The following is a 57,671-nucleotide window of genomic DNA, read 5'->3' as shown; positions in this document are numbered from 1 at the left end:
GAAATTGAAAATAAAAAGATTCGTCAAGGCTTTGAATTAACCAAGGTAGATGCGGTGGACTCCTCGAAGACACTTAAGGGAGCAACTTTTGAATTGTACTCCAAGGACGGCGCAACGCGAGAGAAAATCGATGAGTTAACGACAGGGGAAGATGGGAAGATCGCCAAAGGTGGACTATCGCCAGGGGATTATGAGCTGGTAGAAGTCGTGGCACCTGAGTTTTATCAATTGGATGCTACACCAATTCCGTTTACCATTGTAGAAAATCAGACGGAGAGTATTACATTGACGAAGTCTAATGCAATGGGTACAGGTGGTAAACTTGTCGTTACCAAAGTAAATGCCAAGGATCAGTCCGTATTAAGCGGAATTGAATTCGAATTGCGTGATCGTTCCAACAGTGTCATCGATACAAAAGTAACCGACCTAAATGGGGTCATTGAATTCGACGGTTTGGAATACGGTCCATATACATTGGTAGAGACCAAGGCAGAAGGCTATGTTATTGAACAGCCGGAGACGCTTGTATCTATTATCAAACCGGAAACTCAATTGACCATTGAAAATAAAAAAAATGATCGTTCCGTGAAATTGATTAAAACCAATGCGGGTAGAACTCAGCACCTGCAAGGAGCTGTGTTTGAATTACGGGCCCAAACTGCATTGATGGATGCAAATGGGAATTGGGAGTTCCACAAGGTAACAGGTCTGGATGAAGCTACACTGACAACCAATCAACAAGGTGAAATTGTACTTGAAGGCTTGGATATCAATAAATATCAGTTGGTTGAAATAAAAGCACCTAACGGATATGTCTTAGACACAACCCCAGTATCATTTGAAATTACGAGTACACAAACCGAAGTTGTAATTGTGGAGAAAACAAACCAGGCTATGCCAGTATCAGGTGGATCGAGTGGGCCTTATAATCCGGGAACACCTAATACGGGGGGAACGCCGCCAGATCCGGATAAACCAACAACACCGGAACCGGAAACACCAGGAACGTCTATCCCAGGCACTGTTGTTACTGAACCTACTGAACCTACTGAACCTACAGAACCTGGAGGCGGAACCGAAATTCCAACAGATGAAGATAACGGAGTAGCTCCTTCTTCACCAAGCGATTCCAACGGTGACGATACTGCATCTCCAGTTGGGGATACAGATGCACCGGATGGGGATGGTGCACTTGCACCTCCTACTGGAACGGATACAGATGGATCCCAGGGCAATGGAAATTCTGCATCACAGCCAAACGGAAATTCTGGATCTCAGGGAATGCTGCCACAGACAGGTGAAGAGAGCACAATGGCTTACACTGCTGTGGGCATGATGCTGATGGCGTTAGGTAGCGCTGGATTCATGTACTTCCGCCGCAGACAACAGCTTCAACGCTAGATTCAAACACGTAATATCTAAAATTCATCGTGTGTAGATAGAAATACCCTCTAGCAATCACTACGAAGACTTAGCGTCGACGTGTGAATATGCTAGAGGGTATTTTTTGGTGATATTTAGGGAGGGTCAGGTCCCCGCAACAATCGGTTTCACTTCAATAGCTCTTACAATTAGGCGATGTGTTGGATTGACGAGTGGATCACAGGTAATCAAGGTAAGGACCTGTCCAAGTCCGGGATCCTCCAGTACAGATAAGTCAGTAGGCTCCACTATGGATATCTGATCTACCTTATATTGGATAGTCGTTCGATCTGCCAGGGTGACTTCCATTGAATCACCAATCTGGAGTTCTCCCAGACGATTGAACAACCGACCTTTTTTGTGGGCGCGATGAGCGGCTATGGCAGCATTACCTTTGTTACCGATACTAGTGGTTTCGACAAGATGGGTTGCAGCTACCTTCATGTTGTCCTCCGTTGCACCTTCCAGAATCGGTAAGCGGACATCAATCTTGTCAATCGATAGTATCCCCAACGTATCCGAAGAGGCGTCTTGCACTGTATCTGTACTATCCGTAGTCGGCTCGGCGGAAGCTGCATCCTGCCTGCCTTGTTCGAAGGAGTGATTAAGCTTAGACAAGCCGTTTTGCAATTGCTCCAGATCGTTCATGACACGGGTTTGCTGCCAGTCATAATACGTTTCTCGCAGGAAAGGAAAGCTGATGATCAGGATGCCCAGTAGAACGAGCAGAATAGAGAATTTTTTCATTATACATCAACTCCCGTTGTCCAAGAAAAATAGTATACCCTTCTCTATTCTACTTACGGATCTATACAAAATATGGACAGGGACGAAAGGACGTACAGAAATGTTCGAAGGGGGAGCCGATCCAACACAAAACCTCCCCGTTTCGCTACAGTAGGAAGACTGCAACGCCCCGGGGAGATATTATTATATAGTGTCAATTGTATCAGCTGTATAAGTTAAACTAACCATTTACATGAGAACGTAGAGGACAGAAACAACCTGATTCTTCGTTAGTGCTTATCAGCTGGTGAATCGGTAGGTGTGAAATCACATTCCTGCAGTGGCACCACTTTGGTCTTTTTGATCCATTTGTAACCGAGCCACAACACCAGGAACAGGGGTACGCTCAGGTAGGCAACGATGGCTCCACTCCAGTCGATCTGATCACCCGTGAATGCCTGATAGTTCTGTCCGATGATCACGATAATACACAGGACAAAAGCAAAGATCGGCCCAAACGGGAACCAGCGTGCACGGTAAGGCAGATCGCTCAGATCCCTGCCTTGTGCAACGTATGCACGACGGAAGCGATAATGACTGATAGCGATACCCAGCCAAGTGATAAAACCACACATACCGGATGCATTCAACAACCAGGTGTACACAATCCCATCGCCGAACAGGGAGGCAAGGAATGCTAACATACCAACGGCTGTTGTGAGCAGCAAGGCATTCATTGGAATACCCTTTTTGTTCAACTTGCCGAGGAAACGAGGGGCTTTACCATCTCGGGCAAGGGCATAGAGAACCCGGCTTGAAGCATACATACCTGAGTTACCGGCAGAAAGTACAGAAGTCAGAATAACAGCATTCATCACGGAAGCTGCAATGGCGAGGCCAGCTTTCTCAAATACCAGTGTGAACGGGCTGACACCGATATTTTCCAGATCACCTTTGAGCAGATTCGGATGCGTATACGGGATGATCAGACTGATCACGGTAATTGCCAAAATGTAAAAAATCAGAATGCGCCAAAATACCTGACGAATTGCACGAGGGACATTTTCGCGCGGGTTTTCACTTTCACCGGCGGCTACCCCGATAAGCTCGGTACCTTGGAATGAGAATCCAGCAGCCATGAACACACCTAACACAGCGAAGAATCCGCCATGGATGGGCGCATCACCGATGGTGAAGTTGCTGAAACCAACCGCTTCTCCGCCCATAATACCAAAGATCATGAGCACACCAACGGCGAGGAAGATGATGACAGTAGCGACTTTGATAATGGCGAACCAGTACTCGGACTCTCCATAACCCTTAACGGACAATACGTTCAAGGCAAAGATCAGCACGAGGAACAATAAGCTCCATAACATGGACGAACTGTCAGGGAACCAGTATTTAATGAGTACTGTAGCGGCAGCAAGCTCTGCTGCAATGGTTACCGCCCAGTTGTACCAGAAGTTCCAGCCCATGGCGAACCCGAGAGCAGGATCGACAAAACGTGCGGCATACGTATTAAATGAACCGGAGTCCGGCATAAAGGTAGCAAGCTCACCAAGGCTGGTCATTAGGAAATAAACCATGATTCCAACGGCTGCATAGGCAATTAATGCTCCACCAGGGCCTGCGGTTGAGATGGCGGTACCACTTGCGAGAAACAGCCCGGTACCAATCGAGCCACCGAGGGCGATCATCGTCATATGGCGTGCGCGTAATCCTTTTTTCAGGGAAGGTCCAGTTGTTGTTGGGTTACTGCAGTCTTGCATGGAAACACTCCTTCATTCGATATACTGATGTTTGCGATACTTGAATTCATAAACAAAAAGACCACAGGCATCAGCCTGCGGTCTTTAATATTTCAATGTCCGCACCATGTCCCAGATGATTAAGATAGCTCAACACAGAAGAATTCATACCTTTATATAAAGGAAATGTACTTCCGTGACAGTTCTGCGCCTTTCGACAGCAGCCCCAGCTCACCGGACCGTATAAGGAACGTCCAGCGAGCTTCGGCGGGTACACCTTTCGGCTGATCTCATAAGCGGCTCCTTAGCGCCTCCATCAGCGTACTGATCGCACCCGCGACCTCTACCTCACCATCAATGGATGAGGTGTATCTATTGTCTATGAAATTATGAACAACACAACTTAACACCGTGTGTCCTGTTTAGTAAACAGACAATCAGTATAACGCGCATGGTTTTCCAGTGCAATAACAATTGTTGGATGTGAGGTCTGAGAGACGACTATTCCTCTTTTTTGTTACGACCAGCCATTTGCTGCCATACTGTTCCAGCGGCCTGTTCGCCCGATTCGATCCGCTCCAGAGCCATCTTGGCCTGCAGGCTGACTTCAAATTCGGGATCATCGGCTGCAACTCGCAACGCTTGCTCTGCTTCTTCAGTTCCGACCTCATAGAGGAAACGTGCTGCACGCCAGCGTACAAGTTTACTTTTATCAGATAACGTGGCTGTCATAGCTGGGGTTGCGGCAGGGTCCCCAATATCAGACAAGGTATCCCCGGCAGTCCGGCGTACCGCAGGAGAACTGTCCTGAAGCGCTTCATACAGTAATTCCATCGCTTCCGGTGTACGAATGTCACCCAGGTATACGACAGCCAAGCGGCGAATCTGCATTTTGTTGTCATGCAAGGCATGGGCTACGAGGGGCAGTCTTTCTGCCGTAGGCTCCATGCCGTCAAATGCCGCATAGCGAACATTCCAGTCCTCGTTTCGCAGAGCCTCTTCAAGTTCGGCTCCATCCAATTCACGGCGGCGCTCGACGAACTCTTCGGATTTGGTACCATGTTCAATGGCCTGTTTGATGACCTGCTCCAATCGTTCCGGCGGGTAAGCGGCTTCCAATTCTTGCTCGACTTCACGTGCAATATCAGGCAATTCACCATATCGAACACCGTAATCACTCAGTTTGCGTTCTTTGATCATCGTTGCACTGGCGACTTCTGTTACGGCTTTGACAAAACGGTCTGACAACGAGATTCGTTCTTCCTTGACCCCGGCCTTGACCCTAATTTGCATCGGTACGCCTCGGAAGAATTGTACAAATACCTGTGCTTCTCCGAAGTGCTCGCCTGAACCATCTTCGGATTCAATCCAGTCCAGATCAATGCCTTGTTGTCCAAGGCGATTTTGGACTTCGCCCAAGATAACGGACCAGTCGGCATTCCCTTTACGATCAAGTGCGACAAAGTCTGTCGTGTGGAACACACTCTTTACACCAGGAATATGAAGCATCTGGCGAATGAACGCCGGAGCAGATCGTTCGTTGTCCAGTGTATATGTTTTGCGAATTCCGTCCTCCAGACGTTCATCGAGATGTAACATCATCGTATTTGGACTCGGTGTTGGTTCAATGGAAACAATATTCATCAATGTAACCTCCTATAGTACCAGATTCATCTATAACTTCCCGTAAATTAAATCACACGGGTATTTCTCTATTTTACATCAATGTGAGGAATCTGCGAAATCATTCAGAAGAAGTGAAGGGGAATTGTCTAACACTTAATGTGAAGAAGCACGAAATTTGTTAACACTTCTTTCATGTTCACGCACAAACATTTTTAAACGAAAATTGGCACAATAAAGATAAGAATCAACTGGAGGTTATACCTATGGAACCCATTACCGTGCTCTCGGATGGAAAACGTCGTATTGCATATGAGAATATTATTCAATTGTTCAGGAACTGGTTTGAGGACTCAGCATCTGGTTCTGCGATAGAAACACATCGTGGAAGTTGGGAAAACGCCCGTTACTGTATTGTTGATTATCAGGTTGCCGAAGAAGCGGTGTCAGCAGCAAACGCCATTCGGGCTTTTATGCCACAACTTCCGTTACTGGTCATTACGGATTTCAAATCCCTTATTCGGAAGCGTCATCTTCAACAGATTACAGGTACAGGTGAGATGAAGATGATTCTCTGGAATGAGCAAGAGCCGAATCAACTAATCAAGGATATGGAAAATTGGTTACATTTGTCGTCTGTCCATAAATCAGAAATAGCCATACCGCCCATCTTATCCATGAGATAAAAGAGGGATATGGCAGAGGGTGTTAACTTCAAGCGTTACGGTCCTATTAGATCACATATTTATAGCCTGTTCCCCAAACCGTCTTAATATAACGTGGGTTCTTGGGGTCAGGCTCTATTTTTTTACGCAGACTTGAGATATGAACATCAATGGTACGATCCAGATAGGCGCGTTCAGAGCCTTTGATCCGATCCATCAGCTCATTGCGGGTGAACACTTTACCCGGATTTCGGTACAATTCCTTCATAATCTCAAACTCAATATGAGTGACCTCGATCTCAACGCCATCCACAAACAGGGTTCTTCTGTACTCATTCACATTCACATGTCCAGTAACCTCTGCCTGCTTATCTTCTTTTACCGGTTTATCCTTATAGGAAATGATTGATCTTCGCAGCAGTGCTTTAATCCGGGCATCCAACTCTTTCAAACTAAATGGTTTGCACAGAAAGTCATCCGCACCATTATGTAAAGCACGAAGTCGATCATTCAGCATCGTGCTTGCTGAGATCATTAGAATCGGCACAGTGGAGTGCTGGCGAAAGGCTTCTACAAGAGCATTCCCATCCGTTTCAGGAAGCATCAGATCCGTTACAACAATGTCTGGCTGGAATTGTGGGAACAGTTGAAGTGCCTCGTGGGCATGATGAACCCGTTCCGTGATGTATCCTTCCTCCTCAAGAAAGAAAGCAATCATGTCAGCCAGATTTTTCTCGTCTTCTATAAGAAGTACTTTGATCGTCATAGGGTCACACTCCTGGTGAAAATAATGTGTTAAGAAAATACTAAAAAAAAGCTGTGATTTGCTAAAAAATACTGCAAAATTTTTAATGTTTCTATCCCAGAATATAGGATGTATATGTAGACAGGAAGCAGGCTTTTTAGATGAACTTCAATATTTTAGCATGAATGCAGTTTGTTTGCCGAGCGATCAGAATTTCCCAAAGCTACATCAAGTGATAATTACAGTATAATGGATCAGAACGATTTGAGGGGAAAAAAAGTAGATTGTATCCGCTTAAGTTTATAGGGGGAACCAACGTTGTTGTTAAATACAGAACAAAAAGTCAGCCGCGAGGGCAGTTGCTTATGGATCGTATAAAGGCAAGCCAACTGCTGGAGTGGGTCGTGCTGAAGCTAAGGATACCCTGGTTTGGAACCAGCATTCTTATCGTTCTTGGCTCACTAAGTACTATATTTCCACTTACCTTATTCTATGGTGTACAGTTTATGGTTGGCAGCGCAGCAGCACTCATCGCTCTTCGTTTGCATGGGGCTATCTATGGATTCGTCACTCTTACAGTCATCTATCTGTTAAATACCACCATTGTCGGCTTCGAGCCGCGGAACTTAACGGTAATGATTGCGCATTTCATTGAATTGATCTGGATGCTCGGTTGGCAATTGCGTTGGAAGAATGGCAGCCTAATCAAGGCTAATGCTGTCTTTTGGGTAGTGATGCTGCTTCCCGTCATCTATTGCGGACATTATTTATTGGGACTGAATATAGAAGATTTGAAGTATGAGTATATGTATATTGCCGTGATTGGTATGGTGAATGCGTTGATCGCGGGTATTGTGGTGGACTTCTGGATTACTACGGGTGAGCACAAATCAAAACGTACAGGAACTATTCCTATCACCAGAATCGCATTTAAATACGTAGTCGCCTTTGTGGTGTTTGTTTCTCTCCTATTGTTATCCGCAGATAGCCGCAGACAATTAAGTCAAATGAATGATGCCATTATACTTGATATGAAACATGCAGCAAGTGCTGTTGTTCAGGATCTGGACGAACAGTATGTTACCTCGGAGAATATGGATCAGAACATGGCACGGTATCATCATTTATTGGGTGTGAATGTGATTCTGCTGAATCGGAATGATACAGTCGTTACTTCTGGTTTGAATACACTACAGGCTGGTGAGTATCTGGACATGGATAGATACAGTCTCCTTAAGTCGAAAGATAACCTTATGCTATTAAGCTCTGAGAATATTCATTACAGTGCTGTATTGAATCACTGGAAACAGGCATCTTTCATCTATGAAGCGGAGATGACAGCTGTAACACCTTATCGGGTATTCATTGAGACCAGCTCAACCAAGTATTATCCTCGAATAGAATCGATCTATCTTACCACATTGCAATACCTGTTCCTCATCATCGTGGCTTCCATGATTGTAGCGGCTCCTCTGAGCAGTAAGGTCGTTAGTCCACTCTTAAGACTAACCAGAATGACAGGTTCTCTTCCGAGGTTGCTGTTTCGAAATGGGAAGATGGAGTGGCCAACGAGCCATGTAACTGAAGTACAGATTCTTATTGGTAATTTGCGTAAAATGGCTGATGTACTGCTGGAACAATTCGAACAGATTCGTCACGATAAGTTAACTCTGGAGGACAGGGTCATAGAGCGGACCAAGGAACTCAAGAATAGTGAAGAAGTCAAACGTGCAATTATTGAATCGTCAATAGATGCGATTATCGCTGTAGACTCGAATGGAATCATCGTTGAGTTTAATCCGGAGGCCGAAAGAATGTTTGGATTGCTTCGGGAAGAAGTGATCCTGCACAAGGAAGCACCATCTCTTTTTCAAGGGGCCAGCTGCAGTGAGATCAAGAATTTGCTGGAGCGATTTGAATATGTTGAAGGTAAAAGATACACCATTGTTGAAGAAATTTCAGGTATCCGACGGGATGGTTCCGTATTTCCGATCGAGTACAAAATTGTTGAGATCCAGTTGGGCAAAAATGAGACATTATATAATCTATTCATTAAGGATATTACCGAGCGGACCAGAGCAGAAGAAGATCGTGTACGTCATGCCCTTGCGCTGGAGAAGCTGAACTCGGAGTTGTTCAATGAGAAGATTGCCATTCAGGAACAGCGAGATATCAGTGAGCAATTCATTGAATCCGTACGGGAAGGGCTCGTGATGTCTGATCGATCAGGGACTATAACCATCGTCAACCGAAGGATAGAAGAGATGTTTGGTTTGGGTGATTTTATGGGCAGATCCATTGAAGATTTGGCGCAGGCGATTGATACGATGGTATTAACGGACAACTTCAATCTGATGGAACAGACGAGAGCATTCCTGAATGGAGAAACGGCGTTTATCGAGACCGAATTTATATTCAATAATGTGGATAAAAGTGTATTTTCCTTGTACATGAAGCAGATGGATGTCCCGGGTAAAAACCATGGGTTTCTGCTGGTGTTCCGTGACCGGACAGGAGAAGAACGGCTGGATCGGATGAAAAATGAGCTCATCAGTGTGGTATCTCATGAGCTTCGAACGCCTGTAGCCACCATTATGGGATATGTGGAATTAATGATGATGTATGACCTTCCGGCAACTCAACAGCGGGAATTCATGCAGACCATCTCTTCGGAGGGCAAGCGGCTGAGCAGTTTGCTCGATGATGTACTCGATATTCAGCGCCTCGACAACGAAGGTATGACTTACCACATGACATATGTACCGCTGGTTGAATTGGTAGAAGGGGTTGCCGAACAGTGGAATATGAAGTCTGCCCAACGGATCTACGTGCATACGTTTAATGGAGACTTCTTTGCTTATGCTGACCAGAACAGGATGGTTCAGGTTCTGCATAATCTGGTGGGCAATGCAGTCAAGTATTCTCCGGGAGCCGATCGTATTGATGTTACGTTATGGGAGGAAGAGGAATGGTTATGTCTTGATGTGCGTGACTACGGAATAGGTATTGCGGAGCAAGAGAAGGACATGCTGTTCAACAAATTCTATCGGGTTGATAATTCGGATCATAGGCAGATTGGTGGAACAGGAATCGGGTTGTACATTTCCCGTAAAATTGTAGAGGATCACAAGGGTACGCTGACTTTTATATCTGCACCGGACAAAGGAAGTACGTTCAAGGTTCGACTGCCCAAACAGGACGTATTGGTGTGAATTTATTGATGGATGAAGAAATGTATTTCACTTTTTTATGAATAATGTTTATGCAAGAGACCTACGGATAGAGCCTTTGCCCCTCAGCGCGTGAGCGTGATAAGGGGAAAGGCTTTTTTTGTTTTTCAATTTCCCCGGATAAAAAAACAACTTCTTTTGCAAACTGTCTATAGAGCCATAATTTGCATCCCATGCAAAAGGAGGACGGCAGGTATATGTTCCGTAAACAAGAGAAAACACTCATTATCGTCTGTCTGGTTGCAGCTGTGGTTGTGCTGTATGCCGTTGTGAAGAGCATCATCCGAATCATGAGTTATTGAGATACACGTTCAAGCAGAATAACTGCTGTCGTACATAACGATTATGTGAAAGAGGAGTGTAACCATGTCATCCCTGGACCCTGTTTTGCTCAGCCGGATACTAACCGGTCTTACCCTGTTTGTGCACATTATTTTTGCCTCTATTGGTGTAGGCGTGCCACTTATGATTGCCTTGGCCGAGTGGCGAGGACTACGAACCAATGATATGCATTACACCTTGCTGGCACGCCGGTGGGCGCGAGGTTTTGTCATCACCGTTGCTGTTGGTGTCGTTACAGGCACCTCGATCGGATTACAGCTCAGTCTGTTGTGGCCGATGTTTATGCGGGTAGCGGGTCAGGCAATCGCCCTGCCGCTGTTCATGGAGACGTTTGCCTTTTTTATAGAGGCGATCTTTCTTGGAATTTACCTCTATACGTGGGATCGTTTCAAAAAGAAATATACGCATATGCTGCTGTTGATTCCGGTAGCTCTCGGCTCATCTGCATCTGCGATCTTCATTACAACGGTGAACTCCTTCATGAACCAGCCTCAGGGATTCACCCTGATTAATGGCATTATGAAGGACATTCATCCGATTGCTGCCATGTTGAATCCGGCAACGCCAACCAAAGTGTCCCATGTACTCGCCTCATCCTACACCTTGAGTGCAGGTATCCTGGCGGGGATAGCCGCCTTCAGTTTGCTTCGGGGACGGGATCATGTGTATTACAAAAAAGCACTGAAACTCACGACGGTATCTGCACTCGTATTTGCCATCAGTACCGTCATGATCGGTGATTCCTCCGGTAAATTCCTGGCGAAATATCAGCCGGAGAAGCTGGCTGCCGCAGAATGGCATTTCAAGACGATGAAAGAGGCACCGCTCGTCTATGGGGGGATTTTGGATGAGAACAATGAGGTGAAATATGCGATTGAGATTCCCTATGCGCTTAGCATTTTGGCAGGTAATCGTCCCGATACGGAAGTGAAAGGTCTCGAAGAGTATCCTGCGGATCTGAGGCCACCATTGTCTATTCACTATATGTTCGACCTGAAGGTCACAACCGGAGTGATCATCCTGATGATTCCTGTGTTATATGTACTGCGTCGGTGGTTACCAGGGCGCAAGCCATATCCCAAATGGCTGCTGCTCGGCATTGTCTTGCTGGGGCCTCTGGCCATGATTGCCATCGAGCTGGGGTGGATGTTCGCCGAAGTTGGCAGGCAGCCTTGGATCTTACGCGGATATATGAAGGTGGCGGAAGCAGCCACGACGTCAACTTCGGTTGGATGGATGTTAGTGTTGTTCATCTTGCTGTATCTGATCCTGTGTTTCTCGTGCATTCGGGTACTCAGCAAGCTGTTCCGCAACAAGGAAGCAGAGAAGGAACTGGAGTCTCTGGGGCTTGAAGGAGGGATCGTGCATTGAGTTTCGAAATTGCAGGCATCGCAATATTGTGGACGTTTTTGTTCGGTTACCTGATCGTTGCTTCAATTGATTTTGGCGCCGGGTTTTTCAGCTTTTACAGCATATTGACCGGACACGAGAACAAAATTCATAACATCATTCAGCGCTATCTGTCTCCCGTGTGGGAAGTGACGAATGTGTTTTTGATCTTTTTTGTGGTTGGACTGGTCGGATTTTATCCGGATAGCGCCTTTTATTACGGGACAGCTCTGCTGGTGCCGGGTTCCTTGGCCATTGTACTACTTGCAATCCGGGGCGTATATTACGCCTACAATACCTATGGTAACCATGGGCAGAACAGCCGGATCTACATGGCATTGTACGGGGCGACGGGATTGCTGATTCCGGCGGTATTTTCCACCATTTTGGCGATATCCGAAGGCGGGATCATTGAGCAGGTGGGCGATCAGGTGTTTTTTCGCTGGCGTGAATTTTTGACGAATCCCTATACCTGGTCGGTTGTTTTGCTTGCACTGGTCAGTGTGCTGTACATCTCGGCGATGTTTCTATCTTATTATGCGAAGCGGGCAGGGGATGAGCCGGCATATGAGGTGCTTCGAGAGTACGCGCTCCTATGGAGTTTGCCTACCATTTTTGCAAGTTTTCTGGCTTTTCTGCAGATTAACAAACAGAATCCCGCACACTTTGAGCAGATGGTGAATATTTCGTGGATGTTTATCGCTTCGTTTATTTGTTTTGTCATTGCCGTGTCGCTGGTGTGGAAAAGTAAATATCTGGGTTGGTGTTTTGTCGCTGTCATGCTTCAGTTTGCCTTTGCCTGGTATGGTTACGGGCGATCCCACCTTCCGTACATTCTGTATCCTTACATCAATATTTACGACAGCTTTACGAATCGGACGATGGGGATTGCACTTATTACAGCGTTTAGTCTGGGGCTACTCATGCTCATTCCTTCGCTTGTGCTGATTATGAAGTTGTTCTTGTTTAATGCGAATTATGTGCGCGGTAATTCTGGTAAAAAGAAAGGATGAGTCTGTCCATGCACCCAAACATGTTCTTACTCATGACTCCCTTGCTGAATCCACTATCTACTGAGGGAGTCACGGGGATACCCGGTATAACCGGATTGAGCTTTTTTGAGACATTCACCATTATGTACGCCCCTCCACTGATCATAGCGGCTGCTATTGTCTTTCTGTTTGTATATCTGGCCGTATATAAGAACCCAAAGGATTGATTGGTACGTCCATTCCCGTTTGGGGTAATCTCTTGTTAAGAAATGAGGAAGGGAGGAGGGCCCTTTCATGCCGAAAATCCGTTATAACAATATCGATAATGTAAGTACGGACAAAACGCTGAAGGAATTCAAACAATGGAGGGAGCAGCGGCGGAGCAAAGTGAAGGACTACTCCTACACCGTGCCCAAACACCCGCCTGAACTGGATTATCTGCATGCCAACCGGGATGACACAAGTATTACCTGGATTGGTCACTCCACGTTTTTCATTCAATATTATGGATTGAACATCGTGACTGACCCGGTGTGGGCCGAAAAAATGGGATTTCAACGAAGGCTCGGTGCCCCCGGCATTCCGATTCAGGATATTCCACCGTTGGATGTCATTCTGATATCTCATTCCCACTATGATCATCTGCATCTCGCTTCCTTGCGTAAGCTGATTACAGCCAAGACATTGCTGATCGTACCCGATGGTCTGAAACGCAAGATGATTCGCAAAGGATTCCATCGATGCCAGGAGATGAAGTGGTGGGATCATATGACACTTGGCGGAGTCAAAATAACTTTTGTCCCTGCACAGCACTGGACGCGCCGAACATTGTTTGATACCAATACGTCCCATTGGGGCGGTTATGTATTGGAATTGAACCATCCGGCAACGACTTCAGCAGCGGAAAGTGCTGCAACAACGAGCAATCAGGATGAATCATCCACGGAATCAGGGAAGAACGAAACATCCAAAACATCAGACGGTCCGCCTGTGTTGTATTTTGTGGGTGATACAGGTTACTTCCAGGGTTTCAAAACGATTGGAGAACGCTTTGACATTGGTGTTACCCTCATGCCCATCGGTGCCTACGATCCGGAGTGGTTCATGACTTCTCAACATGTGACACCCGAAGAAGCGCTGCAGGGGTTCGTTGAATCCGGTTCACAGCTCATGGTGCCCATGCATTACGGCACATTCAAGCTGGCGGATGATACGCCCAAGGAAGCGCTGGATCGGCTGGAAGTTGAACGTGAACGGCTAGGCATTGGCAAAGAGCGGATTCGGGTGCTTGGTCATGGCGAGACACTCCGCATTCACCACGAGGAAGGCAAACAGGGCTAACAAAAAAGAGTCAAATATGTTAATGTAGGGATATGCCTGCATGAACAGTGTATTTACCAAATCTTTAATAAGTAAAAAGCGGCCAATTTTCGAATTTGCCGCTTTTTTGTGTTATAATATGGTGCCAGAATAGGCATCGGGATATTGAATCCATGATTTACGCAACTTGCTATTCATGCAGTATGCAGATTAACCAATAAAGGATGGTATGCTTAATGATCAGTACAAGCGGCATCACGCTCCGCTACGGAAAACGTGCACTTTTTGAAGATGTAAATATCAAATTCACACCAGGAAACTGTTACGGCCTCATCGGCGCCAATGGAGCCGGTAAATCAACATTCTTGAAAATTTTGTCCGGTGAAATTGAATCAAACTCGGGAGAGGTGCACATCACCCCGGGCGAACGTATGGCCGTTTTGAAGCAAAACCACTTTGAATATGATGAGTATCCGGTTCTCGAAACGGTAATTATGGGTCATAGTCGTCTCTATGCCATTATGAAAGAAAAAGATACGCTGTATGCCAAAGCGGACTTCACGGAAGAAGATGGCCTGCGTGCAGGTGAACTTGAAGGTGAATTTGCCGAGTTGAATGGCTGGGATGCTGAGCCGGATGCAGCGGCACTCCTGATCGGTCTGGGTATCGACCGTGACATGCACGATAAAAAAATGAATGAACTAAGTGGTAACGAAAAAGTTCGTGTCCTGCTTGCACAAGCATTGTTTGGTCGTCCAAACAACCTGTTGCTCGATGAGCCTACCAACCACTTGGATCTCGAATCCATTCAATGGCTTGAGAACTTCTTGATGGACTATGAAGGTACTGTTATTGTGGTATCCCATGACCGTCACTTCCTGAACAAAGTATGTACACACATTGCGGATATCGACTTTGGTAAAATCCAGCTGTACGTAGGTAACTATGACTTCTGGTACGAATCCAGCCAATTGGCACTTGCGTTGCAACGTGATGCCAACAAGAAAAAAGAAGAGAAGATTAAAGAGCTTCAAGCCTTTATTCAACGTTTCTCGGCGAACGCCTCGAAATCGAAACAGGCAACTTCCCGGAAGAAACAACTCGACAAAATCACGCTGGATGACCTTCGTCCATCGAACCGTAAATATCCGTTTATCAACTTCAAACCTGAGCGTGAAGCTGGTAAACAATTGTTGACCGTAGATCGTATCAGCAAATCCATTGATGGTGTGAACATGCTGAATGATATCAGCTTTGTCGTGAACAAAGGGGATAAAATCGCATTTGTTGGCCCGAACGGGAATGCCAAGTCACTCTTGTTTGATATTCTTATGGGTGAAACGGAGTTGGATAGCGGCGAATATACTTGGGGGGTAACTACAACTCAAGCTTATTTCCCAAAAGACAACTCCAAATATTTTGACGGTGTAGACATGACTCTTGTGGATTGGCTCCGTCAATATTCCAAAGATCAGGATGAAACGTATCTGCGTGGATTCTTGGGACGTATGTTGTTCTCAGGTGAGGAATCCTTGAAAAAGGCAAGTGTACTCTCCGGGGGCGAGAAAGTTCGCTGTATGTTGGCGAAAATGATGCAGACTGGTGCTAACGCATTGATTCTGGATGAGCCTACGAACCACTTGGATCTCGAATCCATTACAGCGCTGAACAATGGTATGATTGATTTTGACGGCACCATGCTGTTCACATCCCATGACCATCAGTTCATTCAAACCATTGCTAACCGGATTATCGAAATTACGCCGAATGGCATCATTGATCGCCAAATGAGCTATGACGAATATCTGGAAAGTGATGAAATCAAAGAACTGCGCAATAAAATGTATCCGGTAGAAGCTTAAACCAAGCATCATCTACGGCACATTATTATAGGAACACCAAAGAACCGCAAGCCTCTGTGAAGAAGGCTTGCGGTTCTTTTTGTAATTCAATGGGTTTCTCTTCGGCTTTAAGACCTAAGATCCACCAGTACGGCGACGTTGGTTGTTAGGCTTCTTGTTGTTTTGACTCTTCATCGCTTTAGGTCCGCCTTCAAAGTAGGCGCTGGATTGGTTACCGAAATTTGCTTGTTCTTTCTTTTGCGCCAGCTTTTGGCGTATAGCATCCTGCAAACTGACCTTTTTCGGTTCGTTATTTTCGCTCATCGTTATTTCCCTCCCGGTCTTACAGTGAGCCGTCCAAATTGGACGGGATGTACCTATTTTATACGTTTTACAAAAGCCCTACAAGGGCAACCTGATAAAATGCTCAAAACCTTTGGTTTTACCCGGGCCAACATTTTTTCTCATTAACTACAGCCCTGCCGTCTGGCAACTTTTTTTCGGCTTGCCTACAGCAATGCAGCTTGGCAACACTGTTTCTGTAGACCCACACGCTCCACATTTGTTAACATGGAAAAACCGTAATACGAAACGTTAAAGGGGTGTCGCCCGGTTTGAACGCTTATGAAGAAATTCGAAAAGGGGAGCGAGGGGCTTGGGTTAGTATTGCAGCCTATCTCGTCTTGTCCGCTTTTAAGCTGATCTGTGGATATTTATTTGCTTCCAGCGCCTTGCTGGCCGATGGTTTTAATAACCTTACGGATATTGTGGCATCCGTTGCTGTATTGATCGGGCTTCGGATCTCCCAGAAACCACCTGATTCGGATCATGCCTATGGTCATTTTAGAGCGGAGACGGTTGCTGCCTTGGTGGCTTCGTTTATTATGGCTATGGTTGGGCTGCAAGTATTGGTTGAAGCCGTTCGCTCCTGGTATGAAGGAGCCTTTGTTGCTCCAAATCTGTGGGCGGCAGCGGTGGCTGTAGTCTGTGCCGTTGTGATGTTAGGTGTATATCGTTACAATCACCGTCTGGCTAAACAAATTAATAGTCAGGCTCTGATGGCTGCGGCGAAAGATAATCGTTCGGATGCCTGGGTCAGCATAGGCGCTGCAATTGGAATTATAGGTGCGCAGTTCGGACTTCCATGGCTGGATAAAGTAGCTGCCATTGCTGTAGGTCTGTTGATCTGCAAGACGGCTTGGGAGATTTTCCGGGATTCTACACATCGTCTTACGGATGGATTTGACCAGAAGGAACTGACGGATCTCAGATCCTCCGTAGCACGCGTTCCCGGTGTTGAGATGATCAAGGATGTGAAGGCGCGTGTGCATGGCAGTCATGTACTTGTGGATGTAGTCATTGAAGTGGACGGAGGCCTAAGCTTGATTGAAGGCCATCAGATCTGTGACCGTGTTGAAGAGCGGTTGAAGCGATCGCATAACATCATGCATGTACATGTTCATGTGGAACCAAAGACGGAAGAAGTCACAAGGAACTCATGAACAGGGAGTGAACATCTTGGAAAATCAAAAGAGGACAGCCGCGATTGTGCGTGCTGTCCTCTTTACTTATCATTAGAACGATTATACGATGTTATTGAATGGCAACGTGGATCCACGCTTTGCCTTTCCACGTGTATACTTGTACCCACTCGCCGCCATCGAATCCATCAACAACTTCACCTGTTGTATCGATGACTTGGGAGCCTAATGCACCGATTGGCTTACCGTTAGGTGCATCATAGAACCAAGTGCGCTCCAGAAGGTTCAGCAACATCGTTGGTGCCAGTACTTCATCGCCTGGTTTTACGAGTGGCTCTTCAAACATTTTGTCATCTGTGCCGTAGGTTGCCCCAGTTACCGTCTCAGCTTTACCTTCTACTGTATTCACAGCAGGTTTGTTCACTTCAACAGCTGGAGTTGTTGTGGTCGTTGTCGTTGTTGTAGCTTCTGTTCCTTTTTCCGGATTCACCGTTCCAGTAACCGCTTCCTCAGCACCCGCAGCAGCAGCCATCGAACCCATCAACGTTAAAGCAGCGGCAAAACTTACGATTTTTTTCATTTTGTTTTTCCTCCTCGGTAGGTATGTAAAATGTTGTCCTGATTACAAGTAACCAAGCAAGCACCCTTATGAATCACAAATTATAACAATATTTTCTTGCATTCTCCAGTGTCAACTGGCTCATATGTGGGTATATAGCAAGCCTGTAAATATCATACTTCGGTGGGATAAAACCGGGTTGGCTATCTCAAAAAGGTCCTGATTTTTTGTGATTCATACGAGAGCGGATTGGAATAAAGCAGAAGGGAGTGCAATACATAGTATAGAAAAGTTGACCTATGCCTGAACGCACAAAAGCCAATCGGCTTGGTAGCACGATCGGCTTTTGTATGTATTCGTTTAGTAACACTCAGTCATATCAGAACCTGAGGTTATCGCATTCGGCTGCGTCCCGTAATCAGGGAGATTACGAACAGTACAACAAAGATGAAGAAGAGTACTTTCGCGATTGAAGCAGCTGCTTCAACAATACCGAAGAATCCAAAAATACCTGCTACCAGTGCAATAATTAGAAATAATACAGACCATTTCAACATAAGTATTCATCCTTTCGTTACTTGATTGTGCAGTGAGTTGTGTTCACCTCACCGCCTTGTGTAGTCTAACTTTAACCGAGTGCTAACCGCTTGAAACATTGGTTTTTTTTCCAAGCGAAGGCATATATGAAGGGATATATAATATTGTTTCGTCCGGGAAATCGCCGGGTAACTATAGCAATAACAAACTGATGCACATATGGAAAGAGAGGTTCTTCTATGATCTATCAAATTAGCGTGGCCCTGATTGCAGTGGCATTTGCAGTACTGGTATTCTTTTTAATTCGTACCTTGAAATCCGCTCAGGGTTCTCTGGACAATGTCTCACAGACATTGCAGGAGGTACAGAAAACCATTGATGAACTTAGTTATGAAGTGAAGCAGACGGTAAGACATGCCAATGATATTACGGTGGATGTACAGCACAAAATGAAAAAAATTGATCCTGTTATGGAATCTGTTGAGAATCTGGGTGAAGTGTTGAATGAAGTGACGGCAGCAGCCAAACAAGTCTCCACAACGCTGATGGCGAAATTTCAGACCAAACGTAACAACGCTGAACAGACCAAGCATGCTGAATCGGTTCATGTAACTGCACCGCCTGCTACATCAACGGATCGTACCCTGCAATCCTATGAAGCTACATATAATGGTGAAGCTAAGGGCGGGAAAAACTGGATGAAGTATATTGATCTTGCAGCGAATGTATGGCAACGGATGCGCAAGTAACATGACCGCTTTGTAACCCATGAAGAAGCCTTCAGAGCGGTGATGAACCTGATGAAAGGGTGAGAATCATGATGAAACTACTGCTTGTGATGTTTAGCGTAATTTCTCCCTTTTCCGTTCAACCGGCAGCGGTACCCGCTGCTCACGATATGCAATGGACGGCAATGGAAGAGAAGGCGTCAGAGGTAACTCTGGCTGTTAATCGATCCGAGACTTTCCAGCATTTTCGGACTCTGAATGGTATTTCTTTGGATGACACTATGGATGATTTGTTGGCCAAGAAGGGCCAACCGGGGCATAAACAGGAAGATCCTTATCTGGGGTGTCCTGAATATCACTTTCATGATGTGAAGGTTGGCTTGTGTGAAGATACGGATGTCATTCAATATGTGCATATCGATGCATCTGAGAATCACATCATGTTAAACGGAAAGAGAATTGAGATGAATATTGAAGCGTTCCATCATGCTCTTGGGAAACCTTATTATGTGGCAGAGGACGGAGAAGTGTTTCTCCGTGGAGACCAGGCTCTGAAAGTATATATGAAGTCAGGATCTCAGCAGATTGAAGGCATTGATCTTTTTGATGATACAGTTTCCTAGGATTGGTTATTACCGAATCGTTTCAACCCCATATAGTATGGTTATATACTAAGTAGCGCGATACAGAAGATTAAATCAGAGGAGAGTGGAAACGATGAATTCAACCAATGAGCAAGCTTATGCAAAAGTGGTAGAAAACGGAGTCCAGGCGGTAGAAGCGGTGAAAGAATTGCAGATTACCGGATACCTTCCTGATCAAATCTTTGTTCTCGCCCATGAGAAGGATCGTACAGATCGAATTGCCGATACAGCAGATGCCAAAGAAATTGGCATTAAGGAAGAAGGAGTATTTGATTCCTTGGCGAATCTGTTCCGCTCACGTGGTGATGAACTCCGGGCCAAAATTGTTTCGATGGGCTTTACCGAAGCCGAAGCGGACTTCTATGAGAGTGAACTCGACAAAGGTAAAGTACTCGTTATTGCTAAAAAGAAAGATTAACCCGATATACTTGCAAGTTGAAGTTTGCTGAACATGGACAAGCTTCTGAATCATTTATGTAAAATGCTTAATCAAAAACATAGATAAGGAATGGGGCTTTCCCCATTCCTTATCTATGTTTTTGCAAGTTTGGAAGCGGGATCAGGACGCTGCAAAAACAGGGTAACGAGCGGGGGTTTTCCCCTGCGATGGTGCCATTTACTGATAAAGGATGTTCATAAAGTCCGCTTTTGATTACGAAGGATGCCTATCGGCATCATCAGCATCGAATATGGAATTCAGCCGAAATGTCCGTTGCTCACGTAGTTTTCCCTACGCTCCGCTACTCCATTTCTAGCTTTATCCCATCTTCTCGGTACTGAAAACAGGTCTTTTTGAACACGTATTAATAGAAGTTTTTTGTTTTTACGATTATAGTTATACTAGGAATTATTATGTCTACTGCCGTTTTGTATGCAAAATTTGTATAATCAACGTTCGTTTTAACTTAATAAGAATCGACAAACCCGGACGCCACAGATAAGGAGATATCAATGAGAATACTTATTGTTGACGACAATCCGACGAATGTCATTATCATTCGAGAAATTCTGAAAAAAGAAAACTATCGTGACATTGCAACGGCGAGTTCCGCCATGGAAATGTTTGAAGTGTTGGGAATTGGGGAGGAAAGCAACGAACTTCGTCCAAAACCGTCGGATATTGACCTGATTTTGCTAGATATGATGATGCCCGAGATGGACGGCATCGAAGCCTGCAGTATTGTGCAGAAATTTGAGAATCTGAAGGATATACCGATTATTATGGTGACTGCCATCGGGGACTCCAAGAAACTTGCCGAAGCATTGGATGCAGGTGCATCTGACTATGTGACCAAACCGATTAATAAAGTCGAACTGATGGCCAGAATTCGACTCGCACTTCGTCTGAAACAGGAGAAGGATTGGCATAAAGAGCGTGATCAACGTATTCAGGATGAGCTCAAGTTGGCAGCGATGGTCCAAAATGCTGTTTTAAGTCCGGCAATTAGGGACCCGCTGTTCCAAGTGCATGCCATCTATAAACCATCCTTTGAGCTTGCGGGTGATCTGTATTCTTGGTACCCCCTTGGGGAAGGCCGTTACGGAGTACTGCTGCTCGACATGATGGGACACGGGATATCTTCATCCCTGTTTACCATGTTTATCGCTTCTGTGTTGAAAGATACGGTTACCACTTATGTGGATCCAGAGAAGGTCATTCAGGAGTTGAACCGTCGTTTTAACCAGCTCCATCTGGAAAAACAATTGGTGCAGTATTATTTCACGGCCATTTATCTGGTCGTTGATACACGGATGAAGCGCATTGATTATGTTAATGCAGGGCATCCACCTGCTTTATTTTTCCGAAACGACGGCAGTGTCACCACATTTGACAGTGTCTGCTGTCCTGTTGGTTTATTTGACAAAATGGATATTGAACCACAAACGATCCATTACGAGGGTGACGGGCATATTGCACTCTATACGGATGGATTATTGGAAGCTGTTCAGGGCGGGCAGGAAGAACAACATGAATTCCTGATTGAAAAACTGACCGGGTCACATCAGTGGAATGAAGCTGCCATGCAGGCCATGTTTTTTGATGACGAAATTCCCCAGGAGCGGGATGATGATAAATGTCTGGTCTGGATTACTTTGGATAAAGGGGCGGGGGATGAATGAAGATCAGGAATAAACTGCTGATTGGTTTTACCGCTCTGATGGCCATTTTGATCGTGCTCACGTTTGTGAGTTATGAACGGCTGAACAGCAGTAATCAACAGATAGATCAGATGTATCAGGAACGTTATCTCAAAGTAAGATTCACTTCTGCTGCACGCGGAGAGGTTAATGACATCGCTAAAGTGCTGGCTAACTTGTTATTGAATCCAAACAACTCGACTGCAGCAGCAGACGCTGACCTGAAGGAGATGAAGGATCGAGGCGATCGCAACCTCGTTGAAGTAAGAGACCGAGCAGACAGTGCACCTGAACATCAACTGGTGGATCGTGTGAATACTGCGTGGACGGCTTATACCTCCTATGCAACGAGACAGATCAACCTGATGTCCCAAAGCAGGGTAGAAGATGCGAATAACTACCGCAATTCAACAGGACTTGCGGTGCAAAAAGAAGCTGTGGATAGTTTGAATGCTCTGTCCCGTTATCAGGACCAAGAGATTGATGCCGAGATCAAGAACGCTAATGCAGCGTATACGAGAGCTGTACAGATCACGATAAGTATCATGATTGCAGGGTTGTTGCTTGCATTGGGTGTCATTATGTGGGTGCTGCCGAGTATTACACGGGGGCTGAACACTGTATCTATGATGATTACCAGCTTTGGTAAAGGGCGTTACCGAACCATTCGGCGCATTCAGGTCAAATCCAAGGATGAAATTGGTCAGATTGCCAGTGTGTTCAAAGATGTATCCAATGATCTGGAAGAAAAACTGGAAATCGAGAAGGCTTATGTACAGGCTCAGCAGGATCAAAACTGGATGAGTTCAAACATCGCAAGAGTCCCGGAGCTGCTTCGGGGGATTGGCTCCATTCGCCAAATTTCACAGATGTTTATCAGTGAGTTCACACCTGTGCTTGGCGCTCAGTTGGGTGTCGTCTATCTGATCGATGAGGAGAAACATCCCGACGAATTGAGACGTTACGGTGCATACGCATTTGAAGAGAACGAAGATGTTGGTAAAGAAATGTATCGCATCGGTGAAGGCCTGATTGGTCAAGCCGCGCTGGATATGACACCGATTATTCTGGAAAATACGCCTGAAGATTACGTGCATATTGGTTCAGCTTCAGGCTCAACACGTGCTGCGGGTATCATGATCTATCCTGTCGTGTTTGAGGATGAACTGATTGGTGTAGTTGAAGTGGCTTCCTTTGAAGGTTTCAATGAACTTCACAAGCAGTTGTTCACACAACTGATTATGAACCTGGGCGTAATTTTGAACAACGTTCGACGTCGTTTGCGTGTGGAGGAGCTGCTGCGTGAATCCCAGGCACTGACTGAGGAACTGCAGGTTCAATCGGAAGAATTGCAGACACAGCAAGAAGAACTTCGTCGTTCCAATGAGAATCTGGAGGAGCAGACAGAGGCACTTAAACGTTCCGAGGAATTGCTGCAGCGTCAGCAGGAAGAACTGGAGCATTTCAATACGGAACTCATTGCCAAGACGCGGGCGCTTGAAGAGCAGGTACGTGAAGTTGAAGAGAAGAATGACGAAATTGAGAAAACGAAGACACAGTTGGAACAGCAAGCTACACAGCTGTCGATGACAAGCAAGTACAAGTCCGAATTTTTAGCGAATATGTCACATGAACTCCGTACACCATTGAACAGTCTGCTCATTTTGTCCCAGTTATTGTCGGAGAACAAGGGTGGAAATCTGACTGACAAACAGCAGGAATATGCGCAAACCATCTACATGTCGGGCGCGGATCTGCTGAAGATGATTGATGAGATTCTGGATCTGTCCAAGGTGGATGCAGGCAAGATGGATATCAATTATGAGACAGTTCGAATGGAAGAGCTGACCAGCTTTGTTCAGCAGAACTTTGGACCGATGGCGAATAAAAAGGAACTGAACTTGAATATCGATTTCGACAGCGATCTACCGGAATGGGTGTACACCGACAGTCATCGCGTGAAACAGATTTTACGGAATTTGTTGTCGAACGCATTTAAGTTTACCAATCGAGGTTCGGTTAGTCTGATTGGACGACGGATGAAACCGGAAGAGCTGCCGGGTTATATGAACACCAATCAGGAATATCTCGGATTCAGTGTGAAAGATACGGGCATTGGCATTCCATCGGACAAGACGGATCTGATCTTTGAAGCGTTCCAGCAAGTAGACGGGACCACAAGTCGGAAATACGGTGGAACTGGCCTGGGATTGTCCATTAGCAGGGAACTGGCACGTTTGCTTGGTGGCGCAATACAGGTGGAATCATCCGAAGGGGAAGGTAGCTGCTTTACCTTGTACCTGCCGGATAATCATGAAGAGGAAGCCTTGGCAGAGGAAGGTGCTTCAAGAGAAGCGGCTGTTTCCTCAGAGGATCTTTATGAACAGTCCATCGAAGCACGGACCATGTTTTCAAGTCATCAGTCCATTCTCTCTCCTGATCCGGAGCGTAGCGTGGGTACAGATCTGTCTCCTACCCATACTCCAGATGTCACACAGATCGAAGATGATCGGGAGAATATCATGGAGAGTGACAAAATCCTCCTCATCATTGAGGATGATGTGAACTTTGCACATATTTTGATGGATATGGCGAGAGGAAGAGGCTTCAAAGCACTTGTTGCCCTTCAAGGTGATAAAGGACTTGAAATGGCACGTCAATATCTGCCGGATGCCATTATCCTGGATATTCAATTGCCGGTGATGGATGGTTGGACCATTCTGGGCGAGCTGAAGAGCAGTTCGGCAACACGCCACATTCCGGTTCATGTGATTTCAGTCATTGATGATATGAAGCAAGGTCTGATGATGGGCGCCATTGCGTATCTGAAAAAACCTTCGAGCAAGGATTCACTGGATAAAGCATTCTCGCATATCAAATCATATACCGAGAATCAATTGAAACGACTGTTGATCGTCGAAGATGATGAAATTCAGCGTAAAGCCATTATTGAATTGATTGGTCATGATGATGTTGCAATCACCGCTGTATCGACAGGTAGTGAGGCTTTGAATGAATTACACAGCCAGCGTTATGACTGTATGGTACTTGATCTGATGTTAACGGATATGACCGGGTTTGAGTTGCTTGACCAGATTCGCGATGATGAATATCTGAACGATCTGCCGATTATAATTTATACAGGCAAAGAACTGGATTCCAAGGAAGAAATGAAGCTGCGCAAATATGCGGAATCCATCATTATCAAAGATGTGAAGTCACCGGAACGTTTGCTGGATGAAACTACATTGTTCCTGCATCGGGTAGAAGCCAATTTGCCGGAAGACAAGCGTCGAATCTTGCAGAAACTACACAACAAGGAAACGTTGTTTGAAGGCAAGAAAATATTGCTTGTAGATGACGATATTCGTAACGTATTTGCCCTTTCAAGTGTTCTTGAAGGCTATCGGATGGATGTGACGTTTGCTGAGAACGGACGAGAGGCTTTGGAGATTTTGGACAAAAATCCGGAATTTGATCTGGTACTGATGGATATGATGATGCCAGAGATGGACGGTTATGAAGCGATGACACGAATCAGACAGATCCCGCAGTTTGAAAAGTTGCCGATTATTGCGCTTACGGCCAAAGCCATGAAAGAGGATCGCGGCAAATGTATTGAGGCCGGAGCATCTGATTATGTGAAAAAACCGATCCAGACAGATCAATTGTTATCCTTAATGCGCGTTTGGCTGTATTCGTAAGTTCATTATTCGTATGTTCATTGTTTGGGTAATGAAAGACAATACAACGAATACGCAAGTAACAAATGAAGAAGTGGAGAGAACTTATGACACCGTGGGAACCTACCGAGACGGGGGCAGATTTGGTCCGTATGCCGCAAGATGAAGAGCGCGAGCTGATCGAGATTGAGTTGCTGCTGGAAGGCATGCACCGTTTATATGGATATGATTTTAGAAACTATGCACTGCCATCCCTGAAACGAAGAATCTGGCATCATGCACATGCTGAAGGTGTTAAGAGCATATCCGGCTTACAGGAACGTGTTCTTCATGACCGTTCCGCGTTTGACCGTTTTGTACAGAACTTATCCATCCCTGTAACGGAAATGTTTCGAGATCCTTCGCTTTTCCGAATGTTTCGGGAGCAGATTATTCCTATCCTGAGAACCTATCCGTATATCCGAATATGGCATGCGGGATGCTCTACGGGAGAGGAAGTTTATTCCATGGCCATCATGTTGCATGAGGAAGGACTGTATGACAAGGCGAGAATCTACGCAACGGATATGAATGATCGCTCTTTGCAACAGGCCAAAGAAGGCGTATACGGTATTGAAAAAATGAAACTATTTACTACAAATTATTTGGAGGCAGGGGGTACCAGAGCCTTCTCCGAGTACTATACAGCGAAATACAATTCGGTGATATTTCATCCCTTTCTACGGAAGAACATCATTTTCGCCGAGCACAACCTGGCAACGGATCGGTCATTTAACGAGTTTAATGTTATCTTTTGCCGTAATGTCATGATTTATTTTAATGATGAACTGCGGAACCATGTGCATGGGCTGTTTCATGAGAGCTTGAGCCACTTTGGTATTCTGGTTCTGGGGTCGAAAGAATCGATACATTTTACAGAGTTCAGTGATACCTATGAGCCGTTAGACCGGACCGAAAAAATATACCGGAAGATCAAATAGGGGGTTAGGGTTAGCCATGGGGCTCAATGAACCAATCCACATATTATTGGTAGATGACCGCCCTGAGAACTTGCTTGCTCTTGAAGCAGTTCTGGAATCGGAACAATATAAACTCGTTAAGGCAACTTCCGGAGAAGAGGCACTCCGCTGTCTGCTAAAAGACGAATTTGCGGTTATCGTTCTCGATGTGCAGATGCCTGGAATGGACGGAATTGAGACAGCAAAGTTAATTAAGGCACGGGACAAGTCCAAGGATGTGCCGATTATATTCATCTCTGCCAATAGCAGAGAAGCGGAGCACTTGTTTGCCGGATATTCAGCCGGGGCCATTGATTACATGGTTAAACCATTTATTCCTCAGATTTTGAAATCCAAAATCGAGGGCTTTGTAGAGATGTTTATCACCAATAAACGTTTGAAGACACAGACCATGCTTCTTCACCAGAAGACACAGGAACTGGAGAAGATGAACCAACAACTCATTCAGGCCAAGGAAGAAGCGGAAATTGCAGCCAATGCAAAGACCGAGTTCCTGGCAATGATGAGTCATGAGATTCGTACACCGATGAACGGAGTTATCGGCATGGTTGATCTGCTGATGGAAACGGAACTGAGGGAAGACCAGAAGGAATATGCAGATATCGTTCGTCGCAGCGCAGATGCACTTGTCACGGTCATCAACGACATTCTTGATTTTACTAAGATGGAATCCGGCAAAATGGAACTTGAAGAGCATCCTTTTGAAATTGTCTCCTGTATTCGGGAAGTGCTGGGATTGTTTGCTGCAGAAGCAGGCAAAAAGAACCTGGAACTGGATTATTTCCTGGAAGATTCTGTCCCTGAATTAATCTATGGAGATATGGCAAGGCTCCGTCAGGTTCTCTTGAATCTTATTGCAAATGCGATCAAATTTACCGATCAGGGTGGAGTGTATCTGATCGTGTCAGTTAAGGAAGAAAAGGATGGACAAATGGCATTGGAGTTTGCCGTTAAAGACACTGGGATAGGTATCGCTTCAGACAAAGTGGATCGCCTGTTCCAGCCGTTTTCCCAGTTGGATACATCCATGACACGTAAATACGGTGGAACTGGCTTAGGACTGGCAATATGCAAGACTCTGGTTGAAATGATGGGTGGACAGATCTACCTGGATACAACAGAGCAACGGGGAGCAACGTTTGTATTCACAATTCAGGCGAAACGTTATGTAGAAACTGAACTGGTCCAGAGGAACGGGGAAGAGAAACCAACGGATGTGAAAAATGAGAATAAATATCCTACGGTATTAATCGTGGATGATCATCCTATTAACCAGAAGTTGATGGCGATTATGCTCGGTAAGCTTGGGTTGCTCTCAGACATTGCTGAAGATGGGCAGAGCGCACTCGATATGGTAAACGGCAGCCGTTATCCCTATGACTATGTGTTTATGGATCTGCAGATGCCTGTTATGGACGGTTTGGAATGTACACGACGGATTCGAGAGAGCCTGTCCCAGTCTAATCAGCCAATCATTATAGCGATGACTGCTAACGTGATGGAAGGTATTCAGCAACGCTGTATTGCTGCCGGCATGGATGATTATATTAGTAAACCGGTAAAAATGGGCAATGTAAAACAAAAAATAGCCCAGTTTCAGAAACAACGACAAATGTTAGACCCAGGTCCCTCAGCCATGAATCAGGCCAATTGAAACATTTTCCAAACTCCTTTCTGTTTCACTTGTGCTGAAGTTGGGTTATTAGGTAAGGAAACCATTGATCAGGAGAGAGATGTCTAATGAATACAAATAAAAATGAAAAATTCAATGCAAGAACTGAAACTCAGGACGGCGTGTGCACGGTGTATCTGACTGGCGAACTGGATTTGTCGGTTGCTCCTGACTTCCGCTTGGTGATGGAGCCGCTCGTGGATAACAAGGAACAGGATCTTGTGATTAACATGAAAGAATTGAAGTATATCGATAGTACAGGGATTGGTATCCTGTTATCTGTTTTGAAGGCAAGACATGGAATGGAAGCTCGCTTTGAAGTACAGGAAGTTCCTGCGCAGATTCAGAAACTTTTTGACATGACGGGCATCGCCAAATTCTTTGTCACACAGAAGAATTCCCAATAGGAAAGGATCGAAAAAGGAATGAATGCAGAAGTTCAAAGAGTCACCCTTAATTTACCGGCGACAGCTGATTACGTTGATATTGTAAGACTTAATCTTTATGGAGTAGCATCCAAAATGGGATTTTCTTATGAAGACATTGAGGATATGAAAGTTGCTGTATCCGAGGCCTGTAATAACTCTGTACTGTATGCCTACTCACACGAAGGTGGCATGGTTGAAGTTGTATTCGAAGTGGAAGGCGAAACATTGTCCATTACTGTCAAGGACGAAGGTGCCAGCTTCGAGAACATGAATCCTGCTGTGTCACGTGCTGGTCTTCACGACAAAGAACTGACAGAAGCACAGATTGGCGGACTTGGGTTCTACCTGATGCAAGCCTTGATGGACGATGTCAGTGTGGAAAGTGAGACGGGCAAAGGTACGAAAGTAGTACTCGTAAAACGTCTTGCAAGAAGTGAGGAGAAAGTATGAATGAAAAAGTGACTCCCCCAGAGTCCATGTCTGAAGCTATAGGTTTGATCTGGGAATACCAGCAGACCCAAGATAATGAAATTGCAACAGTTCTCATCCGTAAATATGAACCAATGGTTAAGATGGCAGCAGGTAAAATCGCTCGGAATCGCCCCGATCTATACGAAGATTTGTATCAGACCGGGCAGATGGCCTTGATTCGATTGCTTAAGCAATACGATATCAACCTAGGTATTCCGTTTGAACCTTATGCCATGAAGAGTATGATCGGTCATATGAAGAACTACTTGCGTGACAAATCCTGGTATATTCAGGTGCCCCGGAGGATTAAGGAAAAGGGAGCCCTTGTGCAACATGCCATTGATGAGTTAACCGTCAAGTTGGAGCGCTCACCCGGTGTGAACGAAATTGCTGAATACCTTGATTTGACTGCAGAAGAGACGATTGAAGTTCTGGCTGGTCGGGAATGTTACCATTATGTATCACTGGATTCTCCTTTATCTCAGGATGACAGTGCAGCAACATTGGGAGAACTGATCAGTGCAGATGTTAATGACTATGATTCGGTCGAAAAACGGATGGACTTGCAACAGGCATTGGGACAATTGAAGGAACAAGAGCAGCAGGTACTTATTCTAGCATTCCAGGATGGCCAATCTCAGCGGGCAATTGCCCAGAAGCTTGGTGTTTCACAGATGAGTGTATCTCGGATTCAGAAGCGAGCTACAGAGAAATTGAAACAGATCATGTCTAATGCTTCAATGTTATGAAAAATGGAACCCAAATGTTTTTGAGTACGGCATAGAGAAGGACACGTAATTCCATTGGAATACATACGTGTCCTTTTTGGGATTAAAAAGGTTGTATGCAATAAACATATGTGCAGGAGTGGATATTGTGATTGTGAACCAAATCAAGCTGGAAGCCCGTCGCGACAAGTTATCTTGCTCAGACCATTGGCAATGGTGGGATTGGGTTGCACCTGATACGGATAGCATGAAAAATGCCTTGGAGGAGCTGACAGAGTCATTTCCCGATATGCAGTATTGGCTCGATAAAATTCCGGAAGTGGAGTCGAATTATCTGTCCGTCCGTTTCGTGAATGGTACTGAGCCCGTCATATTTGGCTCCTTGTTGTATGCGATTAAAAATGAGAGAGATGACAAAAGAAAAGATAATCAGATGTTCTTTTATGTCGATCGCACCAACCTAGTTACCTTGAATATGGATGAAAATACAAGAGGTATTATGAAGACAGATGAACGTGCAAATATGTTGCAACAATGTACAGTGGCGAGGGATGGCATGTTCGTACTTTTTCGAGCAATACTGCATTACTATCATGTGGGTATGGATCACTTTGAGGTGAACCTGCGTGATCTGGAACGGAAGATGGAGTCTCGTAATGCACGTACCTTGATGGACCAGATTCTCGCTGCCCGATTTGAATTGTTATACTGGAGCAATCTGTTTATCCCGTACTCGGAACTCATGGCCGCTGCCCATGAAGCTTACCTGAGTGAGATGAAAGACAATCGCTTCTTTCTACAGCTTCAATATCGTGTGGAACGTATGGAGCGTCTGTTCAATCATTACGAGAAAGAGATCGATACGTTGATTTCCATTGATAATGCGATCTCAGGAGTTCGTGGGAATGAGATTATGAAGACGCTAACCATAGTTACCGCTGTGTTCATACCTGCCACGGCAGCTGGCGCGATATGGGGGATGAACTTTGAGAACCTGCCCTTTATCGACAAATCATGGGGAGTTGTACTGGTCCTTGTCGTTATTATCTTAAGCATGATCAGCATGTATGTATGGCTGATGATGAAAGGATGGACAGGAGACCTGCTCAAAGTGAAGTCTTCACAGCCTTCCGCTGAAGAGATCGAGAAAAAAGGAGCAACTGAAACGCGTAGGGGATAGCCTATTGGCTAGTCCTCTTAGTTTTTGTAATCTTCAATGTAACCCAGTAAATCAGCAATGTATTGTCCAACAATCGGCATATTGACGAATTGACTGAGAATGAACGCCAGCAAACCCAGAACAACAAAGGTACCTACAGTTAGGCCGAGTCCTCTTGCCATTCCTGCTGTAAAGTTAGTAATGATCCGCTTCTTGGGACTGCTGTAATTCTCAATAATATCCTTGATCTGTGCTCTCTCCAGACTGTCCGCAATCTGGTCCAGACGGGTGTTCAATCGTTTTACCTCATGACGCAATTCAAAAGGATGCTCGCTTGTATCATACTGCTGTGTCGGTGTTCCTCCCGTAATTGGAGTATTACCATTGATTGTAACTTTACTCATATTATTCGTCCTCCTCAACTCGCATTGGATAAAAAATAGCCAGCTGAAGTGCAGCTGGCTATTGGTCTCTCGATCTGTATCGCCTTACAGGCTGGTCGAGTTAAGTTCTTTACGTGCATCTTCCTTCGCTTCAACGGAAGCGGCAGCCACTTCATCAGATGCACGGGATGCTTCGTTAGCCACATCAGCGGACGCTTTTCTCACAGAGTCCATTACATCATTGCGGCCTTGATTTACCGTTTTTGCAATGTCGGAAGTTTTGGAAGAGACCGTTTTAGCCAGTTCAGTTGCTTTGTCACTTACAACAGTTGCCACTTCTTTGGTGCGGTCAGTAACGATGCCCACTTTCTCGGAAAGGTCACCACGCAATTCACGTCCCGGTTTAGGCGCAAAGAGTAGTGCTGCTGCAGCTCCCAGCAAACCCCCAATGAAAATACCTTTTGCGAAAGTTGAACCCGTCTGTACAGGATATTGCTCTTCTGCTTTATTCATGTCTAATCACTCCTTCTTCAAATTAAGAAACAAATACGAAACAACGAACACCTTGTTGCCCGAATCAGGCAGCCTGTCTTAGCAGTCTGGACACAAGCCCCAGCAAGAAAACAAAGAGCGCTGTACCAATGATGGCAGGGGTGATAGCAAAGTTGCCGATAACTGGTCCCCAGTTACCAAGCAAAAGTGCTCCCAGCCAGGCTCCGGCAAATCCGGCAATCATTGCACCGATTATGCCTCCAGGCATGTTGTGACCGGCAAGTGCATCTCCGATCAAACCGATGATGACAGCCATCACAATGCTGATAATGATGCCCCACATAACAACCGCCTCCTTTAAACTTGATGTAGGATGTTGTCTGTTCGCGTTTGCTTACTTCGTATATAAACCCCGTGCAACCCTGTGAAACAATAAAGATCAGGATGAATGAACTGGAAATCAGAGGAATTCATTCTTTAGCGGCTTTGTTTAATGCCTTTAACCATGCAGAAGATCCATGCCAATCCAGCAGTAAATCCAGTAAATACATCGGTAGGATAATGAACGCCCAACATGATCCGGCTGAGACCAATCAAGAAAATAAAACTGATACCACATAGAACAGGAAGCCACACACTAGAAGAGTTATGTCGCTGTCGTTCAATGGCCCAGATTACAAAGAGCATGCCGTAGAAGCCCATGGAGATCATGGCATGTCCGCTGGGAAAGCTGTACCCGTGAACGACCAGCAGATGATCCAGTTCCGGTCTGCTTCGTCTGAAAAATTCCTTCAATAACGTGTTCAGAACCCACATCATGGCAAAACTTCCTGTGAGCGCATATCCATATATAACAAACCTTGGACTGCGTTGTATGAAGAAAAGAAGAGCAAAACCTCCTGCAGCCACAGCAGAGATTTTGAATGAGCCCAGTGCGGTTATGAATGCAGTGTAAGGGAACAGATGAAGACGTGAATCTGAATTCAGATAAAATAATTGCTGAATTTGATCATCCAGACGAATAATAACATCAGCACCCAACCAGGCACCCAGACCTGCCAGAATGAATACGACCGATGCGCTGAGGGCCAGACCAGCCAAACCCCAGTTGAGGAGTGGACGTAATAACGTACCGGAAGTTGAACTGAATGAGGCTGATGAATACGTTTTGCGGGGCATAATGAGTTTCTCCTTCAGTTATGGTAGTAGATGAACATAGATGATAAAGCTATACCCGAAATGCCTGTCGAAAAAACTGTAAAAACGTCGCTTTTGTACTATACTATTTAAGATATCCCATGCGGCGTCGTGACGCAAAGCAGAGATGAAATCGGGAGCACAAAGGAGAGAACTCGCATGGAGAGTGCCTTGTTAATTAAAGAATACCGTGCAGGCGTTATGGAATGCGCCCATTACGGACACATAAGCATTACGGATGAGTATGGCCGAATCGTATACTCGGCTGGTGACCCTCATTTTAGAGCGTTCACTCGCTCATCTGCCAAACCTTTTCAAGCCATTCCAGGTATTCGGGCAGGAATTGCCAGTCACTATGGCCTATCAGCACAGGAGATTGCCATTATGTCCTCCTCGCATCGTTCGGAACCGGAACACATTCGGGTGCTGGAGCAGTTATCCGGTAAGATCGGATTGGGAGAAGAATGCCTGATCTGTGCACCAAGCTATCCGCTTAATGAAGAAAGCCGTAATCAATGGTTACGTGCACAAGGAGAGAAACGGCGCATCTTGCACAACTGCTCCGGAAAACATCTGGGAATTCTGGGGTACAGTCAGATGAAGCAGGTTGATCTGGGCAGTTACGCTGAACCGGATCATCCGGTACAACGTGAAATTCTTGAAACCTTTGCCGACCTGGCAGGTATTGAGGAAAAAGAGATTGAGCTTGGGACGGATGGCTGCGGCTTTCCGGTATTTTCTTTGCCGTTGTCGGCATTGTCGAATGCTTATCTGAAGCTTGCTTGTCCGGATCTTATTGCTGATCCTTCCACAAGAACAGCTGTAGAGACCATAACATCAGCTATGAATGAACATCCGTTGATGGTAGGTGGCACGGAGCGTGTAGATTCAGTGCTGCTGGAAGACGATAACATTGTAGCGAAGGGTGGGTTCAAGGGGGTATTCGGATTTGGTCTGAAAAAAGAAAGACTGGGAATCACCTTCAAGGTGCTTGATGGTTCCGAGGAAGAGTGGGCGTTCATTACCCAATCCATCCTGAAACAGATTGGTTATTCCAATGAGAGAACCATTGCACGATTGGCTGAAGTGTTCCCTTCGGACATCCGAAATGATGCGGGTACCCTTGTAGGTCATGCAGATAGTGAGTTCATTCTCCACTCACTTGAAGATAGCGTATAACCTTAAGAAGGGGCGTGATTAGAGTTGCCGGACCCCGGGTAAAGATGCATACCAACTGGTATTCATCTATACAATTCATATACACGCATGGACTGCCGCGGTAATGTGGCAGCTCTAAACCCTTGGAGGTGGATGAACATGATTAAAGTGGTGACATCGGAAGAAAGGCACACGTCGGATCGAGGTTGGATACACAGTGAATTCAGCTTTTCCTTTGCGGATTATGATGATCCAAGCAACGCCCATTTTGGCTGTCTGTTGGCTCATAATGAAAACACGCTGATGCCGCAAGAAGGCTTTAAGAAACATCCACATCATGATCTTGAACTTGTCAGTTATGTCATATCAGGTACACTCAAACATACGGATAGTATGGGAACAGAACAATTGCTTGAACCAGGTACGGTCCAGGTGATGAGTGCGGGTACGGGTGTTGAACACTCCGAGACCAATCCGTCAGCGGATGAACCGGTACGTTTCCTCCAGATGTGGTTTTTGCCATCGGAGCGTATGCTGAAACCTTCCTATACGAATCGGAGAATAGAGCCGCAGGAGCATTTGAATCGTCTATGTCCGATTGTATCCGGGCAAGGGGGCGAGGGAAGTGAAGGCGCATTGCCTATTTCTCAGGATGTAACCTGTTACCTGTCCCATTTGGAGTCCGGGAAAAAGTTGATGTACCCGCAACACGAAGATCGACGGACACATCTTTTTCTGATCAGTGGACATGTAGAGATTCATTGTTCAGATGGCAACTTCAACCTCAAGCCGGGGGATGCCGCACGAATTCGCAAAAGCTGTGATCTGCAAATCACAAGCACAGACAGTGAACCTGCCGAATTTGTTTTGGTTGACCTGCCCTAAGGATGAGATATATTCCGTAGAAGATAGCCTTCAAATATGAATATGTGAAAAAGGACCTGTTCCCACGGTGATGTGGAAACAGGTCCTTTTTAGGCTTGGTTTTGAAAGGACTTCATAGAAGTCGCAAATGATCAAAAGCAACACTTTGCTAAGATTTACGAAGGTTACCCAGTTCTGAAGCGACAGCTTCCACTTCAGAGATACTGAGATGTTCCTTGCTCAGAATCATTTCATACAGGTCAAACAGATCTTCGTATTTCTCAAGTGGGAATGAAGAAGCTTGCATGGCGGCACCGCTTGCCATACGAAGTTTGGTTTTGATCGCTTCAATCATATATTCCATATTGGCTGCTGTTGCTTGTGTTAAATCCATCGTTAAGTTCATCCCTTCCGTATCGGAAACTCTTGTTATTGTATCATGATTGGAAGCGCTCAGGCTAATGCTTTTGCAGGGAAACCAAGCATCGGTTACAATGATGGATACAACAACAGGGTTTCATGGAAACTTGAGTGTACTGGAGGGAATACAGCTTGGCAGCGTATAAGCGAGAAATGGTTCGCCATCAAGGAAGGGAAGTCCGCAAAGGCGTGCCTGCAGGGAATCTGGTCTTATTTTTCAAAAACATCATTCAACTTCATTCTCCAGCTGAAATCACGTTTGTCTGCATTGGTACGGATCGTTCCACCGGGGATGCTCTGGGTCCACTGACAGGAAGTTTACTGCAAGAGAGTGGAATGGAGAACGTGATTGGCACGCTGACTTCCCCTTGTGATGCAGATACGCTGGAAAAGAAATTGGCACTTATTCCTGCACACCATGCCATCATAGCGATTGATGCATGTCTGGGTCCAAAGCATGCGGTAGGTACATACTATCTCTCGAATAACCCACTCATTCCCGCCCAATCGGTCGGAGGCAAGCTACCCCCTGTTGGACAATACAGTGTAGCAGCTGTGGTTAATGCAAATGGACCAAGGCCCTATTCCATTTTGCAGATGACCTCGCTTCACTTGGTCATGGGGATGTCCCGAACGATTGCAGACGCCGCAATTGAAGCATGGAAATGGAGACAAACGTTTCATTCATGATATGTAGGCTTAATAATATACAACCTGAATTATATCATTCGCGCAGAGAGAGGGATTTATATGGAAAAAGTGATGTGTGATGGAACGACGATTTGTTATGCCGAACAAGGTAAGGGAGAAGCACTCATTTTGCTCCACGGATACTGTGGCAGTTCATCGTATTGGGATGAGGTCGTACCTGAACTGGCACGCAGCTATCGCTGTATCGTACCTGATCTGCGTGGACACGGAAAAACAGATGCACCTGTAGGAAGTTATACCATCGAACAGATGGGCAACGATGTATTACAGTTGATGGATGAGTTGAATGTGGAAAAAGCGGTCCTTCTGGGACACTCGATGGGGGGATACATTGCGCTCTCGATTGCACAACGTCACCCGGAGCGTTTGAATGCATTTGGTCTGATCCATTCGACAGCCTATCCGGACAGTGAAGAAGCCAAGGAGAAACGCCTGCGCGCTGTATCCACCATTCAGACCGAAGGGATCGTAAATTTTGTAGATGGACTGGTTCCCGGACTGTTTGCACCGAAACATGTGGAATCGCTATCTAAGCATGTAACACGTGTGAAGGAAATCGGTTACCAGACTGCTCCTCAAGGTGCTGTTGGTGCTGCACTTGCTATGCGGGAACGCCCGGATCGCCGCGATGTGTTATCGGCTACACCTTTACCTGTATTGCTGGTTGCAGGAGAGAAGGATGCTGTTATCCCGCCAGAACGTACATTTACAAGTGACAAGCCACATATCGTACAAGCCGTGATTGCGGGTGCGGGTCATATGAGCATGTATGAAGCTCCTGAAGAGTTAATTCAGGTCATTAAACAATTTATGGCTGGATTATCAAAATAATTGATGAAGTGATTTATGTTGATATCATTAGGGCATGTCTGAAAACTCCGAAGGAAGTAGATTTTACTGAATTTTTCGTTCCAAGCAAGGAAGTTTTCCGCAGGCGTGCCGGGGCACGTCAAGGGGAAGTGACGTAGCATGGGGCGAAAAGGCGGTAAAAGATGCACTTCAGCGAGTTTTGAGACACGTCCTAGAATATAGTTTGGTTTCTGGATGATTCTACCTCTTGTGGAGGAGGAGTAACCAGTTCCATTTCAACCGAGCCCCTGCCACGTCCCTTTGGGATAGGCAGGGGTTTAGTGTGTTCATGGCCAGAGCAAAGACACGCGTGTCTTGTTTTTGGCTTTTTGTCATGGCATGAATTAGAATAAATATAAAGGAACGATATGAGAACGATTGGATGTATAGGGTCGAAGGATGAGGGGGCATACAGCATGTTCAGAAAAGATTATCTGCTCCGCATGATGGAGGAAATGACTGAAGCAATTGGCAAAGTGTTCACGCTCAAACAGCAGCGTAAGCATACCGAGGCATTGTCTGAGTTGGATGAGCTGATGCGCAGGCAGTTTGGGTTGAACTTATCTCTACTGAATTCATTGCCAGCGGAGGATGTTATTGAAATGTTCCGTTTTCGCGGAATGATTGAGGTAGACAATCTGCAGCAGGCCGCGAGGCTGATTGAAGAAGAGGCTTACATTTATCAAGAGAAGGCCAAAGTGGAAGGCATAGATGATCAGGAGAGAATGGACGCAGAGGATGAGGCTGTCATTCGATTGATGAGATCACTTCATTTTTACCTGTATGCATTGAATCATGGCGCCAATCCCCAGTTATTGAATGCACCGGAACGGGTGGAGGGTGTATTGGGGCTCACGAAAGAATATGTACTTCCTGCCCGGACTGAAAGACAGCTTGCCCTCTATCGTGAACAACAAGGACGTTACGACCAAGCAGAGAACAGTTGGTACAGATTGCTCCAGCTTGGTGATGAATTCCCGGTGAGCTACCGAGATGATGTACAGGCATTCTATGAAAGGTTGAGCCAACTCACAGATGAACAGCTGGAGCACGGTGGTTTGCCGCTTACCGAAGTTGAAGAGGGGTTAGCTGAACTAAGTCGTCAAGAGATGAACTCCTAAATATGGATAGGATCAAGGCCTGTTACATGCCTTTACTTGGAGAGGGAACGGAATTGTGGTATGGTAACGGTTGACCAAACCAAACCGAAAGTGAGATGTACCCCGTGGATTCATTGCGAAAGCTTATACAAGACATCTTTGAACAGAATTCGCTGATTACAGCGACCTGGAGCCAGCTGCGCAGACGGGACAATGTCTCGTATACCAAAGTGCAAGTCAAGCCGGTGACACTGAAGAATCAGCTGCATTATCAATTTGCATTTCATTATAACAACAAAGTGCTGCACGAGAATTTGACTCCGGCTGAAGCGGCTGAGCGCATGACTTTGTTATGCGAAGAGACGTTTCGTCAAGGGCTGCTCTGTACGACCGAGGCAGACTATCAAATTTTGATCAGCAAAAAATATAAAGTATCCATTCTGACCAAATCTGCTTCCAAAACTGCGGTGGATCTGTCGCATAATCGCAAGAAGCAATATGTATTAGAAGAAGGCGTACCTGTATCGTTCCTCGTTGAACTTGGCATTATGAACGAAGAAGGTCGTGTGCTGGCCCGCAAGTATGACAAGTTCAGACAGATCAACCGTTTCCTCGAAATGGTGCAGGATGTCATTCCACATCTGCCGGAAGGACGTCCACTGACCATCGTTGACTTTGGTTGCGGCAAGTCTTATCTGACATTTGCGTTATATCATTATCTGTCTGTACAACAACGTCGTTCACTCAAGATTATTGGGTTGGACTTGAAGGCAGATGTCATTGAACACTGTAATGATCTGGCTAATCGATTGCATTATGGCGATCTGAAGTTTTTGGTTGGAGACATCGCGGACTACGATGAATTGAACGAAGTGGATATGGTTGTCACGCTGCATGCCTGTGATACAGCCACCGATGCTGCTTTGGAGAAGGCAGTTCGTTGGGGGGCTTCTGTTATTCTGTCTGTTCCTTGCTGTCAGCATGAACTGTTTGATCAAGTAGAGGCCTCCGTGATGAATCCATTGTTGTCCCATGGCATCCTCAAGGAACGTTTTTCCGCACTGGCTACGGATGGGATTCGTGCCAAGTTGCTTGATCTGATGGGATACAAGACACAATTGCTTGAATTCATCGATATGGAGAATACGCCTAAAAACATATTGATTCGTGCTGTTCGCGGTCAGGCCGGCGAAGTGACGGAGATGTGGAATGAATATACGGCTTTCCGTGATTTCATTCATGCCGATCCATATTTGGAGCGGGCTTGTGCCGATTTGCTTCCTGGCGATGGCAAGCAGGCCGGCGGGAAATCAAAATCGAGCAAAGAAACCGTTCAAGATTCCGCAAATTGCGACCTTAGCTGAGTGTGCCAATGACAATCCAGGGACATACTGCAACTAGGGTCTCTGAATGTAAAATGATATTCAATGCACATACTTCGTAGCAAGCCACACCATAACTGTCAGATGTATATCAGGCAGAAGGACCCGTTATCGGGATCTTCTGTCTTTTTGTTATGCATACGGAGCGGTGGAAGGAAGGAGGGTGTATAAGGATGAAGAATAGGACAATGGATAAGGGAGTTGTAAGGAATACAGAATATGTAGATAACAGGGACTTATGTAATGGGGACAGTAGGGGCAGTAGAGACAGTACATATAATAGGGAAGATACATACAACAAAGATCATATGTATAAAAAAGATGATACGTATAAAAAGGATGATAAAAATAATTCAAGTGGAGCTATCCAGACCGATGCGTCAGGGAGTTTTTCTCAAAGTTTGAGGTGTAAACGTTATTCAGGATCGGGGTGGACTGTTGGGTTAGGCATACTCTCCATTGTCTTGCTGCTTGCAGGATGTCTGAGTCGGGGACTGTACTATTCGGCTGATCTGTATCCTGTCCTTTTGATCGCAGCAGGAAGCATATTGATCATGATTGTGCTATTTCTTGTCGGTATTCGTCTAGAGAAAGAGCAAGAGCAGGAGCAAGGAAGAAAACAAGTACCTCTGTCACCGGTACATTGGCTAGGGAACAATGAACGAATGGTTTGGCGAATGATTCGAATCCCGGGGATGTGGTGGGTATTGTGGCCGCTGGGGATGATGACATGTTTTGGGGTACATGCGTGGGCAGGCTCTGTGAGTAAACAGGGCAGCATGGATGAGATGCTGCGGTGGAGCCTGCTTGCGCTATTTACTCTGCTCACCGCATTACTGGCTGCGCGCACGGATGGTGCGCGTTGGTTAGCCTGCGGTTGGCAGATGGCAGGCGGCTTGCTTGTGCTAAGCGGCATCCTTGCCGTGTGCGGGATATTGCCACTGCCCTTCGGGGTGATGCGGACTGCTGACCCCGAGATCAGCTCCGCCGGAGCAAGGCTCGGCGGATTATTGCAGTACCCGAATGCGTACGGTGCCGTTGTTGGCATGTACGCACTGGAGCGGCTGACAGCCGCCGCGCGAGTCATAGCCCGGCCTGTGCCGGCCGCGCGAGTCATAGCCCGGCCTGTGCCGGCCGCGCGAGTCATAGCCCGGCCTGTGCCGGCCGGGCGACTCATCGCGGCAGTGCTGCCGCTCATGCCTGCGCAAGCCGCGCTCCTGCTGAGCGAGTCGCGCGGCGCTTGGCTGGCGACCGGCTGCGCCGCGGTCGCCGCCTTTGCTTTGCAGCGGCGCGGAGCCCGCCTGCCGCTGCTGCTGGCCACGGCCGCGCCACTGGCGTGCGCGGCCTGGCTGTACCGCCAGCTGGCTGCTGCCCAGCTGGCGCCTGCACCCGTGCCCGGCCTGCTGGCACTGGCCGGGGCATGGGCAGCTGCGCTGCTCGGCACGCTGCTGCTGTGCCGTCTATGGCACAGCGGCGCCGCCAAGGCTCCGCGCGCCGCTGCTTTGACGGCCATCGTGCTGGCGGGAGCCGCCGCCGCACTGATGGCCGTGGCCTCCACCGCCGATCGCCTCGCGGCGGGTGTCGGCACTGGGGTGTCCCGCCTACAGATGTGGCGGGACGCCCTCCAGCTGTGGACCGAGGCCGCATGGCTTGGCCACGGGGGAGATACATGGCGCAACATGTTCCGCGCCATTCAATCCTCGCCTTATGTCGGAGGCGAGGTTCACAACGGCCTGCTCGATCTCGCCCTGGACACGGGCATGATCGGCATCCTGCTTGTCACAGGGTGGTTTCTCCTCACCCTGCGAAGCATCTTTCATTTTGCACCGCAGCTCATGCCATCCGTGCTTGTTTTTGGCCTGCATGGGGCGATGGACTTTGACTGGAGCTTCACATTATTTTGGATGCTCTTCATCTGGCTCGGTGCTTGGGCAGTCGCATTGAAGACGGAAACAGAGGGGGTCCAGCGATCCAGCGTAACTGTGAAATATACTCCCATCAGATCCAAATCGGGATCTAAATCGAGATCTAAATCGAGATCCAGATCTCTTTTCTTGCGATATTTACCAACCCAATCCCACCCATCAGCTGTCCCGATGCGTTCCTTCTTTCATAATCTTCAGCGAGTAACTGCTCGGCTAATAAGGGTATCCACAGTGATGATCATCCTTTTCTGCCTTGTTGGAACAGTCTGGCTGACCTCCCGATACGCTGTAGCAGAAGTGCAGTACCGTCAGGCGATGTCTGAACTGGATGGCACTCCAGCACAGAAGGTGCATTTTATGGCTGCCCTTCAGTCTAACCCGAATCGACCGGATATCGTGATATCCTTTGCACGATCTCTTCCGGGACGAGAAGCAGAATCACTCCTTTTAAACAGCTTGTCCCATTCCCCGATGCACCCTCAGATTTACATTGAACTGGGACGATTGGCAGCCCAATTCGGCGAAGGACAGCAGGCAGGAGGATATTTTGAACAAGCGATCGCATTGAATCGGTATGATGGCCTTGGCCAATCCACGGCTTTGTATTGGATGGAGCAGGCAGCGCGGCGGGAATGGAAGGCAGGATATAGAGATCGAGCCCGACAGACTGCCGCCACTGGTGTCCAGATGTATGAACGGTATCAACTGCTGGCTGAGGAAGTGGGAGCAGGGGACGTTCGTAATGATCGTCGTTTTGTAATGGAAAAACATGCTCCAGGCTATGGAGAGAACCTGCGTAGGCTTGCTTCGGGTTCTTCTCCTCCTTTTACTCCAGAGTTGACCAAGCGAAGCCCTTGAATCACTGCTGGGTCTTGACGTTTACCCAAGTTATATGATGATGGATGTCAGCGTCCAAAAGTCTGGAAGTCCAAGCTGGCTGCTTCTGGCGGATGGATATACGATTTTCTAAGGAACACAGAACGTCTTATTTGGCTTTCCACTCTCCTTTTAAATTCTAAGGAACATCAGACACGTTATTTCCCGAAACTCCTTAACAAAAAAGTTAAAAAGGCCAAAAATCCCGAGATAACGTGTCTCAGATTCCTTAGATTTCTAAAATTGCTTCAAATCCTTGATTAAGACGCCTCAGATTCGTTACCGCTCGTGGGCTTGAGTATGAAAAATTACTCGGTGTTTATGTTCATACTTTCCAGCTCATATTCATACTCACAGCTTATGTTCATGCCCCTGTGGTGGTCGGCTCCATGCTCTGCTCGATCCGCAAGCCAGAGGACGACCCTGAATTCCACCTGGAGCGAAGCTTTACATCGGAAGGGAGAAATTCGCATTTTATGTTGTCTCTATCGCTTGCTCGTACGTGAAGAAGGCATTAACATCACACGTTAAGGACACAGTGCCCTCCTTGGCTATTCCTAACATGTTCAGATTCGCTTCAGCTCGGCTGCGTCGTTCAGTAGGTTTGAAGACATAGCTACCCGCCTCATTCCTCCATATCTAAAGACGATAACCGCCAAATGCATGCTGAAACGCATCTTTTAATGGTTCAACTTCTACTTCCCACATCGCGGCGATCTCCGCACTGACATCCGTGTTCCACCACTCACATAATTTCTTGCGGTTGTCGCGATTCTCACCAATCCAGAGCAGATTTGTGATCACCTTACCGTAATAATATTCTTCCGCCTGCTTCATCCGTTCGGGAGAGACATATACTTTTAGCCTTTTGACTGTCCGGTACAATTCCTTGCTGCATGCTCTGCGAATTCCTCTGGCGGAAGGAAGGTTTTGACCGGATTGCGTATGTTTGACCGGCGGAGAACCGGGTATTGATTTGTGCGACATCTTCTCACGCTCCTCTCCCCATACCATATGCGCACTGCTGCGAACGGGACACTATCCCAACCTCTTGAAGTAGCAACGTCCACAGCCCTGTGATAAAATAGGGACGAACATCCATGGTGCGGAGGGGCACCGCCAATCAGGATGGAGAAAGAGGGTTGAGATGGACTTTATTCATAACCTTGTTGTCCAATTGTTCGATTGGATTCAAAGTCTTGGGTACTTTGGAATCATGCTTGGATTAATGTTGGAAGTTATCCCAAGCGAAATTGTGCTGGCGTATGGAGGTTTTCTCGTTTCACAAGGTAATATCAACTTCTTCGGTGCTATGATTTTTGGTACGGTGGGCGGTGTGATTGCCCAGTTATTTATTTACTGGATTGGCCGTTATGGCGGCAGACCTGTACTTGAACGCTACGGTAAATACATACTCATCCAGAAAAAACACATCGACCATTCCGAGGAGTGGTTTCGCAAGTATGGTACAGGTGTCATTTTCACAGCGCGTTTTGTTCCGGTGGTAAGACATGCGATCTCCATCCCGGCTGGCATCACGAAAATGCACACAGGCAAATTCATCTTGCTTACTACACTCGCTGTTATACCTTGGACTGCATTGTTTATATATTTAGGGATGATTCTTGGAGATCAATGGGAGCATATTGATGAGAAAGCGGCACCATATGTTATGCCTATTTTGCTTGTCGCTCTCGCCCTTATGATCGTTTATGTACTTATTAAATGGATGAATGTTCGTAAAAAGAAAGGAAGTGTCTAGTCATGGGTAAACCCAACTTGTCTCACAAATTCGGTAAAGGTCTGCCACCGAAAGATTTTATCGAGAGTATGACCAAGAACCAAAGTGAATTCCAGGCCAATTATGATAGCTTTACTTGGTCGAACGAAGAGGATCGTGAGTTTTTTGAGAGTCTGAACCATCGCGATGATCTGCGTGTGTTAATTCTGGCTGCGGACTGGTGCGGGGATGTTGTCCGTAATATTCCGGTTGTGTTCCAGGCGCTTGAAATTTCAGGAATCCCAACAGAAGTTCTGATTATGGAGAACCATCCGGAAGTGATGGATGAGTTCCTGACGATGGGTGGCCGTTCCGTGCCAGTCGTTATTTTTGCAGATACAGGTGGTCATGTGTTAGGTCAGTGGGGACCTCGTCCGCAGCATGTACAGGAAGTCATGATTGAATTCAAACGCCTTAATCCGGATCGTGAAGCAGCAGATTATCAAGAAAATTTGGCTGTAGCGCGTCAAGAGATTGGTAAACGTTATGGGGAAGGAACGGAGTCACATGCGGCCATTATCCGTGAGCTGCGTGAACTGATTTCGGGTTACTAAGCCGATATGCTTAACATTCGTACGTTTACACTAGGCCCGCTTCAGACCAATGCGTATCTCCTACAAGGAGATGATCCGGGCAAAGCCGTCATTATTGATCCGGGCATGAATCCAGGGCCGCTGCTTAAGGCGATCCAAGACTTGGAGATCGAAGCCATTCTCCTCACTCATGCTCACTTTGATCATATGGGCGGGGTAGATGAGATCCGCAAATTGAAGGGATGTCCCGTTTATCTTCATGACTTGGAGAGTGACTGGCTCACCACCCCGAAATTAAATGGATCTTTGAATTGGCCGCAGGCGACACCACCGCTTTCGACAGATCCTGCTGAATATGCCATGGACGAAGGGCAGAAGCTGAATCTGATTGGTCATACGTTTAAAGTGTTCCATACACCTGGACATTCCCCAGGCAGTGTAAGTTTGCTTTGTGATAACGACCTGTTTGCGGGTGATGTGCTGTTCCGCATGGGTGTGGGCAGAACGGACCTGACAGGAGGGCGTGAACGGGATCTGATTGATTCAATCCAGAACAAGCTTTACACCTTTGCTGATGAGGTTAAAGTATATCCAGGTCATGGTCCCAAAACGACCATTGGTTATGAGAAACAGAACAATCCTTACGTGTCCGCAAGATAATCCGACATGATACGTGAAGAAAGTCTGGACAAGTGACAACTTTTTCATTAGAATAGCAATTAGTTGTTACAAGCGTTAAGGCATCATCTAACTGAAGCATTACCAAGAAACACCCAACCTCGCGAAGCACGCAGACTGTGGTCTATACCCGGTTTGCGTTCTTTTTTTGTTTTCAGCCCCTTTTTATCGCAGAATTAGCCTTTTTTACGCTACATAGAGATGTAAGATGCGCTTCATCACAAGCCAGTTTGAGACCAATAGCAAGTTAGCAGCAAATAGAGATTGATTTAGAAATAATAAATTTAAGAAATAGTAGATCATGAGAGTGGGGAATATCAAAGTGGAGAAACCAAGAGTTATTCCGTTGAATCAGCGTGTCGAGTATCCGATCATTGAAGAAAACCGTCGTATATTGGAAAGTGGGAAAAGAGAAACGGGTACTGAGCAAGCTTTAATACATAACCCTGGCTTGGCCAATGAAGTGATAAAGTCTCAGCAGAATATATGGACAAGCCGTGTTTTAAAAAACGGAGCCCGCAACCAACCGTGGTTCGACAAGCTGCAGGATTACCGGAATCAAGTCTGATTGCCTGGGAAATTGTCGGGTTTAATTTTTTTTTAAATTTCATTGAACGTTTTTGCAGAGCCTGTCGTATTAACTCCAGATTGAACGGGAAGAAGGTGATTTCATGATAAAGGCAGCTGAGCTGGAAGAGGTACGCAGAGCAGTATCGGGAGACGATAGCGCACTCGCAGCGTTGTTGCAACGTCACTACACGTTTGTGTATAAGTATCTTGTGAAAGTGACAATGGACGCTAACCTCGCAGAAGAGACGGTGCAGGATACGATGATTCGTTGTATGGAAAATATCCATCGATATGATGGCACGTCTGCCTTTTCATCATGGATGATCACCATTGCGACCCGCATCTATATCGATAAGACAAGACGTAAGAAGAGAGAACAGAACTGGCTTGCTCTCATCCGGGATCAGGCCGTACGTCGATTCCGTTGGCAGCTTGAGACTCGGAATGAAGAATGGACAGATGTCATGGATGCGATGACAAGACTGACACCCGAACATCGTGTTGCAGTGCTACTGAAGCATTATTATGGATACGGATATGACGAGATCGGGGAAATGCTGGGTATTCCTGCGGGAACGGTGAAGTCACGCACAGCTTATGGTCTCCGTCAGTTAAGAAAGGAGCTGGAATAAGGATGAGCAGATCAGATGATGCACAAGAACAAGAAGTTGTAGAACGATTGCAGCAACACATGAAAGTGCTGGATGATGCATTTGAGCCGACAAGTATTCCTTCCTTGGGTTCACTTGAAGCTCAAGTCAGGGAACGTAAACAGATTAGACGTCGAGCCAATTGGATTGAGATTATATGTTTCTGGTTGGTTGGATTGCTTGCGATTACCTTCGGGGCATTATTTTTTGTATCTGCTCCAGCTCTATACCTGGGAATCCAGGCTCTTGGTACAGCTGTTGCGGTGATTTTGGTTGTGATTTGGGCTGGACGGCGCCGGAAGGAGGTTCATCATGAATAAAATGCATTATTCGTTGGATGAGGTTTCTCCACTATGGCTTACATTGCTTGGCATTTTTCTTCTGGTTCAGGGCACATGGATCTTTCAGGACGCACGCAGACGTGGACGTTTCCCTTGGTTATGGGGATTATGGGGCATCACGGGATTTCCCACGCCGCTCATTATATACTGGTTTGTCGTGATTCGATCACAGCGCAAGCCAGGTGCACGTAATCCGAAATAACATCATTTTAAAAATGGAAAAAAAGATTTTGCACAAATATGTTGTTTAATTCTAGTATTCCTAGACATCGTTATTCTTTTCTAGTAGACTATACAAATAAATATTAATGATAGACTACCAGGAGGTTAGACGATGCTGCGATTAGGAGAGAAGGTTGTCATCGTCGCGGATGCGTTTGAGCAGAATCTTCCTGTGGGGGAATATGGTTTCATCATCGCTTATGACCGGAATCCGGACAATGCGTTCGATTACGTGCTTCGAGTGCCGCAGGTAAACCGGAACTTTTTTGTTCCATCCGGCGACGTCGATCTGGAAGAGGTTCTGCTGAAGCAGGAAGCTGAGCGGGTCGAGCGAGAAGCGTTGATAGATTACGCCCTTGCGACACACAATGAGAAGCTGTTTCATCATCTGATGAACGGAGATTTTCAAGCTGTGGAAGAGGAAGAGGAAACCGCGAACGATGTTATGTCACAGACGGATTTTATAAAGCAGGTTAATCTGCGTGCATGGATTTAGAATTTTAAGAGTCGGCTGATGCCGGCTCTTTTTTATTTTATAAGTTTGATTTCAGCTTCCCGGAAGCCTGTCAGGTCATTTGCATTGAATTGTCGAACTATCTCACCTATAATGAAAAAAGTTATCTTGAGACTTTAGCCCGTTAAACGAGCGATTCGTTTCAGGTCGTTTCGGGAATCAGAATGAATGAAGGAGGCATCCGCTAATGAGTATTTCGAATAATGACGTTCAGCATGTGGCCAAGCTGGCCCGGCTCAACTTGACTGCTGAAGAAGAACAGACCCTGACAGGTCAGCTGAACGCGATTTTAAAATATGCAGAAAAGCTGAATGAGCTGGATACGGAAGACATCGAGCCCACCACTCACGTTCTGCACGTAAGCAATGTTATGCGTGAAGATGAGACCAAAGAAAGCCTGTCGATTGAACAGGTGATGCGCAATGCACCGGAAGAAGAAGATGGGCAGTTTAAAGTGCCTGCTGTAATGGAATAACGGATAACCGGAAGGAGGACAAAAACTGTGAGTTTATTTGAACAATCGTTGCCTGAGTTACATAACAAGCTGCATGCCAAAGAACTGTCGGTCAGCGATCTGGTGGATCAGGCGTATCAGAACATTGGCGCGCATGATGATAAAGTTAAGGCATATTTGGCTCTGGATGAAGAACAAGCACGCGCTCGTGCACGTCAACTGGACGACCGTCTGGTTAGCGGCGAGGAGAAAGGTTTGCTTTTTGGTCTGCCTGTAGGTATTAAGGATAACATCGTTACGAACGGACTGCGCACGACGTGTGGCAGCCAATTCCTTCGTAATTTCGACCCGGTGTATGACGCGACAGTTGTCGAGAAATTGAAAGCTGCGGACACCGTAACTATTGGTAAACTTAACATGGACGAATTCGCCATGGGCGGCTCCAATGAGAATTCAAGTTTCTCCCCTGTACGTAATCCATGGGCACTTGATCGTGTTCCAGGAGGTTCCAGCGGTGGTTCTGCAGCAGCTGTAGCTGCGGGAGAAGCATACTTCACGCTTGGATCAGATACAGGTGGCTCCATCAGACAGCCTGCTTCGTATTGCGGTGTTGTTGGATTGAAGCCAACGTACGGACTTGTTTCCCGCTTTGGATTGGTTGCATTTGCATCATCCCTGGATCAGATTGGTCCTTTGACGAAAAATGTTGAAGATTCTGCTTATGTATTGCAGGCCATTGCTGGTTATGACGCCAAAGATTCGACATCTGCAAAAGTAGAGATCCCGGATTATTTGAGTGGACTGACAGGTGATGTTAAAGGGCTTCGTATTGCTGTTCCGAAAGAATACATCGGTGAAGGCGTCGATCCACAAGTGAAAGAGACAGTTTTGTCTGCATTGAAAGTTCTTGAAGGGCTCGGGGCAACATGGGAAGAAGTATCCCTTCCGCATACCGAATATGCGGTGGCTACGTATTACCTGCTGGCTTCTTCAGAGGCTTCTTCCAACTTGGCACGATTTGATGGCGTGCGTTATGGCGTACGTGCTGACAATCCGGATAACTTGCTGGATCTGTATCATCAGTCCCGCAGTCAAGGGTTTGGTCCGGAAGTGAAACGACGCATTATGCTTGGAACATATGCACTCAGCTCGGGTTACTATGATGCCTATTATCTGAAAGCACAGAAAGTTCGTACATTGATCAAACAGGATTTCGACAATGTATTTGCCAAATATGATGTCATTATCGGACCAACTGCGCCAACTACGGCGTTCAAACTGGGTTCACAGGTGGATGATCCACTTACGATGTATCTGAACGATATTTTGACGATTCCAGTCAACCTGGCTGGTGTACCTGCCGTTAGCATTCCATGTGGATTCTCGGATGGATTGCCTGTTGGCCTGCAGATTATCGGTAAAGCCTTTGATGAAACAACCGTATTGCGTGTAGCGCATGCGTTTGAACAAAATACAGAATTCCACAAGCAGCGTCCGCAGCTGTAGACTGCCCGGAACGGAGGAATATAGAAATGTCCGCATCTAAATATGAAACGGTCGTTGGACTTGAAGTCCATGTGGAGTTGCATACCAACTCCAAAATTTTCTGCGGCTGCTCCACAGCTTTTGGAGCTCCGCCGAATACACATACCTGCCCGGTCTGTCTCGGACATCCGGGCGTACTGCCTGTCCTGAATCGTCAGGCGGTAGACTACGCCATGAAGGCAGCGATGGCCCTGAATTGTACGATTGCTGATGTCAGCAAGTTTGACCGTAAAAACTACTTTTACCCCGATTCACCCAAAGCTTATCAGATCTCGCAATTTGATCAACCAATCGGTGAGAACGGCTGGATTGATATCGAAGTGAATGGTGAAACGAAACGAATTGGCATCACACGTCTTCACTTGGAAGAAGATGCAGGGAAGCTTACACATATCGATGGCGGATACGCGTCTTTGGTGGACTTCAACCGTGTCGGTACACCACTGGTGGAGATTGTATCCGAACCTGAGATTTCTTCTCCGGAAGAAGCACGTGCGTATCTTGAAAAATTGCGTGCCATCATGCAGTACTGTGATGTATCGGACGTGAAGATGGAAGAAGGTTCACTGCGTTGTGACGCCAACATCAGTTTGCGTCCACATGGACAGGAGAAGCTGGGAACAAGAGCCGAACTGAAAAACATGAACTCCTTCCGTGGTGTTCAACGTGGTCTCGAATATGAACAATATCGCCAAGCTGAAATTCTGGATGATGGCGGTGAAGTGGTTCAGGAGACGCGTCGCTGGGACGAAGCTCAAGGGAAAACACTGTCGATGCGTGGTAAGGAACAGGCGCATGACTATCGTTATTTCCCGGACCCGGATCTCGTGAAGCTGCATATTGATGAAGCCTGGAAAGAGCGCATCAAGGCTACCATACCTGAGCTCCCAGACGAACGTAAAGCTCGTTATACGGCTGATTACGGATTGCCTAGCTATGATGCAGAGGTTATTACTTCATCCAAGGCTATAGCTGATCTTTTCGAAGATAGCTTGAAATTCACTCAGGATGCCAAATCCGTATCCAACTGGATCATGGGCGACTTGCTGGGTTACCTGAATACGAGCAATCTTGAGGTGACTCAGGTCCCACTGACAGGTCAAGGCTTGGGTGAGATGATCGGACTGCTGGAGAAGGGCACCATTAACAGCAAAATCGCCAAAACGGTATTCAAGGAGATGCTGGAGAGCGGCAAGCTTCCACAGCAGATCGTTGAAGAGAAGGGTCTTGTGCAGATTAGTGATGAAGGTGCCATTCTTGCCATCGTTGAGCAGGTTGTGGCGAACAATCCTCAATCTGTGGAAGATTATAAGGCTGGTAAACAGAAAGCCATTGGTTTCCTCGTTGGTCAAGTTATGAAAGAAAGTAAAGGCAAGGCGAATCCCGCCCTCGCCAACCAACTGCTTGCAGATGTACTGAACCGCTAATCCTTCCGGTGAGGCCGGACAGAAAGAGGCTCGTCCCTGTGACAGCCTCTTTTTGTTATGAAAGAGACGAAGTAATTCAGACGGGGGAACGGATATGAACATTCAATCATTGTCATTACGTGATCTGGAGACGTTGGGACAGTTATGGAGACTTCAACATGTAGCTTATCGATTGGAAGCTGAAATCATCGGATTTCAGGAGATTCCTCCTTTGATGGATACGATGGAGACACTTCGGGATTGTGGAGAGCGTTTTTATGGTTGTATCCATGGTGACGGAGAGCTTATCGGAGCTGTCGCTGTAGCAGAGGAAGAGGAGAATACACTGACCATTACACGAATGATGGTGCACCCGGATCACTTTCGCAAGGGAATTGCGGCATCTTTGATGACGTATGTGTTGGAACAGCATGCGGATCTTCCGCGTTATATCGTCTCCACAGGAACGTTGAATCAGCCCGCAGTGAATCTGTACACCAAATTTGGTTTTAATCCCGTGGAAGTCACACAGATTGCACCCGGAGTGGAATTAACTACTTTTCACAAGAATAAACTTTAATAATATTAACAACTTGAGGAGGAATACCGACTTTGGGCGATCCCTGGTTCATTGATGAGTGGCACATTTTATTACGATTATTGCTGGCTATGCTGCTTGGAGGGCTCGTAGGCCTGGAGCGGGAACGGTCCAATCATGCTGCCGGTTTGCGTACCCATATCCTGGTATGTCTTGGCTCTGCACTGATTATGATGTTGTCTGTTTATGGTTTTAAAGATTTTGCTAATGAATTAAATGTAAGGATCGATCCAGCGCGTCTGGCTACTGCTGTAATTACTGGTGTCGGATTCCTGGGAGCAGGGACAATTCTCTTTACGGGAAAATCCATTACCGGACTGACTACAGCTGCTTCAATTTGGGTTGTTGCAGCCATTGGGCTCGCAGCAGGTGCGGGATTCTTTTTTGCATCGATCGTATCTACCGTCCTGGTATTGCTTAATCTCTGGGTATTTAACAAACTGGAGCTGAGGTATTTACGAGGGAATAAGATGCATGTCGTTACACTTCATACGTTGTCAGAACCCGGTTTTCTGGAACAACTGTCTTCATGTATGGAGCAGGAGAAGATCAAGATCCGTAAAATTACTGTGAATGAACAAGACCTGGCATATGCAGAGATGATATCGGTTGAACGCAAAATTGAGATTGTGCTGCATGTCCAGGTACCGCATGATTTCGAAACAGTAGGCTTGGTATCCAAGTTAAGACAATGGGAACACGTTACCAAGGTGTCGATCGAATAAATGAATTACAACCCTCCACAGGCCAGTAGTGCCGGAGGGTTTTTGATCATATCCATATTTCTTCCAGTTACTCTCCTTGCTCTTTAGGGTACTATCTAACCAAATGCATGAAGAGCGGAAGGTCAGATCAGAAGAGAGGAGTATGTTATGAAACGGAGACGTCAATTGAACAAAAAGACCCGTACAGTTCAGACCAAACCGGTCAGAAATCGGGCTCACAAGTTTATTGCGGGATTACTGAGTGCCATTATCCCTGGGCTGGGTCATATTTATCTGAGATTGTACATGAGGGGTTTGACCTTTATGCTGCTTGTTTTGCTTGATCTGTCAGCAGTGTTGTACTTCTCATCCATTGGAATACAGATCAATGTGCCATTGCTCATCTTGCTGGCTTTGTGTATCCCGGTTATTTACTTTTACAATGTATATGATGTGTTGCAATCTGCAGATTGGGTCATGATGCGCAGACGTAGAGCAGTGACCCAGGCAACTTCGGACAAGCCGATAACCAATGAACGTTCTACAAGAGATGCAATGATGGTCTGGGAGAGAGGCATATCGTTTGGATTACTTCTGATTGTGGGAGGGTCTTTGATGGTGCTGTTTTTCCGCAAACCACGTTGGTTTCAAGAGATTCTCGCCATGTACGGTGGATATTCATTTGCGGTTCTCATGATCGTAGGCGGTTTGCTATTGTTTGGTCGTGAGTTCTGGGTGATGTTGAACAAGAAAAAAATGTAGTGGAAATGATACGAGGAGGGAACGTGATGAACCGTAAAGTCCGGGTTGGCCGCTATACGGCTGCCGCCTTAATCATAGCGGTCGGTGTGCTGTTGATTTTGGATAAACGGTGGGGAACTGACTATGTATATGAGATGGTGGACTGGTGGCCATTTTTGCTCGTTGTTTTGGGTGTTGAATATATTGCGCTGTTCCTGTGGACACGCAGAAGAAACAAGGTGCAATCGGATAACCCGAGCAATCCTGATGAGCAAATCAAAGTACGTTTCAGACCCGATGCCAAAGGCATTCTAACCTCACTGATTTTGGCGGCTTCCGTATTTATCGTCACCGAGCAGGATCACTACATGCACTTATGGAATAGAGTGAGTCTAAATCTCGGAGCGGCATCCATGGACTACAGTCAAGCGGCAGGATATATGGAGGATAAGGGCACGATTCGTGTACCTGTTCGCATGGATACGTCGGATCTTGTGGTCGAAGGTGTCAACGGAGATATCTCGGTACAACGCGGAGATACGGATGAGATTGAAGTACGAACGGTGATCTGGGTAGATCAGACGACGGAAGTACAGGCAAAGGCCGTTGCAGCAGCCTCTTTTGTAGAGACCGATGGTACAAAAGTAATTTATATCAAAGCTACAGGCAAGACGTATGGAGACAATGAAAAAACGCAGCCACGGATGAATCTTACCATTACGATCCCGGATGATCGTCGTTTTAATCTGGATATTCGAACTTCCAATGGAGCCATATTATTAAACCGTCCGGAAGCCATTAGTACCATACTGGCCGAAACGGGTAATGGACGTATCCGGATTACCAATGCTGTTGGAGATATCTCCGGGAAAACGTTGAATGGGGATGTCATTGTAGCCAATGCCATTGGTAATGTCGATCTGGACAGTAACCGTGGAGACATGAAGGCTCGCGGTATTTCCGGCGATGTAGATCTTGCTACACAAGTGGGAAGTATCAGTATTGCCGACTCCGTTGGTCAATTCATCGCAGAGACACGCAACGGCAATATTACGCTGGATGGAGCCAATCTGGGAATCAAAGCCCAATCGCTTAATGGCAGTATTAACATCGTATCTACCAAAGTCGGAGGGGACTGGGATGTGTACAGTGCGGTGGGAGCCATTAACGTATTACTTCCTGATCGTGGAGACTACAGTCTTGCGGGTTCCAGCAGTTATGGAGATCTAAGTACGGATCTGCCTTTCAAAGTACAGAATAAAACCATAGAAGGCCAGCTCGGTGAGGGCGAGTACAGGGTGAAAATTGAAGGGAACAGTGATCTCACCATTCAGAGCAACCCGGCTGTATCTACGCCTGAAACAGTTACACCTGATTCTGAACATACGGCTGAGAATCTGGAACAGACTACCGAGGACGGACCAAATTCCCAGCTGGATTCTACAGAGGTTCCTTGACTGCCGCGTTGACAATAAACTTGTAATCGCCGTACAATAAATATACACTGGCAAGATTACACGGCATGAAAGATGGATTGTCGTTTTTAATGGCCGGGAATCAACTCTGAGCGAGGAGACAGTAACTTACTCTTCACCAGAGAATGAAAGGTAAGGCGGTGGGTTTTATGGCAACACGTGTCCAACATGCGTTGGAGCATCTGAAAACGACCGGTGTCCGTATTACACCCCAGCGTCATGCCATATTGAACTATCTGATGGAATCCATGGGGCATCCGACAGCCGATGAAATTTACCGAGCCCTTGAACCCCAATTTCCCAGTATGAGCGTGGCAACGGTATATAATAATTTGAAGATGTTTCTGGAAGCTGGCATGGTCCGGGAATTGACATACGGAGATAATTCAAGTCGCTTCGATGCCAATGTGACGGATCATTATCATGTTATCTGTGATCAATGCGGCAAGATTGAAGACTTCAGCTATCCTTCACTCAAAAGTGTAGAGCTTCAGGCGGAGTCTAGTACAGGATTCGAAGTACACGGTCACCGATTGGAAGTATATGGCGTTTGCAAAAGTTGCAGGGATTAAGAGAGTTGAATTACAATATTAACGTGCAGAATTCAGTATGGATTCTTCACGTTTTTTTTTAGCATTTATGCAAAATGCTCATCTTTATAACAACTTATGCGCACATCCTTATGATCAGCATAATTAACGGAGGTAGACGTTTGGGTAGAAAAAGCAGATATACACGTCAGAAGCGACGTTCATTTTGGCCCGGTTTTCTCGGGGCTTGTCTGATCGCCGGGGGGGCTTACTGGCTTATAACAAATGTATGGTTGAACCAGACCCATGAAGACCCCGACTGGGTAGGAAGAAGCCAACCTATTTTTGTAGATGGGCAACTGATGGATGGAGACGCTCTGGGTACAGGAGATCAACTCAAGTTACCTGTAGATGTGCTGCAAGAAGCGATTGATGCAGGCATACGTTATGAATCAGAAACGGGAGATATCATTATTGCCTCTCCTCAGCGAGTCCTTCATATGAAAGATGGAAGCACACAAGCAGAACTTAATCACAAAGATTATCCCATGACAGTTAAGCCTGAGGTTAAGGACGGAGAAGCCTATATTCCGCTCAAACCTTTGAAAGAAGTATATGGCATAACCGTACAGGAAGATCCAGTAACAGGTGCTGTGCTGCTGATGCGTGGAGGGGACATGATTCAGTATGCAGAGATTGATACGTTATCATCCAAAGCGGACAAGACCGTGCCGTTATATAAACGTGGGGGAGAATCCTCACCAATCATTGCCGACATAGAGAAGGCTGCACGGGTACGTGTATGGCAGACGGGGGATGAACAGAGCTTTGTTCAACTCGATAATGGGTATGCCGGATATGTAGATAATGATTATATTGTCCTCACCGAGAAAAAGAAGGTGGACTTGCCCAAGTATACGCTGACAGCAGCAGAGAAGAAGTGGCAGAATAAACCGGTAAATCTGGTTTGGGAGGCTGTGTACAATCGTCAGCCTGATGTGAGTTCTATCGGTAAGATGCCTGGTGTGAATGTGGTCAGCCCCACATGGTTTCATATTACGGATGGACAGGGCACTGTGAAAAGCAAGGGAAACCAAGCTTATGTGAACTGGGCTCACCGTTCGGGTATGGAAGTATGGGGACTCATGGATAACAGCTTTGATCCGGACATTACAAAAGAAGCTGTAGCTTCTTACGAGACACGCACTCATATTATTGAGCAGATGTTAGAGTATGCACAGACGTATCAACTGGACGGTATCAACATCGACTTTGAGAATGTGTATACAGATGACGGGCCGAACATTACGCAATTTGTGCGCGAGATCAAGGCGATGGCACGTATACATGGATTGATGTTATCGATCGATGTAACACCAAAATCAAACAGTGAGATGTGGTCTGCCTTTCTGGACCGCCGTGCATTAGGTTCTTTTGCAGACTATGTTATTGTGATGGCTTATGATGAACATTGGGCGGCCAGTCCCAAGGCAGGTTCGGTAGCGTCTCTGCCTTGGACCGAGGCTTCCATGAGACGCATACTTGAGGAGGATGAAGTCCCTTCTAACAAGTTAATCATGGCGGTTCCACTCTATACCCGGATATGGACGGAAGAGACGAATGATCAGGGTGAGGTTAAAGTGTCTTCCAAAGCGGTGGGCATGAATGCCATTGTGGAGCTGATCCAAGAGAAGAAACTCAAATCTGAACTGGATCAGGCAAGTGGACAGAACTATGTGGAATATAAGGAAGACGGAGCTACCAAGAAAATATGGATCGAAGATGCCGTGTCCCTTCAGGCGCGGGTGGATTTGATTGCTTCGTTGAAGCTGGGCGGAGTAGCTGCGTGGAATCGGAGTTTTGCTAATGCCTCTGCATGGGAGGTATTAAAGCAGGCCGGTTACCAGAAATAATTTACTCGAACTCAGAGTGTCTGATTGCTTTAATTTATTTTCGCTAAGCTCAAAGTTTCTCCTTGGGTACCATCATACGTGCAGTCTACCGTTTTATTGGTCGTAGAACTTATAATTTAACTTCATATTTTAGCTATTGATAACAGCAATAAGGACTCACTTATAAGCCAAGTCCAAAAAGGTCCGGTAAACATACCGGGCCTTTTTTTTGTTCTTCAATGAAATTAAGGGAAAAGAAATTTAGCGGTTGGAGATCATTTCATGCTAACCATCGGTGGGGGGAACTTGTGTAGAAGGCGCTTTCAGTTGTTGACTGGTCATGTTGGCCTTATTAGGGTCCAGGGTGAGGATGGTATGACAGAACAT

General features: G+C 46.2%; 58 protein-coding genes and 1 riboswitch (2 of these 59 cut by a window edge). Of the genes, 44 read left to right on the top strand and 14 right to left on the bottom strand.

Annotated elements, in window-relative coordinates:
- A protein-coding gene (locus tag AC4E8D_RS26555) for a SpaA isopeptide-forming pilin-related protein (protein WP_490205386.1) crosses the window boundary here: on the top strand, positions 1-1,401 show its 3' portion. The gene continues 69 nt to the left of window position 1, outside the view; only the last 1,401 of its 1,470 coding nucleotides appear in the window; the start codon falls outside the window, past its left edge; its stop codon occupies positions 1,399-1,401.
- Positions 1,402-1,527: 126 nt separating this feature from the next.
- On the opposite strand, the gene AC4E8D_RS26550 is transcribed toward AC4E8D_RS26555, so the two are convergent.
- The 3 genes from AC4E8D_RS26550 to AC4E8D_RS26540 form a co-directional block, all read right to left on the bottom strand.
- Positions 1,528-2,169: a class D sortase gene (locus AC4E8D_RS26550; protein WP_221820782.1), complete on the bottom strand. Its 642-nt coding sequence runs from the start codon at positions 2,167-2,169 to the stop codon at positions 1,528-1,530.
- A gap of 269 nt (positions 2,170-2,438) precedes the next feature.
- Positions 2,439-3,920 carry an amino acid permease gene (locus AC4E8D_RS26545; RefSeq protein WP_221820784.1) on the bottom strand — a complete coding sequence of 494 codons (1,482 nt, stop codon included), beginning with the start codon at positions 3,918-3,920 and terminating at the stop codon, positions 2,439-2,441.
- A gap of 117 nt (positions 3,921-4,037) precedes the next feature.
- A riboswitch (Lysine riboswitch) is annotated at positions 4,038-4,253 on the bottom strand.
- A 147-nt stretch (positions 4,254-4,400) separates the two neighbouring features.
- Positions 4,401-5,543 (bottom strand): virulence factor, encoded by a 1,143-nt coding sequence (locus tag AC4E8D_RS26540; RefSeq protein ID WP_047841582.1) that lies wholly within the window; start codon positions 5,541-5,543, stop codon positions 4,401-4,403.
- 245 nt (positions 5,544-5,788) lie between these two features.
- On the opposite strand from AC4E8D_RS26540, the gene AC4E8D_RS26535 reads away from it, so the two are divergent.
- Complete coding sequence (locus AC4E8D_RS26535) at positions 5,789-6,208, top strand: hypothetical protein (RefSeq protein WP_339305648.1); 420 nt, start codon at positions 5,789-5,791, stop codon at positions 6,206-6,208.
- Between the two features lie 46 nt (positions 6,209-6,254).
- Here the strand turns inward: AC4E8D_RS26535 and AC4E8D_RS26530 are convergent, their stop codons facing one another.
- Positions 6,255-6,953, bottom strand: a complete 699-nt coding sequence (locus AC4E8D_RS26530; protein ID WP_221820788.1) for a response regulator transcription factor — start codon at positions 6,951-6,953, stop codon at positions 6,255-6,257.
- Between the two features lie 344 nt (positions 6,954-7,297).
- Between AC4E8D_RS26530 and AC4E8D_RS26525 the strand changes: the two genes are divergently transcribed.
- The 6 genes from AC4E8D_RS26525 to AC4E8D_RS26500 all read left to right on the top strand — a co-directional run bounded on the left by AC4E8D_RS26525 (position 7,298) and on the right by AC4E8D_RS26500 (position 16,067).
- Positions 7,298-10,144: a PAS domain-containing sensor histidine kinase gene (locus tag AC4E8D_RS26525; protein ID WP_490205385.1), complete on the top strand. Its 2,847-nt coding sequence runs from the start codon at positions 7,298-7,300 to the stop codon at positions 10,142-10,144.
- 384 nt (positions 10,145-10,528) lie between these two features.
- Positions 10,529-11,875 (top strand): cytochrome ubiquinol oxidase subunit I, encoded by a 1,347-nt coding sequence (locus AC4E8D_RS26520; protein ID WP_124118119.1) that lies wholly within the window; start codon positions 10,529-10,531, stop codon positions 11,873-11,875.
- Positions 11,872-12,906 (top strand): cytochrome d ubiquinol oxidase subunit II, encoded by a 1,035-nt coding sequence (locus AC4E8D_RS26515; RefSeq protein WP_490205384.1) that lies wholly within the window; start codon positions 11,872-11,874, stop codon positions 12,904-12,906. The genes AC4E8D_RS26520 and AC4E8D_RS26515 overlap by 4 nt, the downstream gene beginning before the upstream one ends.
- A 32-nt stretch (positions 12,907-12,938) precedes the next feature.
- A complete protein-coding gene (gene cydS, locus AC4E8D_RS26510; RefSeq protein ID WP_490205383.1) occupies positions 12,939-13,112 on the top strand; it encodes a cytochrome bd oxidase small subunit CydS family protein in 174 nt (57 codons plus the stop codon).
- A 67-nt stretch (positions 13,113-13,179) separates the two neighbouring features.
- Entirely contained in the window at positions 13,180-14,226 is a 1,047-nt protein-coding gene (locus tag AC4E8D_RS26505) for an MBL fold metallo-hydrolase (protein WP_221820792.1), read from the top strand.
- 215 nt (positions 14,227-14,441) lie between these two features.
- Positions 14,442-16,067 carry an ABC-F family ATP-binding cassette domain-containing protein gene (locus AC4E8D_RS26500; protein ID WP_062836460.1) on the top strand — a complete coding sequence of 542 codons (1,626 nt, stop codon included), beginning with the start codon at positions 14,442-14,444 and terminating at the stop codon, positions 16,065-16,067.
- A 114-nt stretch (positions 16,068-16,181) separates the two neighbouring features.
- Here AC4E8D_RS26500 and AC4E8D_RS26495 read toward each other — a convergent pair whose 3' ends face one another.
- On the bottom strand, positions 16,182-16,370 hold the full coding sequence (locus AC4E8D_RS26495) for a hypothetical protein (protein ID WP_221820794.1): 189 nt from the start codon (positions 16,368-16,370) through the stop codon (positions 16,182-16,184).
- Between the two features lie 290 nt (positions 16,371-16,660).
- Between AC4E8D_RS26495 and AC4E8D_RS26490 the strand changes: the two genes are divergently transcribed.
- Entirely contained in the window at positions 16,661-17,548 is an 888-nt protein-coding gene (locus AC4E8D_RS26490; RefSeq protein WP_237178240.1) for a cation diffusion facilitator family transporter, read from the top strand.
- Between the two features lie 91 nt (positions 17,549-17,639).
- Here the strand turns inward: AC4E8D_RS26490 and AC4E8D_RS26485 are convergent, their stop codons facing one another.
- Both AC4E8D_RS26485 and AC4E8D_RS26480 read right to left on the bottom strand, forming a co-directional pair.
- Positions 17,640-18,107 (bottom strand): hypothetical protein, encoded by a 468-nt coding sequence (locus AC4E8D_RS26485; protein WP_221820797.1) that lies wholly within the window; start codon positions 18,105-18,107, stop codon positions 17,640-17,642.
- Between the two features lie 371 nt (positions 18,108-18,478).
- Entirely contained in the window at positions 18,479-18,643 is a 165-nt protein-coding gene (locus AC4E8D_RS26480; protein WP_017692264.1) for a DUF1328 domain-containing protein, read from the bottom strand.
- Positions 18,644-18,862: 219 nt separating this feature from the next.
- Here AC4E8D_RS26480 and AC4E8D_RS26475 point away from each other — a divergent pair, with 219 nt between their 5' ends.
- The 11 genes from AC4E8D_RS26475 to AC4E8D_RS26425 all read left to right on the top strand — a co-directional run bounded on the left by AC4E8D_RS26475 (position 18,863) and on the right by AC4E8D_RS26425 (position 31,315).
- Complete coding sequence (locus AC4E8D_RS26475) at positions 18,863-19,372, top strand: DUF948 domain-containing protein (protein WP_076212664.1); 510 nt, start codon at positions 18,863-18,865, stop codon at positions 19,370-19,372.
- 68 nt (positions 19,373-19,440) lie between these two features.
- Positions 19,441-19,974 (top strand): hypothetical protein, encoded by a 534-nt coding sequence (locus tag AC4E8D_RS26470; protein WP_221820798.1) that lies wholly within the window; start codon positions 19,441-19,443, stop codon positions 19,972-19,974.
- Positions 19,975-20,068: 94 nt separating this feature from the next.
- Positions 20,069-20,413, top strand: a complete 345-nt coding sequence (locus AC4E8D_RS26465; RefSeq protein ID WP_076212661.1) for a YflT domain-containing protein — start codon at positions 20,069-20,071, stop codon at positions 20,411-20,413.
- A gap of 533 nt (positions 20,414-20,946) precedes the next feature.
- Positions 20,947-22,116 (top strand): PP2C family protein-serine/threonine phosphatase, encoded by a 1,170-nt coding sequence (locus AC4E8D_RS26460; protein WP_221820800.1) that lies wholly within the window; start codon positions 20,947-20,949, stop codon positions 22,114-22,116.
- Positions 22,113-25,838 (top strand): response regulator, encoded by a 3,726-nt coding sequence (locus AC4E8D_RS26455; protein ID WP_221820802.1) that lies wholly within the window; start codon positions 22,113-22,115, stop codon positions 25,836-25,838. Before AC4E8D_RS26460 ends, AC4E8D_RS26455 begins: the two co-directional genes overlap by 4 nt.
- An 86-nt stretch (positions 25,839-25,924) precedes the next feature.
- A complete protein-coding gene (locus AC4E8D_RS26450; RefSeq protein WP_074096446.1) occupies positions 25,925-26,797 on the top strand; it encodes a CheR family methyltransferase in 873 nt (290 codons plus the stop codon).
- 16 nt (positions 26,798-26,813) lie between these two features.
- Complete coding sequence (locus AC4E8D_RS26445; RefSeq protein ID WP_237178245.1) at positions 26,814-28,490, top strand: response regulator; 1,677 nt, start codon at positions 26,814-26,816, stop codon at positions 28,488-28,490.
- An 86-nt stretch (positions 28,491-28,576) separates the two neighbouring features.
- On the top strand, positions 28,577-28,915 hold the full coding sequence (locus tag AC4E8D_RS26440; RefSeq protein ID WP_036606989.1) for an STAS domain-containing protein: 339 nt from the start codon (positions 28,577-28,579) through the stop codon (positions 28,913-28,915).
- 18 nt (positions 28,916-28,933) lie between these two features.
- Positions 28,934-29,386, top strand: a complete 453-nt coding sequence (gene rsbW / locus AC4E8D_RS26435) for an anti-sigma B factor RsbW (RefSeq protein WP_076212654.1) — start codon at positions 28,934-28,936, stop codon at positions 29,384-29,386.
- Complete coding sequence (locus tag AC4E8D_RS26430; protein WP_047841571.1) at positions 29,383-30,156, top strand: sigma-70 family RNA polymerase sigma factor; 774 nt, start codon at positions 29,383-29,385, stop codon at positions 30,154-30,156. The genes rsbW and AC4E8D_RS26430 overlap by 4 nt, the downstream gene beginning before the upstream one ends.
- 130 nt (positions 30,157-30,286) lie before the next feature.
- The gene (locus AC4E8D_RS26425) at positions 30,287-31,315 is read left to right on the top strand and encodes a magnesium transporter CorA family protein (protein ID WP_423804658.1); all 1,029 of its coding nucleotides are present in this window, start codon (positions 30,287-30,289) and stop codon (positions 31,313-31,315) included.
- Between the two features lie 17 nt (positions 31,316-31,332).
- Here the strand turns inward: AC4E8D_RS26425 and AC4E8D_RS26420 are convergent, their stop codons facing one another.
- The 4 genes from AC4E8D_RS26420 to AC4E8D_RS26405 all read right to left on the bottom strand — a co-directional run bounded on the left by AC4E8D_RS26420 (position 31,333) and on the right by AC4E8D_RS26405 (position 33,348).
- Entirely contained in the window at positions 31,333-31,698 is a 366-nt protein-coding gene (locus AC4E8D_RS26420) for a DUF5665 domain-containing protein (protein ID WP_237178247.1), read from the bottom strand.
- 84 nt (positions 31,699-31,782) lie between these two features.
- Entirely contained in the window at positions 31,783-32,190 is a 408-nt protein-coding gene (locus AC4E8D_RS26415) for a YtxH domain-containing protein (protein ID WP_076212649.1), read from the bottom strand.
- A 64-nt stretch (positions 32,191-32,254) separates the two neighbouring features.
- A complete protein-coding gene (locus AC4E8D_RS26410; protein WP_490205382.1) occupies positions 32,255-32,512 on the bottom strand; it encodes a GlsB/YeaQ/YmgE family stress response membrane protein in 258 nt (85 codons plus the stop codon).
- Between the two features lie 134 nt (positions 32,513-32,646).
- Positions 32,647-33,348: a phosphatase PAP2 family protein gene (locus AC4E8D_RS26405; protein ID WP_490205381.1), complete on the bottom strand. Its 702-nt coding sequence runs from the start codon at positions 33,346-33,348 to the stop codon at positions 32,647-32,649.
- Positions 33,349-33,525: 177 nt separating this feature from the next.
- Here AC4E8D_RS26405 and AC4E8D_RS26400 point away from each other — a divergent pair, with 177 nt between their 5' ends.
- Both AC4E8D_RS26400 and AC4E8D_RS26395 read left to right on the top strand, forming a co-directional pair.
- A complete protein-coding gene (locus tag AC4E8D_RS26400) occupies positions 33,526-34,545 on the top strand; it encodes an asparaginase (RefSeq protein ID WP_076212644.1) in 1,020 nt (339 codons plus the stop codon).
- 138 nt (positions 34,546-34,683) lie between these two features.
- Complete coding sequence (locus tag AC4E8D_RS26395; RefSeq protein ID WP_036607001.1) at positions 34,684-35,409, top strand: pirin family protein; 726 nt, start codon at positions 34,684-34,686, stop codon at positions 35,407-35,409.
- A 148-nt stretch (positions 35,410-35,557) separates the two neighbouring features.
- Here AC4E8D_RS26395 and AC4E8D_RS26390 read toward each other — a convergent pair whose 3' ends face one another.
- Positions 35,558-35,782: a DUF1128 domain-containing protein gene (locus AC4E8D_RS26390; RefSeq protein ID WP_017692283.1), complete on the bottom strand. Its 225-nt coding sequence runs from the start codon at positions 35,780-35,782 to the stop codon at positions 35,558-35,560.
- A gap of 158 nt (positions 35,783-35,940) precedes the next feature.
- On the opposite strand from AC4E8D_RS26390, the gene yyaC reads away from it, so the two are divergent.
- From yyaC to AC4E8D_RS26365, 5 genes are all read left to right on the top strand, one after another.
- Positions 35,941-36,498 carry a spore protease YyaC gene (gene yyaC / locus AC4E8D_RS26385; RefSeq protein WP_221820812.1) on the top strand — a complete coding sequence of 186 codons (558 nt, stop codon included), beginning with the start codon at positions 35,941-35,943 and terminating at the stop codon, positions 36,496-36,498.
- 60 nt (positions 36,499-36,558) lie between these two features.
- Positions 36,559-37,350, top strand: a complete 792-nt coding sequence (locus AC4E8D_RS26380) for an alpha/beta fold hydrolase (RefSeq protein WP_221820814.1) — start codon at positions 36,559-36,561, stop codon at positions 37,348-37,350.
- A 434-nt stretch (positions 37,351-37,784) separates the two neighbouring features.
- Positions 37,785-38,489: a DUF6483 family protein gene (locus AC4E8D_RS26375; RefSeq protein WP_221820816.1), complete on the top strand. Its 705-nt coding sequence runs from the start codon at positions 37,785-37,787 to the stop codon at positions 38,487-38,489.
- 95 nt (positions 38,490-38,584) lie between these two features.
- On the top strand, positions 38,585-39,832 hold the full coding sequence (locus tag AC4E8D_RS26370; protein WP_221820819.1) for a class I SAM-dependent methyltransferase: 1,248 nt from the start codon (positions 38,585-38,587) through the stop codon (positions 39,830-39,832).
- Between the two features lie 206 nt (positions 39,833-40,038).
- A complete protein-coding gene (locus AC4E8D_RS26365; protein ID WP_490205380.1) occupies positions 40,039-42,633 on the top strand; it encodes an O-antigen ligase family protein in 2,595 nt (864 codons plus the stop codon).
- A gap of 657 nt (positions 42,634-43,290) precedes the next feature.
- On the opposite strand, the gene AC4E8D_RS26360 is transcribed toward AC4E8D_RS26365, so the two are convergent.
- Positions 43,291-43,638 (bottom strand): dehydrogenase, encoded by a 348-nt coding sequence (locus tag AC4E8D_RS26360; RefSeq protein WP_339305621.1) that lies wholly within the window; start codon positions 43,636-43,638, stop codon positions 43,291-43,293.
- A 160-nt stretch (positions 43,639-43,798) separates the two neighbouring features.
- On the opposite strand from AC4E8D_RS26360, the gene uptA reads away from it, so the two are divergent.
- The 17 genes from uptA (at position 43,799) to AC4E8D_RS26275 (ending at position 57,305) form a co-directional block, all read left to right on the top strand.
- On the top strand, positions 43,799-44,413 hold the full coding sequence (gene uptA, locus AC4E8D_RS26355) for an undecaprenyl phosphate transporter UptA (RefSeq protein ID WP_490205379.1): 615 nt from the start codon (positions 43,799-43,801) through the stop codon (positions 44,411-44,413).
- 2 nt (positions 44,414-44,415) lie between these two features.
- Positions 44,416-44,985 (top strand): thioredoxin family protein, encoded by a 570-nt coding sequence (locus tag AC4E8D_RS26350; RefSeq protein WP_017692292.1) that lies wholly within the window; start codon positions 44,416-44,418, stop codon positions 44,983-44,985.
- A 6-nt stretch (positions 44,986-44,991) separates the two neighbouring features.
- On the top strand, positions 44,992-45,624 hold the full coding sequence (locus tag AC4E8D_RS26345) for an MBL fold metallo-hydrolase (protein ID WP_036607016.1): 633 nt from the start codon (positions 44,992-44,994) through the stop codon (positions 45,622-45,624).
- 340 nt (positions 45,625-45,964) lie between these two features.
- The gene (locus AC4E8D_RS26340) at positions 45,965-46,210 is read left to right on the top strand and encodes a hypothetical protein (protein ID WP_221820826.1); all 246 of its coding nucleotides are present in this window, start codon (positions 45,965-45,967) and stop codon (positions 46,208-46,210) included.
- Positions 46,211-46,313: 103 nt separating this feature from the next.
- Positions 46,314-46,844 carry an RNA polymerase sigma factor SigY gene (gene sigY, locus AC4E8D_RS26335; protein WP_076212623.1) on the top strand — a complete coding sequence of 177 codons (531 nt, stop codon included), beginning with the start codon at positions 46,314-46,316 and terminating at the stop codon, positions 46,842-46,844.
- 2 nt (positions 46,845-46,846) lie between these two features.
- On the top strand, positions 46,847-47,182 hold the full coding sequence (locus AC4E8D_RS26330) for a YxlC family protein (protein ID WP_221820828.1): 336 nt from the start codon (positions 46,847-46,849) through the stop codon (positions 47,180-47,182).
- Positions 47,175-47,405, top strand: coding sequence for a sigmaY antisigma factor component (locus tag AC4E8D_RS26325; protein ID WP_221820830.1), 231 nt, complete (start codon positions 47,175-47,177; stop codon positions 47,403-47,405). Before AC4E8D_RS26330 ends, AC4E8D_RS26325 begins: the two co-directional genes overlap by 8 nt.
- A 132-nt stretch (positions 47,406-47,537) precedes the next feature.
- The gene (locus AC4E8D_RS26320) at positions 47,538-47,921 is read left to right on the top strand and encodes an ATPase (protein ID WP_490205378.1); all 384 of its coding nucleotides are present in this window, start codon (positions 47,538-47,540) and stop codon (positions 47,919-47,921) included.
- A 205-nt stretch (positions 47,922-48,126) separates the two neighbouring features.
- Positions 48,127-48,414 (top strand): Asp-tRNA(Asn)/Glu-tRNA(Gln) amidotransferase subunit GatC, encoded by a 288-nt coding sequence (gene gatC, locus AC4E8D_RS26315; RefSeq protein ID WP_036607033.1) that lies wholly within the window; start codon positions 48,127-48,129, stop codon positions 48,412-48,414.
- Positions 48,415-48,441: 27 nt separating this feature from the next.
- Positions 48,442-49,899: an Asp-tRNA(Asn)/Glu-tRNA(Gln) amidotransferase subunit GatA gene (gatA, locus tag AC4E8D_RS26310; RefSeq protein WP_036667997.1), complete on the top strand. Its 1,458-nt coding sequence runs from the start codon at positions 48,442-48,444 to the stop codon at positions 49,897-49,899.
- Positions 49,900-49,925: 26 nt separating this feature from the next.
- Complete coding sequence (gene gatB, locus AC4E8D_RS26305; protein ID WP_221820832.1) at positions 49,926-51,365, top strand: Asp-tRNA(Asn)/Glu-tRNA(Gln) amidotransferase subunit GatB; 1,440 nt, start codon at positions 49,926-49,928, stop codon at positions 51,363-51,365.
- 94 nt (positions 51,366-51,459) lie between these two features.
- Positions 51,460-51,924 (top strand): GNAT family N-acetyltransferase, encoded by a 465-nt coding sequence (locus AC4E8D_RS26300; RefSeq protein ID WP_339305611.1) that lies wholly within the window; start codon positions 51,460-51,462, stop codon positions 51,922-51,924.
- A 32-nt stretch (positions 51,925-51,956) separates the two neighbouring features.
- Positions 51,957-52,667, top strand: coding sequence for an MgtC/SapB family protein (locus tag AC4E8D_RS26295; RefSeq protein WP_076212609.1), 711 nt, complete (start codon positions 51,957-51,959; stop codon positions 52,665-52,667).
- Between the two features lie 147 nt (positions 52,668-52,814).
- The gene (locus AC4E8D_RS26290) at positions 52,815-53,408 is read left to right on the top strand and encodes a hypothetical protein (RefSeq protein ID WP_339305610.1); all 594 of its coding nucleotides are present in this window, start codon (positions 52,815-52,817) and stop codon (positions 53,406-53,408) included.
- A gap of 26 nt (positions 53,409-53,434) precedes the next feature.
- Positions 53,435-54,844, top strand: coding sequence for a DUF4097 family beta strand repeat-containing protein (locus AC4E8D_RS26285; protein ID WP_490205377.1), 1,410 nt, complete (start codon positions 53,435-53,437; stop codon positions 54,842-54,844).
- Between the two features lie 167 nt (positions 54,845-55,011).
- Complete coding sequence (perR, locus tag AC4E8D_RS26280; protein WP_026081471.1) at positions 55,012-55,434, top strand: peroxide-responsive transcriptional repressor PerR; 423 nt, start codon at positions 55,012-55,014, stop codon at positions 55,432-55,434.
- Positions 55,435-55,574: 140 nt separating this feature from the next.
- A complete protein-coding gene (locus AC4E8D_RS26275) occupies positions 55,575-57,305 on the top strand; it encodes a glycosyl hydrolase family 18 protein (protein WP_221820840.1) in 1,731 nt (576 codons plus the stop codon).
- A 264-nt stretch (positions 57,306-57,569) separates the two neighbouring features.
- On the opposite strand, the gene AC4E8D_RS26270 is transcribed toward AC4E8D_RS26275, so the two are convergent.
- Positions 57,570-57,671 carry the final stretch of a DUF2614 family zinc ribbon-containing protein gene (locus AC4E8D_RS26270; RefSeq protein WP_221820841.1) on the bottom strand. 279 nt of this gene lie beyond the right edge of the window, so 102 of the gene's 381 nt are visible here — the last part of the coding sequence; its start codon lies beyond the right edge, outside the window — the gene reads right to left on this strand; its stop codon occupies positions 57,570-57,572.

The organism is Paenibacillus sp. SRL342 (assembly GCF_984798905.1).
Note: the sequence above shows the minus strand (reverse complement) of the source record. Positions and strands in the feature narration are given on the sequence as shown.

What these genes read in the sequence shown, in the direction of transcription:
- AC4E8D_RS26545 (WP_221820784.1), bottom strand. Translation starts at nt 3,920, where the DNA reads ATGCAAGACTGCAGTAACCCAACAACAACTGGACCTTCCCTGAAAAAA.
- gatC (WP_036607033.1), top strand. Translation starts at nt 48,127, where the DNA reads ATGAGTATTTCGAATAATGACGTTCAGCATGTGGCCAAGCTGGCCCGG.
- AC4E8D_RS26380 (WP_221820814.1), top strand. Translation starts at nt 36,559, where the DNA reads ATGGAAAAAGTGATGTGTGATGGAACGACGATTTGTTATGCCGAACAA.
- AC4E8D_RS26530 (WP_221820788.1), bottom strand. Translation starts at nt 6,953, where the DNA reads ATGACGATCAAAGTACTTCTTATAGAAGACGAGAAAAATCTGGCTGAC.
- perR (WP_026081471.1), top strand. Translation starts at nt 55,012, where the DNA reads ATGGCAACACGTGTCCAACATGCGTTGGAGCATCTGAAAACGACCGGT.
- AC4E8D_RS26440 (WP_036606989.1), top strand. Translation starts at nt 28,577, where the DNA reads ATGAATACAAATAAAAATGAAAAATTCAATGCAAGAACTGAAACTCAG.
- AC4E8D_RS26455 (WP_221820802.1), top strand. Translation starts at nt 22,113, where the DNA reads ATGAAGATCAGGAATAAACTGCTGATTGGTTTTACCGCTCTGATGGCC.
- AC4E8D_RS26525 (WP_490205385.1), top strand. Translation starts at nt 7,298, where the DNA reads ATGGATCGTATAAAGGCAAGCCAACTGCTGGAGTGGGTCGTGCTGAAG.
- AC4E8D_RS26540 (WP_047841582.1), bottom strand. Translation starts at nt 5,543, where the DNA reads ATGAATATTGTTTCCATTGAACCAACACCGAGTCCAAATACGATGATG.
- AC4E8D_RS26445 (WP_237178245.1), top strand. Translation starts at nt 26,814, where the DNA reads ATGGGGCTCAATGAACCAATCCACATATTATTGGTAGATGACCGCCCT.
- gatB (WP_221820832.1), top strand. Translation starts at nt 49,926, where the DNA reads ATGTCCGCATCTAAATATGAAACGGTCGTTGGACTTGAAGTCCATGTG.
- AC4E8D_RS26485 (WP_221820797.1), bottom strand. Translation starts at nt 18,107, where the DNA reads ATGAAAAAAATCGTAAGTTTTGCCGCTGCTTTAACGTTGATGGGTTCG.
- AC4E8D_RS26365 (WP_490205380.1), top strand. Translation starts at nt 40,039, where the DNA reads ATGGATAAGGGAGTTGTAAGGAATACAGAATATGTAGATAACAGGGAC.
- AC4E8D_RS26420 (WP_237178247.1), bottom strand. Translation starts at nt 31,698, where the DNA reads ATGAGTAAAGTTACAATCAATGGTAATACTCCAATTACGGGAGGAACA.
- AC4E8D_RS26350 (WP_017692292.1), top strand. Translation starts at nt 44,416, where the DNA reads ATGGGTAAACCCAACTTGTCTCACAAATTCGGTAAAGGTCTGCCACCG.
- AC4E8D_RS26395 (WP_036607001.1), top strand. Translation starts at nt 34,684, where the DNA reads ATGATTAAAGTGGTGACATCGGAAGAAAGGCACACGTCGGATCGAGGT.
- AC4E8D_RS26330 (WP_221820828.1), top strand. Translation starts at nt 46,847, where the DNA reads ATGAGCAGATCAGATGATGCACAAGAACAAGAAGTTGTAGAACGATTG.
- AC4E8D_RS26450 (WP_074096446.1), top strand. Translation starts at nt 25,925, where the DNA reads ATGACACCGTGGGAACCTACCGAGACGGGGGCAGATTTGGTCCGTATG.
- AC4E8D_RS26535 (WP_339305648.1), top strand. Translation starts at nt 5,789, where the DNA reads ATGGAACCCATTACCGTGCTCTCGGATGGAAAACGTCGTATTGCATAT.
- AC4E8D_RS26345 (WP_036607016.1), top strand. Translation starts at nt 44,992, where the DNA reads ATGCTTAACATTCGTACGTTTACACTAGGCCCGCTTCAGACCAATGCG.
- AC4E8D_RS26430 (WP_047841571.1), top strand. Translation starts at nt 29,383, where the DNA reads ATGAATGAAAAAGTGACTCCCCCAGAGTCCATGTCTGAAGCTATAGGT.
- AC4E8D_RS26320 (WP_490205378.1), top strand. Translation starts at nt 47,538, where the DNA reads ATGCTGCGATTAGGAGAGAAGGTTGTCATCGTCGCGGATGCGTTTGAG.
- AC4E8D_RS26495 (WP_221820794.1), bottom strand. Translation starts at nt 16,370, where the DNA reads ATGAGCGAAAATAACGAACCGAAAAAGGTCAGTTTGCAGGATGCTATA.
- AC4E8D_RS26475 (WP_076212664.1), top strand. Translation starts at nt 18,863, where the DNA reads ATGATCTATCAAATTAGCGTGGCCCTGATTGCAGTGGCATTTGCAGTA.
- sigY (WP_076212623.1), top strand. Translation starts at nt 46,314, where the DNA reads ATGATAAAGGCAGCTGAGCTGGAAGAGGTACGCAGAGCAGTATCGGGA.
- cydS (WP_490205383.1), top strand. Translation starts at nt 12,939, where the DNA reads ATGACTCCCTTGCTGAATCCACTATCTACTGAGGGAGTCACGGGGATA.
- AC4E8D_RS26285 (WP_490205377.1), top strand. Translation starts at nt 53,435, where the DNA reads ATGAACCGTAAAGTCCGGGTTGGCCGCTATACGGCTGCCGCCTTAATC.
- AC4E8D_RS26410 (WP_490205382.1), bottom strand. Translation starts at nt 32,512, where the DNA reads ATGTGGGGCATCATTATCAGCATTGTGATGGCTGTCATCATCGGTTTG.
- AC4E8D_RS26375 (WP_221820816.1), top strand. Translation starts at nt 37,785, where the DNA reads ATGTTCAGAAAAGATTATCTGCTCCGCATGATGGAGGAAATGACTGAA.
- AC4E8D_RS26505 (WP_221820792.1), top strand. Translation starts at nt 13,180, where the DNA reads ATGCCGAAAATCCGTTATAACAATATCGATAATGTAAGTACGGACAAA.
- AC4E8D_RS26480 (WP_017692264.1), bottom strand. Translation starts at nt 18,643, where the DNA reads ATGTTGAAATGGTCTGTATTATTTCTAATTATTGCACTGGTAGCAGGT.
- AC4E8D_RS26300 (WP_339305611.1), top strand. Translation starts at nt 51,460, where the DNA reads ATGAACATTCAATCATTGTCATTACGTGATCTGGAGACGTTGGGACAG.
- AC4E8D_RS26360 (WP_339305621.1), bottom strand. Translation starts at nt 43,638, where the DNA reads ATGTCGCACAAATCAATACCCGGTTCTCCGCCGGTCAAACATACGCAA.
- AC4E8D_RS26520 (WP_124118119.1), top strand. Translation starts at nt 10,529, where the DNA reads ATGTCATCCCTGGACCCTGTTTTGCTCAGCCGGATACTAACCGGTCTT.
- uptA (WP_490205379.1), top strand. Translation starts at nt 43,799, where the DNA reads ATGGACTTTATTCATAACCTTGTTGTCCAATTGTTCGATTGGATTCAA.
- AC4E8D_RS26405 (WP_490205381.1), bottom strand. Translation starts at nt 33,348, where the DNA reads ATGCCCCGCAAAACGTATTCATCAGCCTCATTCAGTTCAACTTCCGGT.
- AC4E8D_RS26550 (WP_221820782.1), bottom strand. Translation starts at nt 2,169, where the DNA reads ATGAAAAAATTCTCTATTCTGCTCGTTCTACTGGGCATCCTGATCATC.
- rsbW (WP_076212654.1), top strand. Translation starts at nt 28,934, where the DNA reads ATGAATGCAGAAGTTCAAAGAGTCACCCTTAATTTACCGGCGACAGCT.
- AC4E8D_RS26460 (WP_221820800.1), top strand. Translation starts at nt 20,947, where the DNA reads ATGAGAATACTTATTGTTGACGACAATCCGACGAATGTCATTATCATT.
- AC4E8D_RS26390 (WP_017692283.1), bottom strand. Translation starts at nt 35,782, where the DNA reads ATGGATTTAACACAAGCAACAGCAGCCAATATGGAATATATGATTGAA.
- AC4E8D_RS26325 (WP_221820830.1), top strand. Translation starts at nt 47,175, where the DNA reads ATGAATAAAATGCATTATTCGTTGGATGAGGTTTCTCCACTATGGCTT.
- AC4E8D_RS26470 (WP_221820798.1), top strand. Translation starts at nt 19,441, where the DNA reads ATGATGAAACTACTGCTTGTGATGTTTAGCGTAATTTCTCCCTTTTCC.
- AC4E8D_RS26290 (WP_339305610.1), top strand. Translation starts at nt 52,815, where the DNA reads ATGAAACGGAGACGTCAATTGAACAAAAAGACCCGTACAGTTCAGACC.
- AC4E8D_RS26415 (WP_076212649.1), bottom strand. Translation starts at nt 32,190, where the DNA reads ATGAATAAAGCAGAAGAGCAATATCCTGTACAGACGGGTTCAACTTTC.
- AC4E8D_RS26500 (WP_062836460.1), top strand. Translation starts at nt 14,442, where the DNA reads ATGATCAGTACAAGCGGCATCACGCTCCGCTACGGAAAACGTGCACTT.
- AC4E8D_RS26370 (WP_221820819.1), top strand. Translation starts at nt 38,585, where the DNA reads ATGTACCCCGTGGATTCATTGCGAAAGCTTATACAAGACATCTTTGAA.
- AC4E8D_RS26400 (WP_076212644.1), top strand. Translation starts at nt 33,526, where the DNA reads ATGGAGAGTGCCTTGTTAATTAAAGAATACCGTGCAGGCGTTATGGAA.
- AC4E8D_RS26465 (WP_076212661.1), top strand. Translation starts at nt 20,069, where the DNA reads ATGAATTCAACCAATGAGCAAGCTTATGCAAAAGTGGTAGAAAACGGA.